Below are 50,384 nucleotides of genomic sequence, written 5' to 3'. Positions count from 1 at the left end.
CCGTGAGCATGGCATCAGCTCCGCTACTTTCTACAAGTGGCGCTCCAAATTCGGTGGCATGGACGCCTCCCTCATGGCTCGCCTCAAAGAGCTGGAAGAGGAAAATCGTCGCCTCAAGAAAATGTATGCCGAGGAGCGCCTCAAGGCCGAGATCATCGCCGAGGCCATGGCAAAAAAGTGGTAACGCCATCTGCCCGCAGGGAGATGGCTACCAAAGCGATTTCACACTTTGCTATCTCAATCAGGCTAGCCTGCAACATCTTCAAGGTCAGCGAAGGCTGTTATCGCTATCAACCCGTGCTTGCCGATGAAAACCTGCTTATTGCGGATTGGTTGCTGCGTATCACCGACAGCCAGCGTAATTGGGGCTTTGGCCTCTGCTTCCTCTATCTACGCAATGTCAAAGGGTTTGGCTGGAACCATAAGCGGGTCTACCGGATTTATCGGGAGCTTGAACTGAACATGCGGATCAAACCCAAGAAGCGATTGGTGCGTGAAAAGCCGGACGCATTGGCCGTGCCAGACAAGCCCAATCAGTGCTGGTCGATGGATTTTATGCATGACCAGCTCAGTGATGGTCGGTCGGTGCGACTGTTTAATGTGATCGATGACTTTAATCGCGAGGCGCTGTGCATAGAGGTTGATTTTTCATTGCCTGCCTCGCGGGTCAAGCGAGCCCTGGAGCAGGTGATCGAGTGGCGTGGCAAACCAGCGATGATCCGGTGTGATAATGGCCCGGAATATATCAGCGAGGAGCTCAAGGAGTGGGCGATGAAACAGGGGATCACCTTGGGGTATATCCAACCTGGCAATCCCCAGCAGAACGCGTACATAGAGCGGTTTAACAGAACGGTGCGTTACGATTGGTTGGCTCATCACCTGTTTGGCACACTGGAGGAACTACAAGAATTTGCAACGCAATGGCTGTGGGTTTATAACCATGAACGGCCCAATATGGCGCTAGATGGCTACACACCGAAACAGCATCTGGCAAAGGCTGCATGACCTCTACTTTTGAATGCTCCTAAAAATGGGGGGATTACCCCGGGGCTGAGCCCGTCCAGCCGCAGGGAGTAGCCATGCTTGCCCAGATAGGTTTCTGCAGTGCGATAGACGCCGAGGGAACTTTGGCGGGAGTTGAGCTGGTTGGAAAAGTGTTTTGCGGCCAGTTCACCTGAGTTGCGGCCATGGCTGACCCAGGTGTGATAAAGCAGCTTGTGGCGTTTCATATCGATGACAAACAGTCTGCGCTGGGTGGATGGCTTGCTGTAATCGATGATGGTGAGAATGGGTTTGCGTTTGTGGCGCACGGTTTGATAACTGTTGAGTGCCTGACGAAAGGTCTGTTTATCCAGCTTGCCGGTCAGACCCAGCTGACGATAGAGGCTCTGATCCCAGCTGGCATCTGCCGTGCTGCTCCAGATGAGCGATATCAACAGCAGTGGCAACAACAGCCACCCGCGTTGCCAGTCTATGTTCCCGCGCGCTTGTCTCATCCGTGAATATCTCCTTGTCACTCCCTGTCAACGACGCGGATATTGCCATCAATCCGCTCGATAGTTATATGCAAGGTACTGAAAAGGCGCAATAAAAAAACCGGCCGCAGAGCGGCCGGAAGTAATTCAAACAGTAGACATTGGTATCACAGGGTATAACTGACTTCCAATTACTTAGAAGTTGTACTGCAGGGCAACCGCGACTACGTCGTCGGTGTTCTGGCCCAGAGAGTTGGTGGACTTGCCATTTACGGAGTCCAGCAGGTTCAGCTTGTAATCAACGTAGGCGTTGAAGTTCTCGGTGAAGTTGTACCAGGCACCGATAGATACGTACTCGGTGTAGGTATCATCGATACCGTGAGCGGAGTCTTTCACGTCAGTGCGCAGGTAGGCCAGAGAAGGCTTGAACTTGCCGATGGCGTACTGGGCAACGGCTTCGTAGCCATCCATCTTCTCGGCGTAACCGTTCTTGACGAACAGGTGGTCTTCACCGTGGGAGTAGGTTGCAGCCAGGTAGAGGTCGCCAGTTGCATATTTGGCACCGAAGCCTATCAGCTTGGCATCCTTGTCGCCACCGAAGGCGGCATAGCGAGCTTGCTCGTCGGTCTTGCCAGCCTGGTTATAGGCAGCACCCAGGCTCAGGCCCATATCGAAATCGTAGTTGGCAGAAACTGCGAAGCCTTCTTTGGAACCTTTCTTGTTCCAAGTAGTTTGGCCATTTACATCTTTGAAGTTGGAACGATCTGCATTCTGCGGATCATTGTTACCAGTGAACTGGGCACCCAGAGTAAGCCCCTGGTAGTTATAGATGTACTGGGCCAGACCGTTGGTACGGCCGGTGCCGAATACTTCGGTATCTTTGCCCAGGCCGTCACCGCCCCACTCAGGCAGGACGTCGGTATAGTTGTTGACGGCCTTGGTGAAGAGGCCATCCTGACGACCATAGCTGAATGCGCCGAAACGGTCGTGCTTGATGCCGGCATAGGCATAACGCAGCTCGTCGTTGTCAGAACCGGAAGTCGGCAGGTTGTACTCGGCAAAGCCGAACGCCTTCATCTCGGGAGCAATCTTGGTCTCGCCAGCAACGTGCAGACGGAAGTAGCTCTGGTCACCTTCGGAACCGTTGTCGTCAGTACCGTAGTAAGCACCTTGTGCACGGCCGCCGATTTCCAGCTTGGTATCGTTCTGGTTGTAAACGGTAGCAGCATGGGCGCCGCTCGCCAGCAGCAGGCTGGAGATGGCAATAGTCAGTGCAGACTTCTTCTATATGCGTTATTCCTCTGATGTAAACACTTCCGAACTTGTTGTCGGTTCTGTGAAATCGGAAATGGTCCGATAGCCACACGGTAGGCGTCCCAACCTTGACTGGGCCTGAATCCATCGTTGTTTAATTGAGGTGACAAGGTCGTTATCAAAACTGGGTGTGACGGTTTTTGACAAGATAAAAAGAGATTAAATTCAATGAATTATTTTCTAGTGACTTTTTTGACATCAAGGCTGTTCTGAGCAACAAGGTCGATGGCTCAAGTTGTGAGCTAGATCACGCAGGGGAGAATGGGGGCGGGGAAAAAACGTGGGGAGCCTTGCAAGGCTCCCCCCCAGTGATCAGATGGGCTTTTGCCACAGGGTCAGCAGCAGATCCTGTTCCAGTTCATTCGGGCCTTGTTGAGCGAAAGCGTGACGCTGCTCACCGGTTGCCCGCCAGCCAAGACGGCTGGTCTCCAGAATAAAGCTGCGCATGGCCTGATCCATGGTGAGGCTGAACTGGCAGCGCTGTTGAGCCACCGAATTGAGGCCGCCGAGGGTTGGCCAGCTGAGGGGGTGTTCCATGCTCACCGGATTGAGGCTGACCCGCAGTTGCCACTGATGGCGCGGGCCTGGCTGCAGATAGAGCAGATAGCCACCGGGGGCCAGCCAGCTGACCAGCTGTTCGGTCTTGACCTTGAGATCGTTGACCAGCAGCACCTGAGCAGAACCCGGTTGCAACGGCGCGCGAGCGGGATCGGCAATGACAAACTGGCCGTCCGGCTGCGCTTTTTTGGCGGCAAAGATGGTGTTCTTGGCGATATCAACCCCAGCAAACTGCCAGCCGGGTAGACGCTCTGCCAGCGCGCGGCAGTAGTAGCCTTCACCGCACCCAAGATGGATCAGCTCTTGCGGGGCAAGGGGAGAGAGCAGGGAGGCCATGGCCTCGACCAGCGGCAGTTGGTGGCCGGCTTCCAGGAAATGGTGCTTGGCGCGCATCAGGGCACGGCTGTCGCTGTCTTTGGGGTTTTTCTTGCCGGGGATGAGATCCAGATAACCTTCCGGAGCCGGATCGAAGTGATGCTTGTTGTCGCAATAGCGCCCCTGGGAGGCTTCATGAAGATGGAGCGGACTGCGGCAGCGGGGACATTGAAGGTGCATAGTAACTCTCTGGGCGAATGCCGGAACAGTGAAGGGCGTTCGGGATTATAGGGGAGAGGATCAAAAAAGGCTGCCGTAGCAGCCTTTTTTATCCCAAGGCCTCAGTCAGGCCTGCGGACGGGTCATCAGCGAGTGCCAAATACCACAATGGTCTTGCCGTGGGCAGAGATGAGCTCCTGCTCTTCCAGCATCTTCAGGATGCGGCCCACGGTTTCACGAGAGCAGCCGACGATCTGGCCGATCTCCTGACGGGTGATCTTGATCTGCATGCCATCCGGGTGGGTCATGGCATCCGGCTGTTTGGCCAGGTTGAGCAGGGTCTGGGCGATCCGGCCGGTCACATCCAGGAAGGCGAGGTTACCCACTTTCTGGCTGGTGTGTTGCAGGCGCTTGGCCATCTGGCCAGAGAGACGCATCAGAATGTCCGGGTTGACCTGGATCAGCTGGCGGAACTTCTTGTAGGAGATCTCTGCCACTTCGCAAGAGCCTTTGGCGCGAACCCAGGCGGAGCGCTCGGGGTTCTCGTTCTCCTCGAACATCCCCATCTCGCCCAGGAAATCGCCCTGGTTCAGATAGGAGAGGATCATCTCTTTGCCCTCATCGTCCTTGATCAAGACGGCCACAGTGCCCTTGACGATGTAGTAGAGGGTCTCCGCTTTTTCACCCGCATGGATCAGGGTGCTCTTGGCGGGATACTTATGAATGTGGCAGTGCGACAAGAACCATTCCAGGGTGGGATCGCTTTGCGGTTTGCCAATGACCATGAGAATTCCTCTGTAGTGTCTTTTTATGGACTTGTGCGTCCGGGCAAGCTGCCAATCTTGCCATTCCTTGTATTGGTCGCAGTAGGATAAGAGCCTTTGCCTGTGCTGACAAGGCTTTGCGGGCTTTTGACAGAGCCCTTTGAGTAATGCCTGCTGCGCCGCTTCGGCCATTCTAGGGAAGATAGAGGTCGGAGATGTTGATTTTGATCTATTTCCATCCCAACTCCCCCTGTTCGGCAGAGATAAGCGACTGGGTTATGCTAGGGATCCATCATCATGATTAACAGGAGAGAGTGCGAGATGAAAGCCAAGGTCAGCTGGGTGGAAGGGATGAAGTTTGTGGGTGAGAGTGAATCCGGTCACAAGGTGATCCTGGATGGTGCCAACCCCGGTGAGGGGGCCAGCCCGATGGAGATGATCCTGCTGGCGGTCGGTGGCTGCAGCTCCATTGATGTGGTCTCCATCCTCGAAAAAGCGCGCCAGTCGGTGACCGCATGCCATGTCGATGTCAGTGGCGAACGGGTCGATAGCGTGCCCCGGGTTTTCGAAAAGATTAATCTGCACTTCGTGGTGACAGGCAAGGGATTGGCAGAGAAACAGGTGGCCAGAGCGGTCGAGCTGTCGATGGAAAAATACTGTTCTGTTTCCCTGATGTTGGAAAAAGCGGTACAAATTACCCATAGTTATCAAATTGTTGAAGCTTGATAACGATAGTTTCGTTGGTACCCTGGCATAAGGCCGTTACGTAAGGCCACTGCACAAGGCCATGACATAAAGCCATCACATAAGGAAAGTGCAATGAAAAAATTGATCGCTCTGCTTCCCCTTTTGGGCCTGGCGGCGTGCAGCAGCCCGCAACCTACCCAGTATCAATACAGCCAATACCAGTGTGGCGAAGAGATGCTGGCCGTTACCTATGATGCCCAGGCTGACATGGTGCAGTTCCCCTATGCCGGGGTTTACCACAAGCTGGCGCGCGTTGAGTCTGAATCTGGCGCCAAATATTCCGACAGCGTCACCACTTTCTGGAATCAGGAGAAACAAGCCCTCCTCACTCAGAAAGGGGTCACACTGCTGACCTGTACGCTTAAATAAGTGACCACAGATAGCTGAAGGTGTGCAGCTTTATGTCCGGGTCTGGCCAAGGCCGGATTGGGGCAAGAGGTTGAGACCACAAAAAAAACGGCTTGCCGGGAGGCAAGCCGTTTTTCTATCCATCCATTATCACTAAACAAGCGTTAGTTGGTGGGGACGCGATTGAGCAGCTCGGCCGCGAGCTGCTGGCTGAGTGCCTGACGCTGGCTGTCTGCAATGCTCACGTCGCTGGTCAGCTGGATGATGCTGCTCCAGACCGCTTTCTGGGTTTTGCGATCGAGCAGCACGATGGCCAGCGACCCTTTGCGCTGGTTGGCCGAGGCATATACCCCGGGTGTCATGCCAAGGCGCGCGAAAATCTCGCCGTCACTCATATCCTTGCCGCCCGCGACGCAGATGGCGACCCACAGATCCGCCTCGTCGAGCGGTGCGCTTTGCCATCCCTTGCCATTGAGCTCCCGGCTTACCGCCTGCTGCATCGGCTCCAGCCACCCTTCCGCCAACTCACCGGCAAATTGATACTGTTCGGCCAGGGCGTAGCGCGGGGTTGCACCATAGGTCCAGTTGCCCATCGGGCGAACCAGCATGGTGCCGGACTCCAGCGTGGGGGCCGCCGGCCCGCTGCTGCAACCGCCAAGCAGGGCGAGCAGTGCCACAGAGAGATAAGCAAGCCGCATCGTGAACTCCTTTGAATCAGGTTATTTTGCCGGTTTCGATCAATTGCTGGATGAGCGGGCGCAGGATCAGCTCCATCGCAAAGCCCATCTTGCCGCCCGGCACCACTATGGTGTTCATCCGCGACATGAATGAACCATCGATCATCGACAGCAGGTAGGGGAAATCCACCTGCTTGATACCGCGAAACCGGATCACCAGCATACTCTCGTCCAGACTCGGGATCACCTTGGCGCTGAAGGGGTTGGAGGTATCCACCGTCGGTACTCGCTGGAAGTTGATATGGGTGCGCGAGAACTGCGGGGTGATGAAGTTGATGTAGTCATCCATGGAGCGAACGATGGAGTCGGTCACCGCCTCGCGGGAATGCCCTCGCTCCGAGGTATCGCGGATCAGCTTCTGGATCCACTCCAGGTTGACGATGGGTACCACGCCTATCAGAAAATCCACGTGGCGCGCCACATTGTGATCCTCGGTGACCACACCGCCGTGCAGCCCTTCATAAAACAGCAGATCGGTATTGCTGGGCAGATGCTGCCAGGGGGTAAAGGTGCCGGGCATCTGGTTGAAGGGCACTGCCTCGTCAAAGCTGTGCAGGTAGCGGCGATACTGGCCATTACCATCCTGCCCATAGCCCTGAAAAAAGCTCTCCAGCAGGCCGAAGTCATTGGCCTCAGGGCCAAAATAGCTGATGTGGCGCCCCTGTTCGCGCGCCTTGCGGATCGCTACATCCATTTCCGGTCGGGTGTAGCGGTGAAAACTGTCACCTTCCACCACAGCCGCGGTATATCCCAGTTGATGGAACATGGAGCGAAATGCGTTGGTGGAGGTGGAGGTGCCGGCACCGGACGAACCGGTAACAGCAATAATGGGGTGCTTGGCCGACATGGGATTCTCTCTTCCTTGGGAATTCCGTTATAAGGTCCGGATTGCGGTTGGGTCAAGACTGCTCGATGAAGCGGTCTTTCATCACGATATTCACCGATTCGTGCAGCTCGCTATAGACGATGACAGCTTTGCCTTGCTGTAATTGTTCTCTCACTGCATCGACTTTGACGCCAAGCGGGACATCCTGCTCTCCATATTCGGTTCCTTCCTGCAACACAAAGTGTTCGATCAGGTTGGTCAGGGTGTCGCCGTCCAGTTCTTGCCAGGGAATGATCATTTAAAGGTCTCACAGCAAAAGAGGTGATCGTCAGGCTATTGTTGTGTTGAATCCCGCGAATGCAATCACTTTTTACCTTTTCACCGGAGTCTGAGAGATGTTGTCTGAAGCGCAGCGCAGCGCGCCGTTAACCCTGACTGAGCATCTGGACAGCGCACGTCGAGAGGCGATTGCCCGAGGCATGGTGTGGTTCTGGTTGTTGAACTGGCTGGTGGTGTTGTTTCTTTCAATACGCTACGAGGTTTACAGTCAGGTCGGGCTCGCCAGTGATGACAGCTTGCCCTGGCGCTTTCAGAGTGAGCTGGCCCTGGTCATGGTGGTGCTATTGCTGCTACCTGTTGTCAGCCTGTTTTGTGACCATATGCAGGATCGCCTCTGGTTACGGATGGCTGCACTGGTGATGGTGCTATGGGGCGGACTCTGGACGCTGCATATCTATACGATTGGTCAGGTGGAGCTGCGGGGAGGGGTCAGCTATGCCAACGGGATCATGCGGCTCAACCTGCTGGCTGCGCTCATCGCGTTTTATCCCGATCGCAAGGTTTTTTATGGCTATCTCTTGGGCCCGATGACGGTGGGTGTGGGGTTGGAACTCTTTTTACGCGTCGATTTTCCCCAGATCTACCTGCTTGGCGTGTTGTTTGGCGTGATTGCGCTGGAGGTCGGCCGCCGCATGCTGCACCGCTGGTTTGAGTTGGCGATCATGCGGGAGCATGAAAATCTGACGCTGCTACGCCAACTTGATCAGCTCGCCAAGCAAGATCCTCTGACCGGTGTCGCCAACCGGCGGCATTTCAATATCGAGTTGGATCGCGCGTTGGCCCATAGCCAGGAGAGCGGCGCTCCGCTATCGCTCATCCTGATCGATGTGGACTATTTCAAGCGCTTCAACGACCACTACGGCCATCAGGTGGGAGATATGTGTCTCAAGGAGGTGGCACAAGCGCTCAACCGTGCGGTACGCACGCCATCTGATCTGGTTGCCCGCTATGGCGGGGAAGAGTTTGTGCTGCTGCTGCTCAATACCGACCGTCAGGCGGCGGCCAGCGTGGCGCAGCGGCTGCAAGATGGCCTGGCCAGCCTGCAGCTGGAGCATCTGGCGTCCGATGTTGCCCCCTGGGTGACGGTGAGTCAGGGGATTGCCAGCAATGTCTCCGGCGAAGGGGCGAGCCAGTTGCTGGAGCGGGCCGATCAGGCGCTCTATCGGGCCAAGGAGTTGGGACGCAATCAGTTCTGTGTTGCAGAGTGACTCTGTTCGGCAATCCAGCGACTGATCCGTTCATCCAGCCAAAACCGTGGCCGCCAGGGCGTGCCGTGCAGAAAGCCGACATGGCCGCCGCGCTGGCTCAGCTCATAGCGCACCGTGGGCGAGAGTTGCTCTGGCCGGGGAATGACCGCGTGTGACATAAAGGGATCGTCGGCGGCGTGCAGGATAAGGGTAGGGATGGGGATTTGAGCCAGCAGCGGTAGTCCCGAGCAGCTCTGGTAGTAGTGGTTGGCGCTGTGAAAGCCATGCAGCGGCGCGGTAACCAGCTCGTCAAAATCGCGCAGGGTGGCAATCTGCTCCACTTGTCGAGGTTGCCAGCGTTCACTCGCTTTCTGCTGCTGGCTGATTTTGTTGAGCAGGTTGCGGCGCATGGTGCGCAGCAGATAGTTCTGATAGACCTTCGAGAAGCCCTGATTGACCCGCTCGGCGCAGCTCGCCAGTTGCAGCGGGGCCGAGACCACCACCGCCGCTTTCAATGCCGCAGGACAGCCCCGCGCCAGCAGATTGACCAGCATATTGCCACCCAGTGAAAAGCCGATGGCGATCAGCGGTTTGCCCGGGAAGCGCTGGCTCAGCTCGGCAATCAGCTCCTGCGCATCACCGATGGCGCCGGAGTGATAGGCCTGCAGGTGGCGATTGGGCTCGCCACTGCAACCGCGAAAGTGCATCAGCACGGCCTCTCTGCCCTCTTGCTGCAGGTGGGCGAACAATCCCTTGGCGTAGTGGGAGTGAATGCTTCCCTCCAGCCCGTGAAACACCACTATCAGCGGCCGTTCATCAAGGCTGACTTCCCCGCTCCAGGCGAGGTCGACAAAGTCCCCATCCTGCAGTTCAAACCGCTCCGCCACAAAACGGGCAGGGGGGCGGCGCAGCCATTTGGGCAATATGGTCTGCAGATGAGGATTGCGTGCCCACCAGGGGGCGTGGAAGTGGCTCTCGGTCAGCATGGGGTCAGTCGGTCTGGGTCGAAGATAAGGAGGACGGGAGGCGTGTTCCTCCCGCCAGTCATTGGCTTATTTCAGCAGGCGATCGTGATGTTCGGCACCGCGCAGCATGGCCTGGATCAGCTCATTGGCTTCGAATTTGGTCAGCGCCTCATGAGCACCCACCTGATGGGCTCGCTCCACACTGATCTCGCTGGAGAGGGAGGTGTGCAGGATGATGTAGGCCCCTGCCAGTTTGCTGTCGCTCTGTACCTCGAAGGCCAGCTCGTAGCCATCAAGCCCCGGCATCTCGATATCGCTCACCAGAATGTCGATGGGGGTCTTCTGGCTCGCCCGCGTTTGCATCAGGGTCAGTGCATCCTTGCCATTGGTGCAGACTTCATAGGGGATATTGATGTAGTCGAGGGCGGCCATCAGCTGACGGCGGGCGACCGAAGAGTCATCAACCAGCAGGATCCGCATCGGCTTGATCCGTTCCCGCTGCACATCGGTTAGCACCGGATAGAGGTGGCTCGGATCGTCCGGATAGACCCGGGAGAGGATCAGCTCCACATCCAGCAGCTGGATCAGCTGGTCATTGACCCGGGTCACGCCGGTTACGAAGACATTGTGGCCGAGTGAGGCGGGGGGCGATTCGATATCGCGCCAGTTGCACTCGGTGATCTTGTCGATGCCCCGTACCAGAAAGCCCACCAGGGTACGGCGGCAGTCGGTAATGATGATGAAGCAGTGGGGCATCTCCTCCTTGCTGATGGGGCGATAGCCCACCGCCATCGCCATGTCGATCACCGGAATGGTGGAGCCGCGCATATTGGCAGCTCCCAACACGGTCGGGTGCGAGTGGGGCATTGCCGTCAGCTGGGTGTAGGGCACTATCTCCTTCACCTTGAGGGTACCGATGGCAAAGGATTGTTTGGCTGAAAGGTGAAACAGCAACATGCCCTGTGATTGATTGGCTTTGCTCGTCATGGCAGATGTCCTGTTGGTCGAAACGTTGGCAGTCACTTCAGGCCTCTAGCATAAAGGATTACGGGGGGAATGGCCCTTCCTTGTTAACGACCATCTGGCAAAAAACTGGACTCATTCAGCCAATTTCGTTGGCGCACTCACATCGGCGTCCGGTTATTGATCGCCATCCTCGCCAGCGCCCCACTGCTGGCAGGCAGCTTGCAATGCGGCCTCATCGGCATAACCCAGCTTGCTGGCCACCTGCGCGGGTTTGCTGCCGCCCTTGAGCAATCTGAGCGCCTGCAGCAGTTGCCACTGTTGTTGCAATTCACTCCCTTCCACCGGCGCATCGGCTTGTTGTGCCCACAGTTGCAGAGACTCCGGTTGGCCATTGGCCAGCGCTTGCCAGCAGGCTTGCAGCTCACCGTGACCCTGCTGGCTGATGGCGCACTGTTGCAGTTCATCCAGGATCACCTGCAGTCGCTGACCGTAGGCGCCTTGCCACTCTTTCGGACGTTGCCACCGGGCCAGCGAGTCGAGCAGGGCATCGAGCAGCGGGGTGGTCTGCAGCCAGCCAGCCTGCTGCGGCTGAGCCACGCGCAAAGAGACATTCAGCTGATCGTACTCGCAACCGCTGAGGGGGCTGAAGGCCGCGAGGGCATCGGCGCAGAGCCAGAAGCTGCTGCCTGCCGGCAGCAACAGCTCATGTTGGCCCAGTCTCAGCAGCGCGGCGCCCCGGGTGATCCGCAACAGCTGCCCGACCGGAGTTCGTTTGCGGTTGCCGGCGTGCAGGCCCTGGCAGGAAAAATGGTGATACTCGATGGCGTGATGCATGTAAAAACCCTGATATGATGCTGCCTGGAGGTAACAAATATGGAAACCAGACGTAAAAAACGCTTCATTGCCGGTGCAGTCTGCCCGGCGTGCGGCAAGTTGGACAACATGATGCTGTATCTGGAGCATGGAGTCGAGAAGGTGACCTGTGTCGCCTGTGGCGATACCCAGGTACAAACGCCTGCCGAGGTCGACAAGCAGACTCGCGAGGCGGAAGAGGTGATCGGGGTGTTTCGCCCCTGATAAGGGAACGGCGGGTGGAATGCGGGTCTCCTTGCTGACGCTGTTGCCGTTTTTTTCGTCACTCAGTGGCGCCGCACGGCATATGCGCGGCCCGCTTTTTAGGGTATTCTGAGCCCGTTTTTTTCTATCCGCAGGATCCTGACATGAAAGTAGCTCCTCTGAGCGTGGTTACGCTGGAATACACAGTCACCGACGAGCACGGTGAAGTCATCGACAGCACTGTCGGCAAAGAGCCGCTGGTCTATCTGCACGGCACCCGTTACCTGGTCTCAGGCCTGGAAGCCGAGCTGGAAGGTCGCGCGGTAGGTGAAGCCTTCGAAGTGACTCTGGCACCGAGCCAGGCCTACGGCGAATATGATGAGACCCTGGTACAAGAAGTACCGGGCGAGCTGTTCGACGGCATGGAAGTCTCCGAAGGGGATACTTTTGTGGCTGAAACCGACGATGGCCACCGTCCGGTGACCGTGGTTGAAGTGTCCGAAGAGTTCGTCAAAGTGGATGGCAACCATCCGCTGGCTGGTGTGACTCTGGGCTTCAAGGTCGAGATCAAGGACGTGCGTGCTGCCACTGCCGAAGAGCTGGCTCACGGCCACGTTCACGGTGCCGGTGGTTGCGGTCACGATCACGGTCATGACCACGATCACGGCGGCTGCTGTGGCGGTCATGGTCACGACCATGATGAGGATCACGGCCAGGGCGGTTGCTGTGGCGGTGCTGGCCACGGTCACGATCATGGCCACGACCACGGTGATGACCATGGTCACGGCGGCTGCTGCGGTGGCGGCGGTTGTGGTGGCAAGGGCCATCACCACTGATCACGGCCATGCCGATGATAAGAAATCTGCCGTAGGAGTCATACCGAGCAATTAATGCTCATTAATTGCTCCTCCTTGGATGATGAAATCCGAAGCCGGTTGTTCTGGCTTCGGATTTTTTATGTCTGTCAAATAGGCTCGCGGCTTTTCCCAAGCTAACAGGGGCGCTTATTTTTGGTTAATGCTCAACATTATTCCCTCTCGGTTCCGCGATGGGGCTTTTGTGCGTAGAGCAAACGTCATCTTCAAACGAGTCATCAAATAGGTGTCATCATCAGCACAATATGACCAAGTTACTTCATGCCCCAACAGCTATAACGAGCCAGCGTCAGTCTCTATTTGGTCTCGTTGTGCCCATAAAAAAATAGCCAGTCAGGCTTAACTGACTGGCTATTGCCTAGTGACTAACTGATAGGCGCGAAGCCTTACAGCTGCTCGATACCGACGATATGCCAGGGGGCATTGTTCTTGGCCAGATCGCGCTCGAGGTGCCACACCTCTTTGATGTCTTCTTCGACCTGCTCCTGACGGTCCATGTAGCGGCCGCTGAAGCGTACGCTCACCTGAGCCCAGTCGCTGCCGTAGTCGGCGCGTACCAGCTGGGTATCCACATACATTACTTCCGTATGCTGGTCGCCAGTCAGTTCGGCGCGCTCGGTTTTGAGCTGCTCAAACAGCTCGGGGCTGACGTACTCGCGCACCTTTTCCAGATCGTTCTTGTTCCATGCCTCTTGCAGGGTGCGATAGTGATCACGGGCACCGGCCAGGAAGCTGTTCATGTCAAAGCCTGGCGGCAGGCGGAACGGCACGTCGCTGTCGGCAAAGCCGGTGGCTTGCGGTGCGCTGTTGCTCTGCTCAAACTGCTGCGTGGCCGCGGATTGCGGTGGCTGATAGCCCGCATAGGCCGCCTGTTGTGGCTGTGGCGTCGCGACCTTGCCCTTGCGCAGGGTACGGATCAGGAAGACTGCCCCCAGCGCCAGCAGGGCGATCAGCAGGAAGTCCATTCCTTGCAGACCTTCAAAGGCACCGCTGCCCAGCAGGTAGGCAAACAGGCCGCCAGCCAGCAGGCCGCCCAGCAGGCCACCCATCATGCCGCTCTTTTTCGGCGGAGTCTGGGCATTCAGTGTCGGATTCTTGTTGTCGACCGGTTTGGCCGCAGGCTGGGCCGGCGCAGTTTTGTAACTTTTACCAAAGGATTTGCCGCCGCCAAATTTCTTGGCTTCGGCGTGAGGTGCCCCCAGGCCAATGGCCAGGATCACGGCAAACAGGGTCAGCATCTTTTTCATTTTGACTCTTTTCACTCTCGTCTGTGGGTGGGGCATGCTCTGCTTTGGCAAGCTCAGCAAGGCGCATGGCAGGCTGCCTGTCCCTAATTGTGTCGCAGCTTGTATTCATCAATATCACCTCTGGCATGAATTATTCATGAACGAGGTAGCCGCGATGCGGCGTCAAACAAGAGGAGTAAACCGGATGAAAAGCAGAAGATTGAGTCGCAAGGAGCGCAAAATGCGAAGCAAAATCAAAATGGTCAAGGTAGAGCAGACTCTGGTTTGGCCCTTTATGATGGTATGAGCCGCCAGATAGGGCTCGCCGTAGTTGGCTTTCTTTTGTAAAATTCCCGTCCCCTTCCCGCTGCGGTTTTTATGTGTATGGCAGAGCAAGTGACGGCGAAAAAAGACGCCAAGACACAACAGCTGAAAGTTCCTCCCCACTCTTTTGAGGCCGAACAGTCCGTACTGGGCGGCCTGATGCTGGATAACGATGCCTGGGATCGGGTTGCCGAACGGGTTATCGATCAGGATTTCTACAGCCGTCCGCACCGGTTGATCTTCCAGGCCATGACCCGCCTCTCCAACGCGGGCAACCCCATCGACCTCATCACCCTGCAGGAGGAGCTGGAACGCTCCGAACAGCTGGAAGAGGCGGGTGGCTTCGCCTACCTGGTGGAGATCGCCAAGAACACCCCGAGTGCCGCCAACATCAACGCCTACGCCGAAATCGTGCGCGAGCGGGCGGTCGTACGGGAAATGATCTCGGTCGCCAACGAGATAGTCGAAGCAGGCTACGAGCCACAGGGCCGTACCTCCGGCGATCTGCTGGATCTTGCCGAGAGCAAGGTATTCAAGATTGCCGAGCAGCGCACCAGCGCCAACGAGGGGCCCCAGCCCCTGAAGCTCATCCTCGAGCAGACCGTCGACAAGATTGAAGAGCTGTTCAAGACCCCCCACAACGGGGTGACCGGTGTATCGAGCGGTTACAACGATCTCGACAAGATGACCGCTGGTTTGCAGCGTTCGGACTTGATCATCGTGGCTGCCCGTCCCTCCATGGGCAAGACCACCTTTGCCATGAACCTCTGCGAGCATGCGGCCCTCACTGCCGACAAGCCGGTGCTTATCTTCTCGCTGGAGATGCCCTCCGAGCAGATCATCATGCGTATGCTTGCCTCTGTGGGGCGTATCGACCAGACCAAGGTGCGTACCGGTCAGCTCGACGACGAGGATTGGGCACGCCTCTCCTCCACCATGGGATTGCTGCTGGAGAAGGGCAAGATGTATATCGATGACGCCTCCGGCCTCACCCCGACCGATGTACGTTCCCGTGCCCGTCGGGTGGCGCGCGAGCATGGCGGCCTATCCATGATCATGGTGGACTACCTGCAGCTGATGCGGGTCCCAGCGCTCTCCGATAACCGGACCCTGGAGATCGGCGAGATCTCCCGTTCCCTCAAGGCGCTGGCGAAAGAGCTGCAGTGCCCTGTGGTGGCGCTCTCCCAGCTCAACCGAAGCCTGGAACAGCGGGCCGACAAGCGCCCGGTCAACTCTGACCTTCGTGAATCTGGCTCCATCGAGCAGGATGCGGATTTGATCATGTTTATCTATCGTGATGAGGTTTATCACGATGACAGTCCGGACAAGGGGATTGCCGAGATTATCATCGGCAAGCAGCGTAACGGCCCTATCGGAAGAGTGCGCCTCACCTTCCAGGGTCAGTTCTCCCGGTTCGACAACTATGCCGGTCCGGCGTTTGACGACGATTATTGATAAGTAACAATCATGGCAATCCTGTGGTCAGGATTGCCACCACCGCTCTGACCCGCTTGCCATTCACTGCAAGGCAGCCCGTCAGAGCCTGTTTTCCCGGTTCGACAATTATGCCGGTCCGGCCTTCGACGACGATAAGTGAGTGGCGGTCTTCTGCCCGATGAGGGGGAGACCATTTGTGCCCTCGTAAGGGAAAACCATGAAAGCGGCTACTGCCCAAATCAACACTGCGGCCTTGCGCCACAACCTCGCCGTGGTCAAGCGCCACGCTCCCGCTTGTAAGATCATCGCTGTGGTCAAGGCCAACGCCTATGGCCACGGACTGCTGCCGGTCGCCCGCACCCTGGTGGATGCGGATGCCTATGCGGTGGCCCGAATCGAAGAGGCGCTGATGCTGCGCTCCTGCGCCGTGGTCAAACCCATCGTGCTGCTGGAGGGCTTCTTCTCTGCCGACGATCTGCCGGTGCTGGCGGCCAACAATCTGCAGACGGCGGTTCACACCTGGGAGCAGCTCGAAGCGCTGGAGCAGGTCGAGCTGCCAGCCCCCGTGGTGGCCTGGCTCAAGCTCGACACCGGCATGCACCGCCTCGGGGTGCGTGCCGACGAGATGCCCGCCTTTATCGAACGACTCGGCAAGTGCAAGAACGTGGTGCAGCCGTTCAACATCATGACCCACTTCAGCCGCTCCGATGAGCTGGAGCAGCCCACTACCCGCGAGCAGATCGATCTCTTTAGCCGCCTGACGGCGCCGCTGGCGGGTGACCGGGCCATGGCCAACTCGGCGGGCATTCTGGCCTGGCCAGACTCCCACTGCGACTGGGTTCGCCCTGGCGTCATCCTCTATGGCGTGTCGCCCTTCCCCAACACGGTGGCGGCCGATTACGACCTGCAGCCGGTGATGACCTTGAAGACCCAGCTGATTGCGGTGCGGGATCACAAGGCGGGCGAGCCGGTGGGCTATGGCGCCAACTGGGTGTCGGATCGCGATACTCGGCTCGGGGTGATCGCCATCGGCTACGGTGACGGTTATCCGCGCATGGCGCCCAATGGCACTTCCGTGCTGATCAACGGCCGCATCGTGCCGCTGGTGGGGCGTGTCTCCATGGATATGAGCACGGTGGATCTTGGGCCCGGCGCCACCGACAAGGCCGGTGACGAGGCGGTGCTGTGGGGCGAGGGGTTGCCGGTGGAGCGGGTGGCCGACGAGATTGGCACCATCCCCTACGAACTCATCACCAAGCTCACCTCCCGCGTCTTTATGGAATACGTCTGATGTGGCAGCAGTGCCTGCTGATGTTGAAGCCCCGTTCGCGGGGCTTTCATCTGGTGACGGACGAGCTGGTGGCCAAACTGCCGATGCTGGCGGATTACCGAGTCGGCATGGCGCACCTGCTGCTGCAACACACCTCCGCCTCGCTCACCCTCAACGAGAACTGCGACCCCAGCGTGCGCAGCGATATGGAGGCCCATCTGCACCGGCTGGCGCCGGAGGATGCCCCCTACTATCGCCACACCTATGAGGGGCCGGATGACATGCCCGCCCATATCAAATCCTCCCTGCTCGGGGTGAGCCTGCTGCTGCCAGTTCGCGAAGGTCAGTTGGCGCTCGGCACCTGGCAGGGGATCTGGCTTGGCGAGCATCGCATCGATGGTGGCGCCCGCAAGGTGCTGGTGACCCTGCAGGGTGAGTAATCAGACTGCAACCAGCTGAAAGATGAAGATAAAAAAGAGGGATGGCGCCGAGCCATCCCTCTTTTGTTTCTACGTTGCTGTGAGCCATCTGCCTGCAAGTGGTTCGGCGCTCTTCGTGGCTCAGCCGACCTTGAAGGGGGTCAGCTCGGCCAGCGGGGCGGCGTCCATAAAGGCTTGCGGCTCCTGACCCTGTTTGAAGATCTTGAAATCCTGCTCGCGGGCGCTCCAGTACTCAACGGTATCGCCGCTGATCTGCAGCAGGCTCGCTTCGCGCAGGGCCACCACATATTCGCTCGGGTTGATGGCGCAGAACTCGGCCAGACGCTCGTCGCGGGTCTCGCCCATGTGGCCGCTGATGCTGGCGTCCAGATAGTGCGGGTTGATCTGCAGCGGGAACAGGCCCAGCGCGGGCAGCACGGCGGCGTTGCAGACCGGCATGTCGTTGGTGGTGCGGATGCTCGGGGTCGCCACGTTGCAACCGGCGCTCCAGCCCACATAAGGGACACCCCGCTCACGCACGGCGCGCTGGATCGGCACGATCAGGCCATTCTCATGCAGCAGCTGATTCAGGCGCCAGGTGTTGCCGCCACTGATAAAGATGGCGTCGGCCTGATTGACGGCCGCGACCGGATCATCGAAGTGATGAATGCTGATGGTCTCGATCCCGAGGCTCTCGGTAAGTTCGTTGGCACGGGCATCCCAGTCGCTGCGGATCACCGCGTAGGGGATGAGCAGGATGCGCTTGACCTGTTTGCGAGCCAGCAGGCTTTGAACCCGATCCCGGGCCCAGCCGAGCAGACCCGGAAATTCGTTGGCTTTACCATTGCTAAGCAGAAGCAGTTCCATCAAATCGTTCCTCAAAAAGTGAAAGCGGAGGAGGGAGGGCCACCGGATCCGCCGTGCGGCCGGATGGCAAGAGGAGGCATGCTACCACCATTGGCGCGGCGGTTCTGTGATCGCGAGGCCCATTCAACGGCCATGGAGGCGTTATGGATGGATAACTCAATGCCAACAGGTGGATTAATAAGCAGAGCTCAGCTCGCTGACCATCGCCAATAAAAGACCCCGCCGCAGCGGGGTCATGGCAGAGTTAGTCGAGTTTGAGATCGACCCACACCATGCGGTGATCCGAACTGACTCCCTTGGCGATGCCGAGTTTCGCATCATAGACCAGGTGATAACCGGCCTCGAAGCTGGCAGGCCAGAAGACGCCGCTTTTGACCGCGTTGAGGTTGGCGGAGGGGATGACGTGATCCAGCTGCAGCACGCTGGAGTTGGTGATCCGTTCCGGGTTGGGGCGATTGAGGTTGCGTTTGCAGTCGGCCCCCTTGCTGACACACTCCGGGCCCCCTTCGCTGACCGGGATCAGGGTGCCATTGGTGATGGCCTGATTCATCAGCGGGTTGTTTAGCAGATCCTGAATGGCAGTCAGGTCACCGTCACCAGTGAGCGGATCGGCGTTGAGATCGCCGGCGATGACGAACTTGGCGTTTTTGGCCAGCCCACCCTTGGTGCCCTTGTCATCGGTCATGTAGTTGAGACCCTTGACGTAGTCATTCCAGAAGGCGATCTCGGCGCGGTTGTGCTTGACGGTGTGGCGCGCCGCGTTGGCAAAGATCGGCGGGGTTGGGTGGGAGATCAGGAAGTGGATCACCTCTTCCCCCTTCTCGGTTTTTATCCGCACCGGCACATCAGCGTGGTTCTTGGAGGAGAGCGGGTACTGCTGCCAGGCCGCGTCTTCATACCAGGCATCGCCACACTGGCGGCTGGCCGGGATCTTGACCTTGGGATTGTTGCAGTCATCGATGATGGGATTCTGCTCGCCCGGCATATCCTTCCACTTGAAGTGCTGGAAGGTGCGGATCTGCTTGGTGTCGATGGGGTATTTGGACATCACCGCAAAGGCGTACTGGCCGTGGTAGTTGCCAAAGCCCCAGGCATCGTCGGGGCCGCTGTTGACCTTGCCATCCAGATTGAGGTCATAACCGCTCATCAGACCGGTGTTGGTGGCGAAATTCTGCATCACCGGATAGCTGATGGCCGTCACCTCTGCGTGCTGGGCGTGGGCCAGATAGTTGTCGTTGAAGGCTTTCAGATCGGCGGTGCTCTCGCCTTTGCCGTCGTTGTCGAACTCGTTGAGCAGGAACACATCCGGGCGGGTGCGCTGGATGATCTCCGCCACGTTGCGGATCTGCTGCACGTTCTTGGCTTTGGTTTCCGTGGCGCCGCTCAGGCTCCCTTCGGCGAGGCGGGCCAGCAGGGCATCCTGCTCGGTGCGGGTCAGCGCCAGCTCGCCAGTCAGCATACCGGCGGCAGAGCGATCAAAAGCGACATTAAACGTGGCAAAGCGAATCATGGTGACACCTGCGTCGGTTAACAGGCTGCCATTATAGGGTTGCAGTGGTTCGATCGAGCATCTCGCATCAGAAAGAATGACTACACCACCATCGGCAGGCCGCTCTCGGGGTGGTGGATCACCTGTGCCGGATAGTCATAGAGACGGGCAATCAGCTCGGGGGTGAGCACCTCGGCAGGTGTGCCATCGGCCATCAGCTTGCCCCGTTCCAGCATCACCAGCCGATCGGCATAGCGCGCCGCCAGATTGAGGTCGTGCAGCACCACCAGCACAGCTGTATTGCGGCTGGCCAGGGCGCGCGCCATGGTGAGCAGCTGATGCTGGTATTTCAGATCCAGCGCCGAGGTGGGTTCGTCGAGCAGCAGCAAGCGGGGTTGCTCGGCCTGCTCGGTCGGGGAGGGGGCCTGCCAAATCTGCGCCAGCACCCGGGCAAACTGCACCCTCTGCCGCTCGCCGCCGGAGAGCCCGGGATAGAGCCGTTTGGCCAGATGCTCGACCCCGGCATGGGTCATGGCCGCCGCCACAATCTCGTCACGCCGCGCCGCCGGTTCACTGTGGGGCAAGCGCCCCATGGCGACCACTTCCTCACAGAGAAAGGGGAAGTTGAGGGAGGAGCTTTGCGGCAATACCCCGAGCCGGTGGGCAAGCTGGCTGCTGTCCCACTGCTGGCGATCCGCGCCAAACAGGGTGATGGCGCCCTCATATTCCAGCTCGCCGGTCAGACACTTGAGCAGCGAGCTCTTACCCGCCCCGTTGGGGCCGAGCAGCGCGGTGAGGGTGCCGCTCTCGAGACTAAGATCGAGCCCATCCAGGATCTGGCGCTGGCCACGGCGCAGGCTGAGTCGGGTGCAGCTCAACATGGGGGAGGAGAGTGAGGATGAGAGTGGTTGCATAACAGTCCGTATCACAGGGCGCGGCGGCCTTTTACCAGCAGCCAGATGAAGAAGGGGGCGCCGAGCAGGGCGGTAATGATGCCCACCGGCAGCTCGGCCGGGGCCAGCAGGGTGCGTGCCAGCATGTCGGCCGCCAGCAGCAGGGCGGCGCCAAGCAGGGCCGAGAGCGGCAGCAACCTGACATGGTTGGGGCCTGCCAGCAGGCGCACCAGATGGGGTACTACCAGCCCGACGAAGCCGATCATCCCCGATACCGCCACCGCCACCCCGACGCCCGCGGCGGTGAGCAGAATCAGACGACGTTTGAGGGATTGCACATTGACCCCCAGATGACGAGCCTCCCCTTCACCCAGCAGCAGGGCATTGAGGGGATTGGCATCGCGCATAAAGAGCCACAGCAGGGCCGCCAGGGTGAGCAGGGCCAGCGCCACATCGGCCGGTTTGCCTGCCGCCAGCGTTCCCATCTGCCACAGGCTCAGGTTGCGCAGCATCTGATCGTCCGCCAGATAGGTGAGCAGGCCGATCACTGCACCGGAGAGCGCCGTGATGGCGACCCCGGCCAGCAGCATGACAGTGACCGAGGTGCCCCCCTCACGGGTGCCGAGCAGATAGACCAGGGTGGTGGTGAGCGCGCCGCCGAGAAAGGCGAGCAGCGGCAGCAGACCAACCCCTATGGTGGCTTGCAGCTGCTGGCCGAGGGGGGCCAGCAGCACGATGGCGAGCGCCGCGCCGAGCGCCGCACCGCCGGAGACACCTATGATGCCTGGGTCAGCCAGGGGGTTGCGAAACAGCCCCTGCATCACTGCGCCACATAGCCCGAGGATCCCCCCCACTGCGATGCAGAGCAGGGTACGAGGCAGGCGAATTTCCTGCACGATCAGCAGTTTGTGCGACTCAATCCCGCTCTCCTGCCCGGCAAACAGCGCCCGCAGACTCTCGCCCAGGGTGAGGGTCATGGGACCGGTTGCCAGCGAACCGAGCAGCAACAGCGCCAGTGCGGCCGTGGTGAAGGCCAGCAGCCAGGAGAGGGGCAAGCGCATCATGACCCCTGCTTGATCCATTGGGCGATCTGGTTCGCCTGTTGCAGGGAGTTGAGGCTCAGGCCCCCTTGCAGGGCGTGGCCGTCGATGGCGTGAATGGCGTTACGCTTGCCAGCCGGGGTGGCGGCCAGGGCAGGCACTTCAGCCAGCACTTTGGCCGGATCGGCATACTGCTGCCAGTCACGACCGCTGACCAGCACCAGATCGGGCTGCATCTCGATGAGGGATTCGGCGGATACCGGCTTGTAGTTGCGCAATTCGGCGACCGGATTGATGCCGCCCGCCAGCGAGATCAGCGCGCTGGCCGTGGTGTCCCCCCCGGCGATGCTGGTGGGTTGCCCCTTGTGCAGCAGCAGGAAGGCGACCTTGAGCGGTTTGTTCTGTTTGGCTTGCACCGCCAGCTGATCGGTCTGGGCCTGGATCTCTGCCTTCAGGCGATCGCCAGCTGCTTTATCGCCCAGCAGGCTGGAGAGGGTGTCGATACGCTGGTTGAGGTTGGCGAGAGTCGGCGCGGTATCCAGCACCTCCACCTTGACCCCGGCACGACGCAGCTGATCCAGGGTCGGGGCCGGGCCCATCTCGTCGCTGCCCACCAGTCGGGTGGGGGAGAGGCTCAGGATCCCTTCGGCGGCCAGCGCCCGGTGATAACCCACCTTGGGCAACCCTTTGGGCAAGGGGCTGCTGACATCGGTGGCGATCAGGCTCGATTCACCGCCAAGGGCCAGAATGAGTTCTGTGGTGGCCGGGCCGATACTGACGATACGCTCTTTCTGGCCGTCGGTGGCAACGGCAGAGAAGGGGGACAGTGAACTGCAGAGCAGGGTGATGGCGAGGGCAAGACGACGGCCCATGCTAACCTCCGAAGGGGTGAATGAAACGGGTGTGCCGCCGAGAATATCAAGGCTTTGGAAAAAATGCACTGATAATGATAGCAATTATCAATTGCATTGATTCCGGTGCTTTATTAGAGTAGCCGCCATGATAAACAGCGGGACAACATGGTCCCGCAAAGGGAGAAAACATGAGCATTGCACAACGCATTCACGCGCTGCTGGAGCAGGATCCCGGCGCTCATCCGTCCACCCTGGCGGCCCAGCTTGCCATCAGCGAATGGGAGGTGGTTCGCCATCTGCCCGCCGAGCTGGTGACCCTGCTGCCCGCCGATCGCGCACAAGGTCTGCTGGAAGATCTGGCCGACTGGGGCCCGGTGACCACCATCGTCGAATCAGAAGGTTCCATCTTCGAGGTAAAAGCCCCCTTCCCGAAAGGCAAGGACGCACGCGGTTACTACAACCTGATGGGCCGCGACGGTGAGCTGCATGGTCATCTCAAGCTCGACAACGTGGCGGGGATTGCGCTGGTCAGCAAGCTGTTCATGGGCAAGGAGGGGCACTCCTTCCAGTTCTTCGGTCACTCCGGCCGCTGCATTTTCAAGGTCTATCTGGGTCGCGACGAGAAACGCCAGCTGCTGGCCGATCAGGTCACCCGTTTCATGGCGCTGCGCCACAACTCTCAAGAGGAAGTCAAAGCATGAGTGAACGTCAGGAGCGTCTGCAGAACCGCCTGCAACCGGAGATCCGCGAGTTTCGCGACAGCTGCCGCACCCTGCAGCTCGCCACAGTCGATGGCGAAGGCAACCCCAACGCCAGCTATGCCCCGTTCGTGCTGCAGGAAGATGGCTACTATGTGCTGATCTCCGAGATCGCTCGCCATGCCCGCAATCTGCAACAGGTGCCCCGGGTATCCCTGATGCTGATCGAGGATGAGAGCGGTGCCCGCGAGCTGTTTGCCCGCAAGCGCCTGACCTTCGATGCGGTGGCTGAAGTGGTGGCCCGTGACGACGCCCGCTGGAGCAAGGCGGTGGCGGCGCTGGAGGGGCGTTTTGGCGAGATCATCAAGGGTCTCTCCAACCTCAAGGATTTCAAACTGTTCCGCCTCAAACCGGAACAGGGGCTGTTCGTCAAGGGCTTCGGACAGGCGTTCGCGGTTTCCGGTGACGAGCTGGTGGATTTCGTCCATCTGGTGGAAGGGCACAAGCGCATCGACAACGGTGCCGAGCTAACCAGCCCGGCCGATGCGCCGGTCTGATAATCTCTGTCGACCACTACAGCCGTCATAACAAAACGGGCAGCCAATTGGCTGCCCGTTTTTATTGCGTTATCTCATCCGCCAGTTCAATCCTGCCAGGAGGCCTTGTTGGGAAAAGCGCGACGATCAGCGTCGGTGGCAGTTTCGTTGCACTCTCCCCGCACCTTCCAGGAGGTCTGGCTCAGCACTATGTAGCCCTGGCGGCAATACTGCTTGGTCGCCAGGGTCTCGGTCAGCAGGTTCTCCTGTAACGCCTCCCGCTGCTCCAGCAGCCGCTGGCTCTGGGCTGCCGATAGGCCGCGCGGCAAGGTGTCGTTGGGCGCGGCTTCAAAGGTGAAGCGCTTGCTCCCCTCCTCGTTGATGTGGGTCAGAAACAGGGGCTCCGGCCCGTCATACTTCTGTCCGGGCAAGCTGGAGCAGGCCGACAGCAGGGGAACAATCAACAACAGGGTGGCAGACAACAGGCGCACGACAGACTCCAGTGAGAAACGAAGCGAGGCTCGCAGATTAGCACGGCTGCAGGGCGGGTGTTACTGCCAGCAGCTCGTCGGTGGTGAGCAGGGTCACACTGCGCCCCTCCGGCAGGCTGAGGTGGCGCCACATCCAGTGATGGTGCTCGGTGATCTGGGCCGCGCTCAGATGGGGGCGATCGGCGGTGGTGTGACCATCGCTCAACACCAGCACCTCGTACCCATGGGAGGCGGCACTGCGCACCGTGGTGTCGACGCAAAAATCGGTGGCGCAGCCACAGAGAATGAGTCGATCGACCGGTTGCTCGGCCAGCAGGAAAGCAAGCTCGGTATCGAGAAAGCTGTCACAGGCTGTCTTGCGTACCCGGCTCTCCCCCTTGGCCGGTTGCAGCGCACTGTGCAACTGCCAACCCGGGGTGCCCGGTTCCAGTTCGGTACCGGGGGGCGAGTCATGCTGGATATAGATGACCCGTCCCTGTTGCTGCCTGACATGGGCCGCAGCCCGATTGATATTGGCCAGCACCTGCTCCTGGCGGTAACGGGGCTCGTTGAACAAGCCTTGCTGCACATCGATGATCAGTAACACATCCATATTTTACCCGCCGTTTCCTTGAAGATTAGGGTTGCAGCCACTGGCTGCAGTCACGACTGCGGGATTGATGCAGCGCGCCCATATCTTGCTTCATCTCGTCACTGTTTTGCCAGCGCTTAGGCAGCGGCATGATGGTTACTTGCACATCGGCTGCGCGATCTGCAACAGAGGTCTCATCTGTACGGGGCACGACCAGCGCTACCTTGAGGGCAGGATTGCGGCTGGCGATGCGACTGGCGAGCCCAAGCCCCCCCTCGACGTGGAAATTGCCGGCGATATGCATGATCTGCTGGCCCGGGTGCTTGGCGAGATAATCCACCATGCTCTCGGCCATGGTGTCATCCCAACTGGTCTGGGCGGCGAAGCGGCGGGCGTTGCTGTCGGCATCGCCGTGGTGCATGGAAGCCATAAATTTCTGGCGATAGGGATCATCCCCCATCGTCAGTTGGCGGGCCAGCTGGCTGCGGCGCGACGCGGGCAGTTTGTCGAGCCACTCAGCCCCCTCCTGACCGACACAGCTCACCAGCGGCTTGGGGGCGTTGGCGGCGATCACCGGCATCTGGTGAGCCTTGGCAAACTCCACCAGCGGGCGGTAGTCGCTCGGATAGTTGGGCCAGGCGTTGCCTTCGCGGATCAAGGCCGCTTCACCAATCTGGTTCGCCAGATAGGCATCCAGCGTCTTCTGATCGGCGCGGCTGAACTGCTCCATGGAGAGGGCCAATGGCCGCCCGTGCTGCTGGCCTGCGGTGTAAAGCCCGCTCAGCAGGCGCGATTGCAACAGATGCACGGCGGGATGGCTGTGCAGCTCACCCACCAGAATGATGTCGGCGTCGGCAATGCGCGCGATTGCTTGCTCCAGCGTCAGGTCTGCGTCTCCCTCGCTGCTTAGCCGGTAGTCATAGAGCGTCTGCAACTGTGATGACTGGGTCGGTTGGGTGGGGGTGGCACAGGCTGCCAGCAGCAGCGGCAGGGCGAGCAGGGGAAGTCGTCTAATCATGGGATCTCACGGCTGATATGCCCGGATGCCGGTGCATCTCGGGGGGCTAATAGAGAATAAGGGCAACACAGGGCGACAGTGTAAAACCAATTTGGTTCAAAACAAATGAGAATGATTTCGTTTCTTGTTGATCTTTGTCGAGAGCCGGGTAATATGCGGCCTGTATGATAACAGTTCTCAATAAGGATTCGCTGTGACCCATCATAACGCACTCTCTCTGGTTGCCCTCGCCGTGGCGGCCGGTCTCTCCTCCCAGGTCTTTGCTGCCACCCAGAAGGCGGATGAAGTCGTGGTCGTCAGCGGCTCACGGATGGAGCAAAAACTGGAAGATGTCTCCGGCCCCATCTCGGTGATCACCGCCAAGCAGATTGAAGAGCAGGTCGTCACCAACGTCGCCGACCTGTTCCGCTACGAACCCGGTGTGACTGTGCTCGGCGGTCAGGGGGATGCGCAGACCTTTATCATCCGCGGCATGGGTGAAAACCGGGTCAAGGTGGTGCGCGACGGTGTGCGCCAGAACGATGCCTACAGCAAGGGCGGGGTTGGCCAGAGCTACTTCGATACCGACATGATCAAGCAGGTAGAAGTGGCCAAGGGGCCGGCGTCTGCCGCCTACGGCTCCGATGCGCTGGGTGGCGTGATTGCCATCACCACCAAGGATGCCAACGACTTCCTCAAGGGCAAGGATAGTTATCTGGATGTGACCAGCGGTTACGCCTCCAGCAGCCACCAGAAGATGGCGGGCTTTACCGGCGCCTTGCGCACTGGTGAAGTGGAGAACCTGCTGCGCTACACCTGGCGCGATGGCGGTGTGACCCAGAATTTCGACTCCACCAAGAACGACTTCGATATCGGTACCCACGCCCTGCTGCTCAAGAGCAAGTGGAACCTCTCCGATGAGCAGTTCCTCAAGCTGACCGTTGACTACCTGACCGATGGCGAGGAGCCGGATGCGGTCAAGCTCAACAAGGTCGGTACTGGCACCGCCCGTGTCTTTGATCAGCCCATCACCGACAAGCAGACCGACAACCTCTCTGTGGTGCTGGATCACGGCATCGCGTTGAATCAAGGCTGGGCCGACCGGATTGATAGCAAGGTCTACTTTGCCCGCACCAAGCAGACGCTGGATCAGTACGCCTCATCCAAGTATCCGGTTAACCCGCGTAACCGCTATGTGTTCAAAAATTCGCTGGATCACAACGTGTTCGATCAGAAGAACATCGGCGCCCAGTTGCAGTTCCATAAGGCAGTCGCCAACCATCGTCTGGCCTGGGGTGCTGAGTACGAGCATACCGACAACGAACGTACCCGTTACAAAGGGCCTACGACTCCCGGTGATTTTGTCGGCTACAACGAGCTGAGCTTCCCGGCTACCACCAGCGAGCGCAGTGCCCTGTGGGCCTTTGACGAGATCAAGTTTGGCGAGCGCTGGGTGCTGACCCCGGGGGCCCGTTATGACTACTACCGGATGACTCCGGACAACGACCCTGCTTACACAGGCGACAAGCTGCACAAGTTCTCCGAAGGGGAGCTGTCACCCAAGCTGGGTCTGGTGTTCAAGGCCCATGAGGCGGCCAACCTGTTCGCCCAGTACAGCCACGGCTTCAAGACCCCCATGTATGACAGCGCCTTCTCCACCCTGAACCATCAGGCTTACAACTATCGTATCGAGCCCAACCCTAACCTCAACCCGGAGAGCAGCGATGGCATCGATCTTGGTGTACGTGGCAGCCACAATGGCTTCAGCTATGAAGTGGCCAGCTTCTACAACAAGTTTGACGATTTCATCAGCTTTGTTGCTGTTGGTAAGGAAGGAGTCACCTCTGTTTATCAATATCAAAATTTGAGTAAGGTTACGACTAAAGGGATCGAGGCCAAGGCGGATTACTGGTTCAATGACATTGTCAATATCTGGGGGAACTTGGCATATATCGATGGTAAAGATGGTAACGGTAATTATATCAATGAATTAAGCCCATTGAGTGGCAGTGTCGGTGTCCGTCTGGAGCAAGAAAAATGGAACTTCAATACAGCACTGCGCTTTGCCGACGACATGGGCAAGGTCGGCAAGGATGCGAACGGCAAGGAGTATGAGAAGGCGGCTGGTTGGGGAGTGGTGGATATGTACGCCCAGTTCAACCCGATGACCGACCTGCAGCTCAACGTCGGGGTCTTCAACCTGTTTGACAAGGAGTACACCAGCTACGAGCGCATCGCCGGTCGTGCCGAGGGCTCCGATAACAGCATGATGACCGAACCGGGCCGCAACCTGAGTGCACGGGTCAAATACGTATTCTAAAGAGCAAACAACAGACGCAGATGATCAAAGGGGCTTCGGCCCCTTTTTTGTCGCCGCCATGTTGTGACGATGGCGCAGAGCAGATGTTTGCCTAAAAAAGAAACCCGCCATGGGCGGGTGGAAGGATTGCAACACTAACCAGGAGGAGGTGTTACCAAGTAGACCCCACCTCTTCGGTAATAGTTCAATTTTATTGAAGTTTTTTCGTTTTCTGCGCAGGGTTTCCATCGGGATCTGCGGGGGCGGATGGGTTATTATTCTGCTCCCGTCATCCGGTTGCAGAGGATCTATGCCCGCGTTTTCCTGGTTAGCGCTCTTTTTCGGCGCCTTCTATTTTGTCTACGGTGCTTACTTGCCGTTCTGGTCGCTCTGGCTGGAGGGGGTGGGCGTCAGCGCCGAGATGATTGGTCTCCTGCTGGGGGCGGGGATGGCGATCCGCTTTGCTGGCAACCTGATGGTGATGGGGCAGATCAAGGGGGCGGGCCATCTGCTGCCGGTTACCCGGTTGCTCTCCCTGCTCAGTCTGCTGGCGTTTCTCGGCTTCTATCTCAGTCATAACCTCTGGTGGCTGGTGGGCTTGACCCTGCTGGCGAACTTTATCTATCCGACCCTGATGCCGGTAGGTGAGGCGCTGGCGACCCGCATGGTGGTGCAGGCCCATCTCGATTACGGCAAGGTGCGGCTGTGCGGCTCCTTTGCCTTTATCGTCGCCTCTACCCTGGTGGGGGCGCTGGTGGGCAACTTCGGTAGTGACTGGATTTTGCACACCATGGTGGCGGGGCTGGTGCTGATGCTGCTGCTCAGCTGGCTGCCGCTCTATCCGGCGCCACAGGATAGTCAGGGCGAGCGCGCCAAGGCGTCCTTGCTGGCAACCCTGCGCAGCGCGCCGGTGCGTCGCTTCCTGCTGCTGACCGCTCTGCTGCAGGGGAGCCACGCCGCCTATTACGGTTTCAGTGCCATCTACTGGAAGGCGCAAGGATATAGCGGCACCATCATCGGCTATCTCTGGGCGCTCGGGGTGGTGGCCGAGATCTGCATGTTTGCCGCCGACAAGCGCTTCTTGCAACGCTTTGGCGCCCAGAGTCTCTTTATTGCCGGTGCCATCGGTTGTGTGGTGCGCTGGGTATTGCTGGGTGCCTCGACCGAGTTGTGGGTACTGGTGCTGGGGCAATTGCTCCACTCGGTGACGTTTGGCATGAGCCATCTGGGGGCGGTGCGCTTCATGACTCGCCAGCTGCCCGCCGAGCAGTTGATCCCGACCCAGGCGCTCTATGCGGCCCTTGGCCTCGGCATGACGGTGGCGGCCCTGATGGCTGTCTGTGGCGTGCTGTTCGAGCCTCTCGGCGGCGGCATCTTCTTCCTGATGGTGCTGGTGGTCTTGCCGGTCTTCTTCCTGCGGCTGCGCCCCTTTGCGCCGTCTGCGCAGGGGAGGGCTCCGGCCTGAGAAATGCACATCTGAACAGGGAGAGCCACGGCTCTCCCTTTTTCGTTGCTGCGGTTTGTGGCGTTACTGCTGCTCGCCAAGATAGAGGCGGCTGAGACGACGCCAGGTGTCCGAGCCGATGGTGCCTGCAAGCAGCTCATTGGATGCTGCATCAAAGCGGCCATCCGGCAGCCAGCCCAGCTGGGGCAGTAGTTGCGCCAGCGTCACGTCATTGTGTTGCAGCTCCCGATCCAGCGCTTCCCAGAAGGCGCTCCCCTTGACGTAAAAGAGCGGGTAGTAGGAGCGATCGCCAGCCATCACCTCGCGAGCCGCCCGATAGAGACCACTCTCGCTATGGGGCAGCTGTTTGCCCCGCTCGGCCAGCTCGTTGACCGCCGTGACCTGATGCAGCCGAAAGCGGCGCAGCGCCTTGATGGCGAGGTACTCGGCGAGGCTTTCGTTGACCCAGGTGGGCTGTGGAGCTGCGCGGCGAGCGCTGAGGATATGCACCGCCTCGTGGGCCGAGGTGCGCAGCAGGCGCAAGGGGGCCTGTGGCGTCGGTTTGCCAGCCTCGGTGGGGTAGTTGGCGACAAACACCTGATCTCCGGCGGCGCCGCCGAGGGAGCGGGTCGCCACATCCCGACCCAGCCACACCAGTTGCCACGGGTGAGTGGGGGGATCCACGTCGAGCTGGAAGGCCAGATAGTCGACGATCTCATTCAGTTGCTGCTGCAAGGCCGGCAGATCGAGCTGATTGGCGGTCTCGTCATGGCTCAGCACCAGCCGTGGATCCGGCTTGGTGACGGGCACTGTGTCCAGACCAAATGACAGGATCAGCGGCGGCTGGTTGACATCCGGCAGTGGTTGGCAGTTGCCATCCGGTAGACAAACCTTTCCTTGGCGGCTCCCCATCTGGCGCACAAAGTTACCCCACTCGGTCAATAGCCACTGGTTGGGAGCAAACAGAAGCGACTGTTGGGCCGAGGCATCAGCACCCTCTGCCGGAGCCGGTGTGAGCGTGATCTGCCAGCCGATCTCCTTGCAAGAGAAGGGCTGGTTGAGGGCAACCGGCTGGTTGTCTGCAAGGCAGACCAGCGCGGGGGAAACCGGCGCGGCACTGCCCGGCAACTGGCGGGCGGGGAGCAGGGTAAAAGGGGGCTTGCCCTGCATGGTGAGGCGCACTTGCAGCACATTGGCGCTGGCGCCCTGCTCGATATGGTAGCGGGGGCCGTTCGCGTCATTGCCAGCGCAGGCCCACAGCGGCAGCAGCCACAGGGCAAACAGGGTGATATGACGACTCATAAGAGGGTTAGCGCTCCTGCTCGTAGCCCAGCAGATCGCCGGGCTGGCATTTGAGTTCACGGCAGATGGCCTCCAGAGTGGAGAAGCGCACCGCCTTGGCGTGGCCATTCTTGAGGATCGAGAGGTTGGCCTCGGTGATGTCGATGCGCTGGGCCAGCTCGCGGGCGGTCATTTTGCGCTCGGCCAGCAGGGCATCGAGTCGGATGATAATGGGCATACGTTCCTCACACCGTCAGTTGCTGTTCATCGGCCAGCAGTTTGGCCTCGCGCATGACCAGTGCCAGCGCCAGTACGATCAGTCCCGCCAGCAGTACCCGGAAATCGGAGGTACTCAGCGCTATGGTACCGAGTACTTCCGGGCCTCTAATGGTGAGCACCGTATCCAGCAAGGGGGTCAGGATCAATTCGACCAGGAAGGTTGTACAGAGCAGCACTCCGATCTGCCGATAGCGGCGGATCTGCTCGAAGGTGAAGAGCAGACCGGCGCGGTAGCCACGAAACAGCTGGCGCAGTTGCCAGAGCATCATCATAAAGACCAGATCCGGCAACAGCTGCACCAGGGTGCCGAGCAGCCGGGTGGAGAAGTGAAGGGGATAGTCGGCAGGATTGATGCCGGGGCGGCTCAAGATGGTGTTGAGCTTCTCCTGCAGAAAATCGGCGCCACCGAAGGGGGTCCACACCTCCAGCAAGGTGATCAAAGGGGTCGCCAGCAGTGCCAGCAGCAGCAGCCATTCGATCAGCATGCTCGAGCGTTCGAGTTTGTTGGAGATCATCTCATTCCTCACTGTGATGGTTTTATCTGAAAGGTAAAGTTTATCGTTTATCAATATCCACATCGGCAATGTTTATTGTTTTGCGATATACAGCCAAGATAAAACTTATTGAAAAACGATAATTTCAATCTGTCCGAAGGGGATGACTTTTGGCTGCAGCCTCTCTAGACTGGCGAGGTTGTATACAAAAACTCAACATGGACAAGGAGTTATCGATGCACCAGGGATGGCTGCTGATCGGATTGTCGCTCACCTATCTGGGGCTGCTGTTTCTGATCGCCTTCGTGGCAGACAAGCACAAACGGCACCGTCTCAAGGGGCAACCGCTGCTCTACAGCCTGTCGCTGGCAGTCTACTGCACCTCCTGGACCTTCTTCGGCACCGTGGGGCAGGCGAGTGAATCCCCCTGGTCGCCGGTGCCCATCTACCTTGGCCCCATGCTGGTCTTCCTTTTTGGCTGGCGGCTGCTGGCCCGCCTTATTCTGGTGGCCAAGCGCGAGCACATCACCTCCATCGCCGACTTTATCGCCGCTCGTTACGGCAAATCCCAGCGGCTCGCCATGGTGATCGCCCTCATCGCCATCATGGGGATCCTCCCTTATCTGGTGTTGCAGCTCAAAGCCATCGTCACCGGGCTGGATCTGCTGATGGTCAACAGCGGCGGCATCAGTCCGACCAGCAATACCAGCGAGTTGGCGCTCGGGGTTACTCTGCTGCTGGCGCTGTTCAGCATCCTGTTCGGTACCCGCCATCTCGATGCCACCGAGCACCACAGGGGGATGGTGGTGGCCATCGCTTTCGAGTCGGTGGTCAAATTGCTGGCCTTTATCGCGGTGGGGGGCTTCGCCCTCTGGCTGATCTTGAGCAAACCCGGCGAAGCTCACGAGCAGGTGACCCGCGACTTCTTTGCGCAGGTGGTGGCGGTGAGCCCCGGCAACCTGCTGGAGCTTGCCATCTACACGGTGCTGGCTATGTGCGCCGTCATCTGCCTGCCGCGCCAGTTTCATGTGACTGTGGTGGAGAACAATCAGGGGCAGGATCTGCACTGGGCGCGCTGGATCTTCCCGCTCTACCTGTTTGTGATGGGGCTCTTCATCTGGCCGCTGGCACTGGCGGGCAAACAGTGGGTGGGTGCCGATATGGCCTCCGACACCTATGTGATTAGTCTGCCGATGGCCCTCGGGTTTGATGGCATGGCGATGCTGGCGTTTCTCGGCGGCACCTCGGCGGCCACCGGCATGGTGATCGTCTGCACCATCGCGTTGGCGATCATGGTGAGCAACGATCTGGTGCTGCCGGTGCTGCTGCGCCGCTTCTGGCGGCAGGGGCGCGACGAGCGGCTGGTAAGGCTGCTGTTGCAGGTGCGCCGTGGCGCCATCCTGCTGATCTTGCTGGCGGCCTGGGGGCTCTACCTCTGGCTCGGCGATCTCACCAGCTTGTCGCGCATCGGCTATCTCTCCTTTGGTGCAGTGGCCCAGTTTGCACCGGCCCTGCTGCTCGGCCTCTACTGGCGTCACGGCAATCGCAAGGGGGTTTATCTCGGTCTCTTCCTTGGGGTGAGCCTCTGGTTCGTGACTCTGCTGGTGGAGAGCGGGCTGCTGGCCGGTTCACCGCTGGCCGAGCTGCTGGCGCCGCCGGACTGGCCCGCGTTTCGCGAGCTGAGTCTCGGGGCCTGGTGCATCTTCCTGAGCCTGCTCTTCAACCTGCTTGGCTATGTGGCCGGTTCCCTGCTCTCCCGTCCGGCGGTGAGCGAGCGGCTGCAGGCCGCGAACTTTGTCGGCAAGCCGAGCCGCGATACCGCCGCCCTCTATCAGGCGCGGGTCTCGGTCAAGGAGCTGGAGATGCTGGCGGCCCGCTTCGTCGGTTCAAGCCGGGTCAAACGCGCCTTTGGTCGTTTCGCCGGTGAGCGGGGCGGCACCCTGGCGCCCCAGATGCAGGCTTCGGCCGAACTGATTGCCCACACCGAGCGGCTGCTGGCGGGGGTATTTGGCACTTCGTCGGCGCGGCTGGTGCTCGCCTCTGCCCTGCAGGGGCGCAACATGCAGCTCGAGGAGATCGCCACCATAGTCGATGAGGCCTCCGACGTGTTTCGCTTCAACCGCGGCCTGCTGCAGGGGGCGATCGAGCATATCGGGCAGGGGATATCGGTGGTGGACAGGGAACTTCGGCTGGTGGCCTGGAACCGCCGTTACATCGAGCTGTTCCACTATCCGCCGGGGCTTATTCAGGCAGGGCGCCCCATTGAGGAGATCATCCGCTACAACGCCCAGCAGGGACTCTGTGGCCCCGGTGATATCGAGGATCACGTGGCGCGGCGGGTTGCCTTTATGAAGCGCGGCAGCGCCCATATCTCGGCGCGGGAGCGCCCGGACGGGCGGGTGATCGAGATGCAGGGCAACCCCATGCCCGCCGGTGGTTTTGTCATGACCTTTACCGACATCACTCCGTTTCGCGATGCGGAGCGGGTGCTGCGCGAAGCGAACGAGCATCTGGAGGCTCGGGTGGCCGAGCGCACCCGCGAGCTCTCCGAACTCAACCGCCAGCTGCTGCTGGTGAACCAGCAGGTGGAGCGGGCCAATCAATCCAAGAGCCGTTTTCTGGCGGCGGTCAGCCACGATCTGACACAGCCCCTCAATGCGGCCAAGCTCTTTACCTCCTCCCTGCTGGAGATGTTGCCCGATGCTGGCGAGCAGGCGCGCATCGCCCGCCATATCGACGATGCGCTGGGGGCGACCGAGGATCTCATCACCGATCTGCTCGATATCTCGCGGCTCGAAGCGGGCAAGTTCAAGGCCAAGAAGCTCGACTTTGCCCTGCGCGATCTGCTCGACAACCTCAAGGCGGAGTTTGGCGTGCTGGCGCAGGCGGGGGGGATCCACTTCTCGGTGGTGGAGAGCAAGCATGCGGTACACAGCGATGTGCGGCTGCTGCGTCGGGTACTGCAGAACTTCCTCACCAATGCGTTTCGCTACAACCCGGGCGGCCGGGTGCTGCTTGGTTGCCGCCGGATGGGGGAGAAGATCCGTATCGAGGTATGGGACAACGGCCCCGGCATCCCGCAAGACAAGCAGGAGGCGATCTTCGACGAGTTTTCCCGCCTCGATCACTCCCGCACCGCCAAGGAGCAGGGGCTGGGTCTGGGGCTTGCCATCGCCCGCGGCATCTCGCAGGTGCTCGGTCATCAGCTCACATTACAAAGCTGGCCGGGCAAGGGGTCGGTCTTTGCGGTGACCCTCAATCTGGCGACCCGGCCGGTCACGGCCCATCAGCTGGCAGCGCCGGTGGCGCGCGACAGCCAGCTGGAGGGGGTAGCCGTGCTCTGCATCGACAATGAGCGGGACATTCTGACCGCCATGAGCACCCTGCTCGGCCGCTGGGGCTGCGAGGTGCGCTGCGCCGTCGATCTGGCCGAAGCCGAGGCGCTGATAGCAGATGGGTTTGTGCCACGGCTAGTGCTCTCCGATTACCACCTCGACGATGGCAAGACCGGGTTGGAGGCGCTCGCTGTCCTGCAACGGGTGTGTGGCGACGAGCTGGGAGGCATCATCATCAGTGCCGATCGCAAGAGCGAGTTGCAGGCGCAGATCCGCGAGCGGGGGTATGGCTACATCAGCAAACCGGTCAAACCACTCAAACTGCGCGCCCTGATGAACAGTCTGCTGCTGCGCTAGCCGCATCCGGGGCGGCTAGCCGTGAACCGGCTCACAAAACCGCGCAATGATCCTGTGGCCCGTGGTCATGGATGAATGCCGAAAACAGAGATTTATTGGCGAAGATCTCTTCATCTTCCTGCGCAATCGCCGCCAGTTACAGTATTGGCTTGCCACTGTCGTTGAACGCCGACAGTGGCAGACCGGATTGGCTCACTCTATAGTCGGGATGCGATTTTTTGCATCGCAAATGAAGTAACCGAAGGGCAAACCGATCGCAAGATCGGGACGCAAAGCTTCCGGTCCAGGGATGAGCCGTACTTGAGATAGCGGGGCCACCACAGGTTGTTGTGCACCTTTGCCAAGAGGCCGCACTGCCGTCTGCGTTACCTGTCAGGGCGTAGCCCTTTTCGTTGCCAACATAACGAAATAGGGAAATATAAAAAATGCTAAGTCCAAAGCCTACCATGCTGGCCCTCGCGGTCGGTCTGTGCTGCGCCTCGTCCGCTTATGCTGCGGCGCCCGGCAAGCCCACCATCGGATGGGGCCCCACCAAGTTTTCCATCGTTGAAGTCGATCAGGCGGCCACTGCCTACAACAATCTGGTCAAGGTAAAGGATGCCGCCGATGTGGAGGTGAACTGGAACCTCTGGAGCGGCGATCTGGGCCAGAGTGCCAAGGTGCTGCTCAATGGTCAGGAGGTGTGGTCCGGCCCCTCGACCGCAGCGGGCAGCGCCAAATTCAAGGTGAAGAAAGGGGGGCGCTACCAGATGCAGGTGGCGTTGTGCAACGCCGATGGCTGTACCCTCTCTGATGCCAAGGAGATCGTGGTCGCCGATACCGACGGCAGCCATCTGGCGCCACTCAAGGCGCCGCTGCAGGAGAACAACAAGCCCTACGCCAACAAGTCCGGCAAGGTGGTGGGGACTTACTATGTGGAGTGGGGCGTCTATGGCCGCAAGTTTACGGTCGACAAGATCCCGGCCCAGAACCTGACCCATATCCTCTATGGTTTCACCCCCATCTGCGGCGGGGATGGCCTCAACGACAGCCTCAAGGAGATCGAAGGGAGCTTCCAGGCGCTGCAGCGGGCGTGTGCCGGTCGCGCCGACTTCAAGGTGGCGATGCACGATCCCTGGGCCGCCATCCAGATGCCGCAAGGCAGCCTCACTGCCCATGACGAGCCCTACAAGGGCAACTTTGGCGCCCTGATGGCGCTCAAGCAGGCCTATCCGAACCTCAAGATCCTCCCCTCGGTCGGCGGCTGGACCCTCTCCGATCCCTTCTATTTCCTCGGTGACAAAACCAAGCGCGATGTGTTCGTCGGCTCGGTGAAAGAGTTCCTGCAGACCTGGAAGTTCTTCGATGGTGTGGATATCGACTGGGAGTACCCGGGCGGACAGGGCGCCAACCCGAAACTGGGCAGCCCGAGTGATGGTGCCACCTATGTGGCCCTGATGAAGGAGCTGCGGGCCATGCTCGACGAGCTGGAGGCCGAGACCGGTCGCCAGTATGAGCTCACTTCCGCCATTGGTGCGGGGGGCGACAAGATCCAGGATGTGGACTACAAGGCGGCCCAGCCCTACATGGACCACATCTTCATGATGACCTACGACTACAACGGTGCCTGGAGCAACACCGAGCTGGGCCACCAGACCAACCTTTATGCGGCGAGCTGGGATCCCGCTACCAAGTACACCACCGACAAGGCGGTGAATCAGCTGCTGGCGCAGGGGGTTGAACCGGGCAAGCTGGTGGTCGGGGCCGCCATGTATGGCCGTGGCTGGACCGGGGTGAGCGGTTATCAGGGCAACAACCCCTTCACCGGCAAGGCGACCGGCAAGGTGAAAGGCACCTGGGAGGACGGGGTGGTGGATTACCGCGACATCGTCAACAACCGGATGGGGGCGGGCTGGGAGAAGGGCTACGACGAAGTGGCCGAGGCGCCCTATCTGTTCAAGGCGGCGACCGGCGATCTCATCACCTATGACAACGATCGCTCGGTCAAGGCCAAGGGGCAGTATGTGCTGGCCAACAAGCTCGGTGGCCTCTTCTCCTGGGAGATCGATGCCGACAACGGCGACATCCTCAACGCCATGCACGAGGGGTTGGGCCACGGCGAGGGGACGACTCCACCAGCCAACAAGCCGCCGCTGGCCAACGCGGGCAGTGACTTCAAGGTGACCGGCCCGACCGAGGTGACGCTGGATGGGTCGGCCTCCCACGATCCGGAAAACAGCGCGCTCAGCTACAGCTGGAAGCAGATCTCCGGCCCGCAGGCTGCCCTGCTCGATGCCACTCAGGCCAAGGCCCGCGTGGTGCTGGATGCTGTGACTGCCGACATCAATCTTGTGTTCGAGCTGACGGTGACCGATGACCAGCTGTTGAGTGCCAAGGATCAGGTGGTGGTGACCAACAAGGCGCCGCAGGCCAATCTGGCGCCGGTGGTGAGTGTACCTGCCACGGCCTCTGTGGAGGCGGGCAAGCAGGTGACCATCAAGGCGACCGCCTCTGATCCGAATGGTGATCCGTTGACCTATCAGTGGAGCGTGCCGGCAGGCATCACCGCAACGGGCCAGAACAGCGCCACCCTGGTGGTGACTGGCCCGAACGTCACCAGCGACACCGGCTATGACCTGAGCGTCACCGTCTCCGACGGCGGGCTGGATGCCAGCGCGGCAACCCGTCTGACGGTCAAACCGGCCAGCAGCGGCGGTGGTTGCACGGCGACCGATCCGGATGCGGCCAACTGGCCAGTCTGGAAAGCGGCCAGCACCTATAACAGCGGCGACAAGGTGAGCCACAACCAGCTGGTATGGCAGGCCAAGTACTGGACCCAGGGCAACGAGCCGAGCCGCACCGCGGATCAGTGGCTGCTGGTGAGCAAGGTGCAACTGGGTTGGGATGCCAATGTGGCCTACAACGGTGGCGAGCTCACCACCCATAACGGCCGTCAGTGGAAGGCGCAGTACTGGACCAGGGGCAATGAGCCCGGCAAACACGACGTCTGGCAGGATGTGGGAGTCGCCAGCTGTAAATAAGCATTGAATGGTGGCGGGGCATGCCGGTCATGCCCCATTTTTTCTCCCCGCTTCGCCACATTCTGGCGGGTCTGCCAACTGGTTTCCCCCAGCTTCTCTCGTGTCCCTGCAAAGTGCTCACTCTTGCCTAGTGATTAATGCTCTCCCCGATAGCTGGCATCTGTGCCACACGCAGCTCCTTGTGGTGCCGCTTGTGTTGATACATGTCGGCATCGGCTCTGGCAAACGCGGCGGCAAAGTCGCCGCGATAGGGGGCCATCCCCATGCTGCACGAGATAGTGGGGGAGGCGCTGGCCAGCATGGTCGTCAGCCTGGCCATCGCCTGTTGCAGTTCGGTCGGTGTCAGAGTGGTGAGCAGCACAAACTCATCCCCGCCGAAGCGGGCGGCAATCCCCCCCTGACCGAAGTGCTGGCGTATGCCGTCTGCGATAAGGCGCAGGGCCTGATCACCGGCCAAATGGCCACTGCTGTCATTGAGCTGTTTGAGATTATCCATGTCGATCAGCAGCAGGGTGCCTTCCGGCTGCCCCTGCAGAGCGAGTTCGAATTGCTGGCGATTGGCGAGTCCGGTCAGCTGGTCGGTATTGGCCAGCTGATAGATGCGACGGGATTGCTGATAGATGGTGATGGCGTGGCGAATATCCCGCGCCAGAATCGCCATCAGGTGGCTGTCGTAGCGGGTAAAGGCATTACGTTTGCTGCTGTCCATATTGATCATGCCGTAGAGCTGACCATCGATATGGATCGGGGTCGCCAGCGTAGCCTGGATGGGTAGGTCGGTGCAGTTGACCAGCAGCTCTCTGTCCTGTTCGGACAGGGGCATGGTGGCATTTATCTTCGACAGGTCGTTGATCAGCAAGGTTTTGTTGCAACGCCCCTGAGTCAGCTTGTACTGAAAGGTGTGCTCCAGCGGCAGATTGATCCGCCGCAGTTTCACCAGATCCATGCCGATGGCCGCTTCATATCTCAACATGCCTGTGCCCGGCAGCAGCTTGATCAGGCAGCCCATCTCGGCTCCCGGGATCAACATCACGGCTCGTCTGAGCAGATCCTCCAGAAAGGCCTCTTCGGTCTGGTATTGCGCCGAGTTGCGGGCCAGTTCGGCGGTGGTTTCGTTGATCTTGAGCGCCTCACTCAGATGCTGCCACTGGCGGTGCAGATGGTAGCGGTAGTGGCGATAGAGCCAGAAGGTGCAGATAAGGTAGCTCTGGACTAGCAAGGTGCTGGCAAGCGGCGCCCTTTGCCAGCCATTGAGGCTGTTGATAAGCCAGATCATCCCGGCCAGTGGCAAGGCATAAATCGTCAAACGAACAAATTTGTCGTATCTGGATAACCGGGTGCGTGAGGGCAATTCGCTGGGCATGAAGACACCTGCTGGCCATGCAAAGCGGCGATTATAAATTCATTAGTTGCGATACAGATGGGTCTTTTGTCGCATATTGTTCTTACTCATTGATTTTTCTCAATTTGGTGTGATGCAGATCAAAAAAATGGTGTGAGGTATCTGGTTGGAGGTGATGAGATTATGTCTGCATATCCGGCTGTTTTTTAAACATTAATTTCTTGAAAGTGGGTAATTGTCGGGGTTGGTAACTGGTGGGCTGGCAATGGTCCGATTTGCTTACTTATCAGAATTACCCTACAGTCAATCGGCGATTATTTATCGCCAGAAATAACGTTGTGACAAGGGCAAACCGATTGAAAAGTCGGGACGCAAAGCTTCCGGTCTAAGGGTCAAGACGACCTAGGATAGCGGGGCCACCACAGTAGAATGCAGGCTGCCTTTGCCAAGGGGTGGCCGTTTTTGTGTCACCTGTCGTGTTGCGTTGCCCTTTCGTTTTTCCAATAACGAAAAGGAAAGCAATATGCTAAGTCCAAAACCTGCACTGCTGGCTATGATGGTCGGTACCCTGCTCGCCTCCTCCGCCGCTTATGCGGCGGCTCCCGGCAAACCCGCCATCGGTTGGGGCCCCACCAAGTTTGCCATCGTCGAAGTCAACCAGTCCGCGACCGCTTATAACGAGCTGGTCAAGGTGAAGGATGGCGCCGATGTGACCGTCACCTGGAATCTCTGGAACGGCGATATTGGCCAGAGTGCCAAGGTGCTGCTGGATGGCAAGGAAGTCTGGTCCGGTCCCTCTTCCGCCGCGGGTACCGCCACCTTCAAGGTGCACAAGGGGGGGCGCTATCAGATGCAGGTCGCGCTGTGCAACGGCGATGGCTGCACCCTGTCTGATGCCAAGGAGATCGTGGTCGCCGATACCGACGGCAGCCACCTTGCGCCGCTCAAGCCAGCTCTGCAGGAGCACAACAAGCCTTACGTCAACAAGTCCGGCAAGGTGGTCGGCACCTACTATGTGGAGTGGGGGGTCTATGATCGCAACTTCACCGTGGACAAGCTGCCGGCCCAGAACCTGACCCATATCCTCTATGGCTTCACCCCGATCTGTGGCGGTGATGGCCTCAACGACAGCCTCAAAGAGATTTCTGGCAGCTTCCAGGCGCTGCAACGTGCCTGCGCCGGGCGCAAGGATTTCCAGGTCGCTATTCACGATCCCTGGGCCGCGCTGCAAAAAGGGCAGGGGTCACTGGTCGCCTGGGATGAGCCCTACAAGGGCAACTTTGGCAACCTGATGGCCCTCAAACAGGCCTATCCGGACCTGAAGATCCTCCCCTCCGTCGGTGGCTGGACCCTCTCCGACCCCTTCTTCTTCATGCATGACAAGGTCAAGCGTGACGTGTTCGTCGCCTCGGTCAAAGAGTTCCTGCAGACCTGGAAGTTCTTCGACGGCGTCGATATCGACTATGAGTTCCCGGGCGGGGACGGTGCCAACCCCAATCTGGGGGACAAGACCAAAGATGGGGAAACCTATGTGCTGATCATGAAGGATCTGCGCGCCATGCTCGACGAGCTGGAGGCCGAGACCGGTCGCACCTATCAGCTCACCTCCGCCATCGGGGCCGGTTACGACAAGATTGAGGATGTGGATTACAAGGCTGCCCAGCAGTACATGGACCACCTCTTCGTGATGAGTTACGACTACAACGGTGCCTGGAGCAATACCTCCCTGGGTCATCAGGCCAACCTCTATCAGGCCACCAACGGCTCGGCCAACAAGCGCTACAACACTGATGCAGCGGTTCAGCAGTTGCTGGCGCAGGGGGTCGACTCCGAGAAGCTGGTGATCGGTGCCGCCGCCTACGGTCGCGGCTGGAAAGGGGTGAGCGGCTATCAGGGCAACGATCCCTTCACCGGCACCGCCACCGGCAAGATCAAAGGCACCTGGGAAGATGGCGTGCTGGATTATCGCCACATCGTCAACAGCCATATGGGCGCAGGCTGGGAGTACAACTACGACGAGACTGCCGAAGCAGCCACCCTGTTCAAGCCTTCCACCGGCGAGCTGATCACCTATGACGACGAGCGCTCGGTCAAGGCGAAAGGCCAATACGTGCTGGCCAACAAGCTGGGCGGGCTCTTCTCCTGGGAGATCGATGCCGACAACGGCGACATCCTTAACGCCATGCATGAAGGTCTCGGTCACGGTGAAGGGGTCACTCCGCCAGCCAACAAGCCGCCGGTTGCCAATGCGGGCAGCGATCTGAGTGTCACCGGCCCGACCGAGGTGACGCTGAACGGCTCCGCCTCCCACGACCCGGAAAATGGCACCCTCACCTATAGCTGGAAGCAGGTCTCCGGCCCGCAGGCCGCTCTGCTTGATGTCACTCAGGCCAAGGCCCGGGTTGTACTCGATGCCGTGTCCGCCGACATCAATCTGGTGTTCGAGCTGACGGTGACCGATGACCATCAACTGACCGCCAGGGATCAGGTAGTGGTGACCAACAAGGCGCCGCAGCCCAACCTGCCACCAGTGGTCACATTGCCTGCCAGCGTCAAGGTGGAAGAGGGCAAGCAGGTGACCATCACTGCCAAGGCATCCGACCCCAATGGCGACGAGCTGATCTACCAGTGGCAAGTGCCTGCCGGTATCACGGCGACCGGCCAGAACAGCGCCACCCTGGTGGTCACCGGCCCGGCGGTGGATGTCGAAACCGGTTATGACCTCTCTGTGACCGTCTCCGATGGCGCACTCGACGCCAACGCGGCAACCCGCCTCACCGTCACGCCAGTCAACGAAGGCGGTGAGGGGGGCTCTTGCAGCACCACAGATCCGGAAGCGGCCAACGTTCCCGCATGGCAGGCCAGCAAGGTCTACAACGGCGGTGACAAGGTGAGCCATAACCAGCTGGTATGGCAGGCCAAGTACTGGACTCAGGGTAATGAGCCGAGCCGCGCCGCCGATCAGTGGGCGCTGGTGAGTCAGGTTGATCTGGGTTGGAACGCAGCCGTTGCCTACAACGGCGGGGATCTCACCAACCACAACGGCCGTCAGTGGAAGGCCAAGTGGTGGACTCAAGGCAATGAGCCGGGCAAGCACGATGTCTGGCTGGATATCGGGGCAGCAAGTTGTAACTGAGGCCTCCTCACCGATGACGGGGCATGGCGACATGCCCCTCATTCCCGGTAGCAATATGAATGAGAACCCGACAATGACCACAAATGTGACCCGAATCGCTGCCCTCATCATGGCAACCCTGGCGGCTGGCCCCCTGTCTGCCGCCACCTCGCCCCTGATATTCAATGACACGACCCCGCAAAGCGATCTGGCGGGCAGCCTGGCTGCCAGAGTGCAGTTTGCCCAGAGCCAGATCCTGCCATCCCATCCCAAGGAGGGGGATCGCCAACCCATCCTGACCAGCCTGCGCAAGAGCTTGCTGCTGGTGCAACCGCTCCAGGCCGATGGGGTGACTCCCATGACGGTGGAGGCTCGTGACGGCAGTGGCAAGCTGCTTGGCACCCTGACCTTGTCGCCGCCATCGGCGCTGCCAGAGACTGTCTACCACCTCGCGGGAGCTCCTGCCGGGGGAGTGAGTTTCATCCCGGAGAGCGGCACCACTGCCATCATCAGCAGCAGTGCTGATTTGGCCAAACTGAACGACAAGAGCGGCGCCTTCCTCAAGGAGCGGCTCACTGGTCGCGCGCTGGTGGAGATCCAGACCGCCGACGGCCGCTGGGTTCGGGATATCTACCTGCCCGTGAGCCCGGAGCTGGAGGGCAAGATGGTGCGGGTCCGCTCCAGCGCCGGTTATAACTCGACGGCCTTCTATGGCGAGCGACAGGTGACCGTCTCCCGTGGCCAGACCCTGCAGTTCAAGTTTGCCAATGGGCAGTGGTTCCGCGAGGGGGAGCTGGAGAACAACCGCATCACCTATGCAGCGGATACCTGGAGCGGCGAGCTGCCCGCCGAGTGGATCCAGCCCGGACTGAACCTCTCCGTTCGTCAGGGCAATCTCAGTGGTGAACTGCGTGACATCAAGGTCGGCGCCCCCGGCGAACTGCTGCTGCACACCATCGACATTGGCATGCTCACCACACCACGGGATCGCTTTGCCTTTGCCAATGACAAGGAGGCCCATCGCGAATACTTCCAGACCATTCCGGCCAGCCGGATGATTGTCAGTCAGTATGCACCGCTCTCCCTGCCTGAGGTGATGCTGCCCAACGGAACATTGCTGACTGATTTTGACCCGAGCGAAGGGGGCTGGCATGGCGGCACCATGCGTCAGCGCATCGGCAAGGAGCTTATCTCCCACGGCATCGACAATGCCAACTACGGCATCAACAGCAGTGCCGGTGAAGGGGAGGGAAGCCATCCCTTTGTGGTGGCCCAGCTGACGGCGCACAACAGTCGCGGCAAGTATGCCAATGGAGTTCAGGTGCACGGAGGTTCCGGTGGCGGTGGCATCGTCACGCTGGATGATTCGCTGGGCAACGAGTTCAGCCACGAGGTGGGCCATAACTTCGGCCTTGGCCACTATGTGGATGGTTTCCGCGGCTCGGTTCATCGCAGTGCCGATCAGCTCAACTCCAGCTGGGGCTGGGACAGTGACAAACACCGTTTCATCCCCAACTTCTCGCCGACCCGCACCAATGAGGATGCCTGTCTGGATGGCCAGTGCCAGCCACCGTTCGATGGCCGCAAGTTTGGGCACGATGCGATGGCGGGCGGCCGCCCCCTCTCCGGCGCCAACCGTTTCACCCTCTATACCCCCAATTCGGCCGCCATCATCCAGCGTTTTCTGGAGAGCAAGGCGGTGTTCGATGCCAACTCGGCCACCGGCTTTAGCAAGTGGAACAGTGCTACGGCCAGGATGGAGCCCTATCAGCACACAATCGAGGGGATCGAGAAGGTCGATGCCCCCATGGATGCCCTGAGCGAGGCCGGACTGAGTGCCCTGCTGGCGGATTACGGCTTGGTCAGGGTCGCCATGTGGGATGGTCGCTGGACCCGTGATATCCGGGTGCCGGTTGCCTCTGCGGACAACCGTGGGCGCAGTCTGACCATCGATCACGGGGCCGGTTACAACAGCCACCTCTTTATCAACGGCAAGGAGACCCTGGTGAGCAGGGGCTTCAAGAAGAGCTTCACCTCGGATGGCCAGAGCTGGGTGGAGGTCTCCCCCATCGATACCAAGGTTGCGCGCAAGCCCGAGCAGTTCGGCGTGCCGGTGACCACTCTGGTGGGCTATTACGATCCGCAAGGAGCCCTGCGCAGCTACATCTATCCGGCTCTGCACGGCGCCTACGGCTTCACCTATCCGGATGACAGCAACACCCTGTCCGGCAATGACTGCCAGTTGCAGGTGGAGACCCGCGATGGTCTGCAGCGCTTCAGGCTGGCCAATCACAGAGCGGCCAGTAGCGTCATGAACAAGTTCCACATCAACCTGCCCACCGCCAGCGAGCCCGGCCGCGCCACCATCCAGTGCCGTGGCCAGACACTGGTACAGCAGAGCTTGCTGCCACCGCAGCAGGCGCTCTCCTTTACCGTCAACGGGCGGCCGCTGGAGCAGGGCGTGGTGGAGAACCAGCCTCCGGTGGTGACCGTACCGGCGCAGCTCGGCGGCATCGGCGGTGAGTGGCTGACCATCACCGCCGAGGCGAGCGATCCCGAGGGGGATGCGCTGAGCTACCGCTGGCACTTCCCGACGGGCTGGCAGGCGGACGGCGAGACCAGTGCCAACCTGCGTCTGCTACCGCCGGCAGTCACCACCAGCGAGCAGCATGAGCTGAGTGTGAACGTCTCGGACGGGGTACATCAGAGCGAAGGGCGCATCGTGCTGACGCTGGAGCCCGTGGTCGACGGCTCTTGCAACACCACAGATCCGGAAGCGGCGAATGTTCCCGCATGGCAGGCCGGTAAGGTCTACAACGGCGGCGACAAGGTGAGCCACAACCAGCTGGTATGGCGTGCCAAGTATTGGACTCAGGGCAATGAACCGAGCCGCGCCGCCGATCAGTGGGCGCTGGCGAGTCAGGTTGAGCTGGGCTGGAGCGCTAACGTTGCCTACAACGGCGGGGAGCTGACCAACCACAATGGCCGTCAGTGGAAAGCCAAGTGGTGGACTCAAGGCAATGAGCCGGGCAAGCACGATGTCTGGCTGGATGTCGGGGCGGCAAACTGCCCCTAGGTTGAGTCCATGATGAAGATGGCGGAGCCTGTTCAGGCGGGCTCTGCCTTTTGCCACAAAACCATAGAGAGCAACAATAATGAAAAAAAACCGCATCACCCTTCTGCTTGCCAGCATGATGCTGAGCGGCCACCTGTGGGCGGCCGAGGCATACGACATCAACAAATCCTATCCGGGCGGCAGCCAGGTCAATTACAACGGCCAGGTTTTCGAGGCCAAGTGGTGGGTCAACCCGGGTCAGACTCCCGGTATGGCGGCCGCCAATGAGTGGGATACCCCGTGGAAGCTTGTCGGCGAAGGGGAAGTGACCCCGCCGGACACCGGCGGCGATGACAAGCCCAATCCGCCGACGCCAACTCCACCGGATGGCAGCACCACCCCCGTCTATATGAGCCAGGCCGAGTTGGATGCCAAAGAGAAGGCGCTGACCGACTTCCCGGCGATGGAAGCGGTCAAGGCTTCCATCGCTACCCGGGACAATCTGGTGGTCGAGGCGGTGCAGCCGGGCCGTGCCGACAACCCGGGCAACGTCAAGCGGGTCGAAAGCCTGCTGAGCGAGAGCCAGTTCAACTACCTCTTCCCGCTGCGCGCCCCCGAGTACACCTATCGCGGCCTGCTGCAGGCAGCGGCCAAGTTCCCGGCCCTGTGCGGCGACTACAGCGACGGCCGCGATGCCGATGCCATCTGCCGCAAGACCTTGGCGACCATGTTCGCCCACTTCGCTCAAGAGACCGGCGGCCATGAAAACTGGCGCCCGGAGGCCGAGTGGCGTCAGGCGCTGGTCTACGTGCGCGAGATGGGATGGAATGAGACCATGCGCGGTGGTTACAACGCCGAGTGCCGCCCCGATGTGTGGCAGGGTCAGCAGTGGCCGTGCGGTACTTTCGACAATGGCGAGTTCAAGAGCTACTTTGGCCGCGGCGCCAAGCAGCTCTCCTACAACTACAACTACGGCCCCTTCTCCGAGGCGATGTTCGGTACGGTACGCACCCTGCTCGACCGTCCCGATCTGGTGGCCGACACCTGGCTGAACCTGGCCAGTGCGGTGTTCTTCTATACCTATCCGCAGCCGCCCAAGCCCTCCATGCTCCATGTCATCGATGGCACCTGGCAGCCGAATGACCATGACAAGCAGAACGGTCTGGTGCCGGGCTTCGGGGTCACCACCCAGATCATCAATGGTGGGGTGGAGTGCGGTGGCCCGGTCGAGCACGCCCAGTCCCAGAATCGCATCAACTACTACCGCGAATTTGCCAACTACCTCGGGGTGGCGGTGCCATCCGACGAGGTGCTGGGTTGCAAGAACATGAAGGTGTTTGACGACAAGGGCGCCGGTGCCCTGCCCATCTACTGGGAGCAGGACTGGAGCTATGTGGCAGAGAACCCCAACGGCGGCAAGAGTTACGCGTGCAAGCTGGTGGGTTACCAGACCCGTTTCAGCGCCTTCAAGGAGGGGGATTACAGCCGCTGCGTTCAGCACTTCTATCCGGAGGTGGTGATCGAGGATAACGGCGGTGGCACCAACCTGCCGCCGGTGGCTAATATCACCGGTCCGGCGCAGGCCGAAGGTGGCAGCAAGGTGACCCTCTCCGGCCAGCACTCCAGCGATCCGGAAGGCAAGCCGCTCACTTATGCCTGGACTATTCCGGCAGGTGCCTCTGCCTCGGCACTGGATCAGGTCACTCTGGAGTTGACTCTGCCCAAGCCGGCCAGCGATACCAGGCTGGAGATCAAACTGACGGTCACAGATGAAGGTAATCTGAGCCGCAGTACCACTCATAGCCTGCTGGTGAAAGGAGAGGAGGGGGGCGTAACGCCGCCTGACTATCCGGCCTATAAAGAGGGGACTCCCTACAAGGCGGGCGAGCGGGTCAGCAACGGCGGTGCCAGCTACGAGTGCAAACCGCACCCCTACACCGGCTGGTGTGCCGGTGCCGCCTGGGCTTATGAGCCGGGCAAGGGTACGGCTTGGGCCGATGCCTGGATCAAACTCTGAGCCGTTTCAGGGTTACAAGGCTTGCCGATTAGCCAGCGCACTATCTGGTGCAATGACAATCCGGAGCAATAAAAGATGGGGCCTGCGGGCCCCATTCTTGTTTGGTGGAGTTCAGGTTTGGCCGTGGAACATCTGGCCCGGACAGGACAGCGCCTCGAGAGGGCTGTGTGATGATGTGTGTTGTTTTTTTATTACATTTTCCGTGAAAGGCTTTCAGCAATTATTTGCCGTAGCGGAAGTAGTATTCACGGGTGGAGGGGGCATAGGCATCTTTCTCTACAACGCCGTTCTTGGTGGTTGCACCGCGCAGGTGGAACAGGACTGCCAGATTCTCAAACATGGTTTACCTCATCGCTCTGTCATTTATGGTTATGGTGTGTGACCTGTGTCACGGTTTGATCCTATGGTCATTTGTGAGCCAGATCAACTTTCTGTGTTGTAAATTTACAAAAATCATGGAAAGGGTTTTCAAATGCAATGCCCTTTATGGAAAGGCTTTCCCGAGGTGACGGGGGAGAAGCTGACGATCAGCCTGCAAAAGATGCCTGAGAGCGGGGGCGTTGCACGGGGAAAGAGGCTTGCTGCACGGCCTCTCCTGTATAGCTGCTTGAGCCGATTTGTGACATAAAACAGAGAGATAGCATGCGTCTTGCTGGTAAAAACAGCGAACTGCTGCAATTTTGACTAAACGAATCAGTCGCGGTTATTTTAGGGTTGACAGCAAAGCGGGTGATGCCTATCATGCGCCTCCGTTGCCGGAGATAACTTCGTCAGCGCCGAGGTGAGTTGGGGTTATAGCTCAGCTGGGAGAGCGCTTGCATGGCATGCAAGAGGTCCGCGGTTCGATCCCGCGTAGCTCCACCAAATTCTCCTCGAACAATCTGGAATCAGAGGGGTTATAGCTCAGCTGGGAGAGCGCTTGCATGGCATGCAAGAGGTCCGCGGTTCGATCCCGCGTAGCTCCACCAGATTCCTGATTGTTGTACTGAATACCCAGGGCAGTGCGGTGTGTATCACCCAAGCCGACCTTTGTGGGGTTATAGCTCAGCTGGGAGAGCGCTTGCATGGCATGCAAGAGGTCCGCGGTTCGATCCCGCGTAGCTCCACCATTATTTAGGATGAATGGCCGCCAGAACCATTCATTCAGTACCGAATTTGGGGTTATAGCTCAGCTGGGAGAGCGCTTGCATGGCATGCAAGAGGTCCGCGGTTCGATCCCGCGTAGCTCCACCAAATTCAGAGTGACGTCAGTCATTCACACAAATCGGGGTTATAGCTCAGCTGGGAGAGCGCTTGCATGGCATGCAAGAGGTCCGCGGTTCGATCCCGCGTAGCTCCACCAAATTCTTATTACAAGAAGCAAAAAGGCCACCGCATCGCGGTGGCCTTTTTGTTTTCTCTGTCCCGTCCTGAATATGGTTTACACCTTTCCCCCCAATAAATGGAGAACCCGATGGGACAAGGTGTGAAACGGACACAGCGCGATTACTCGCTGACTTTTAAACTGGCACTGGTCGAGCAAATTGAAAAAGGCGAGCTCACCTACAAACAGGCTCAGGTGCGTTATGGCATTCAGGGCCGCTCCACCGTTCTGGTATGGTTGCGTAAACATGGTCGGCAAGATTGGAGCCAGGGGGCTTCTGTACGCGCCGGCAGGAGCATCACCATGCCTGACCCCGACAACCAGACGCCCGAACAGCGCATCAAGGAACTCGAGCAGCAGCTGGCACTGATGAGTCAGAAGGCCCGGTTCTTTGAGGCCGTCGTCGATGTACTGAAGAATGACTACGGTGTCTCCATCGTAAAAAAGCGACCCGGCAAGTCCTCTCGCAGCGGCAAGTCGAGAGGCTGACCATTGTCAGGGCTTGCCTGTTTCTGGGGATAAGCCGGCAGGCTTACTACAAGCGCAATCGGGTCGCCGACGAGCGCCATGCACAAGGGCTGCAGGTGGTGCGCTTCGTGCGTCAGGTTCGACTGCGACAACCTCGGGTGGGCACTCGCAAGCTGCATTATCTGCTCCAGGGTCAGGAGGATGGCGGGCTCAAGGTAGGGCGGGACAGGCTGTTTCAGATATTGGCCGAGCACCGCTTGCTGGTGCAGCCTAAGCGGGCGTATCACAAGACCACCCACAGTTTTCACCGTTTCTACCGTCATCCCAACTTGCTCAAGGCGGGGCCAGAGCAGGTTACGCCGGTAGCACCGGAGCAGGTCTGGGTCGCAGATATCACCTATCTGCCAGCCAGGAGCGGGCCGCTGTACCTGAGCCTGGTGACGGATGCGTACTCACGCAAGATAGTGGGCCATCACGTGCACGAAGGAATGCATGCCGAATCGGTGGCGATGGCGTTCAAGAAAGCGCTGAAGCAACGGTGTGGCGGCGGTGAACTCATCCATCACTCGGACCGCGGCGTGCAATATTGCTCGGGGCTGTATCAGTCACTACATGAGCGGTACGGGGTGAAATGCTCGATGACGGATGGGTATGACTGTTACCAGAATGCGTTGGCGGAGCGGGTGAACGGGATTTTGAAAGGAGAGTTATT

40 protein-coding genes, 5 tRNA genes, 2 pseudogenes and 2 riboswitches are annotated in these 50,384 nt (G+C 59.7%); of the genes and pseudogenes, 24 read left to right on the top strand and 23 right to left on the bottom strand.

The features are described 5' to 3' along the window. A protein-coding gene (locus tag AB5Y97_RS18920; RefSeq protein ID WP_368157858.1) for an IS3 family transposase occupies positions 1 to 1,005 on the top strand; the annotation gives its coding sequence in 2 pieces (ribosomal slippage) (positions 1 to 170 and positions 170 to 1,005; 1,006 coding nt annotated over the 2 pieces). This gene is flagged as partial in the annotation. A gap of 38 nt (positions 1,006 to 1,043) precedes the next feature. On the opposite strand, the pseudogene AB5Y97_RS18915 reads toward AB5Y97_RS18920, so the two are convergent. The 4 genes and pseudogenes from AB5Y97_RS18915 to crp all read right to left on the bottom strand — a co-directional run. Next, positions 1,044 to 1,496: pseudogene (locus AB5Y97_RS18915) on the bottom strand (murein L,D-transpeptidase catalytic domain family protein); the annotation flags it as partial. Positions 1,497 to 1,670: 174 nt separating this feature from the next. Further along, complete coding sequence (locus AB5Y97_RS18910) at positions 1,671 to 2,741, bottom strand: porin (RefSeq protein WP_180993663.1); 1,071 nt, start codon at positions 2,739 to 2,741, stop codon at positions 1,671 to 1,673. A gap of 360 nt (positions 2,742 to 3,101) precedes the next feature. After that, entirely contained in the window at positions 3,102 to 3,902 is an 801-nt protein-coding gene (locus AB5Y97_RS18905) for a putative RNA methyltransferase (RefSeq protein WP_236303090.1), read from the bottom strand. A gap of 125 nt (positions 3,903 to 4,027) precedes the next feature. Beyond that, positions 4,028 to 4,666 (bottom strand): cAMP-activated global transcriptional regulator CRP, encoded by a 639-nt coding sequence (gene crp, locus AB5Y97_RS18900; RefSeq protein ID WP_005335304.1) that lies wholly within the window; start codon positions 4,664 to 4,666, stop codon positions 4,028 to 4,030. 300 nt (positions 4,667 to 4,966) lie between these two features. Between crp and AB5Y97_RS18895 the strand changes: the two genes are divergently transcribed. Both AB5Y97_RS18895 and AB5Y97_RS18890 read left to right on the top strand, forming a co-directional pair. Further along, on the top strand, positions 4,967 to 5,371 hold the full coding sequence (locus AB5Y97_RS18895) for an OsmC family protein (protein WP_019446908.1): 405 nt from the start codon (positions 4,967 to 4,969) through the stop codon (positions 5,369 to 5,371). Positions 5,372 to 5,464: 93 nt separating this feature from the next. Next, entirely contained in the window at positions 5,465 to 5,761 is a 297-nt protein-coding gene (locus AB5Y97_RS18890) for an MliC family protein (RefSeq protein ID WP_043820839.1), read from the top strand. Between the two features lie 143 nt (positions 5,762 to 5,904). Here the strand turns inward: AB5Y97_RS18890 and AB5Y97_RS18885 are convergent, their stop codons facing one another. From AB5Y97_RS18885 to AB5Y97_RS18875, 3 genes are read right to left on the bottom strand one after another with little or no spacing between them, the layout of a single operon-like run. Next, a complete protein-coding gene (locus AB5Y97_RS18885) occupies positions 5,905 to 6,438 on the bottom strand; it encodes a DUF4136 domain-containing protein (RefSeq protein ID WP_368158744.1) in 534 nt (177 codons plus the stop codon). Between the two features lie 16 nt (positions 6,439 to 6,454). Next, on the bottom strand, positions 6,455 to 7,324 hold the full coding sequence (locus tag AB5Y97_RS18880; RefSeq protein WP_005335299.1) for a phosphoribulokinase: 870 nt from the start codon (positions 7,322 to 7,324) through the stop codon (positions 6,455 to 6,457). A gap of 52 nt (positions 7,325 to 7,376) precedes the next feature. Beyond that, complete coding sequence (locus AB5Y97_RS18875) at positions 7,377 to 7,601, bottom strand: YheU family protein (RefSeq protein ID WP_005335298.1); 225 nt, start codon at positions 7,599 to 7,601, stop codon at positions 7,377 to 7,379. 97 nt (positions 7,602 to 7,698) lie between these two features. Between AB5Y97_RS18875 and AB5Y97_RS18870 the strand changes: the two genes are divergently transcribed. Further along, complete coding sequence (locus AB5Y97_RS18870; RefSeq protein ID WP_368158742.1) at positions 7,699 to 8,850, top strand: membrane-associated sensor domain-containing protein; 1,152 nt, start codon at positions 7,699 to 7,701, stop codon at positions 8,848 to 8,850. On the opposite strand, the gene AB5Y97_RS18865 is transcribed toward AB5Y97_RS18870, so the two are convergent. From AB5Y97_RS18865 to AB5Y97_RS18855, 3 genes are all read right to left on the bottom strand, one after another. Beyond that, complete coding sequence (locus tag AB5Y97_RS18865; protein WP_108540033.1) at positions 8,829 to 9,815, bottom strand: hydrolase; 987 nt, start codon at positions 9,813 to 9,815, stop codon at positions 8,829 to 8,831. The two genes, AB5Y97_RS18870 and AB5Y97_RS18865, sit on opposite strands and share 22 nt — an antisense overlap. A 66-nt stretch (positions 9,816 to 9,881) precedes the next feature. Further along, a complete protein-coding gene (locus AB5Y97_RS18860) occupies positions 9,882 to 10,781 on the bottom strand; it encodes a chemotaxis protein (protein ID WP_005335289.1) in 900 nt (299 codons plus the stop codon). Between the two features lie 153 nt (positions 10,782 to 10,934). Continuing rightward, positions 10,935 to 11,594 carry a hypothetical protein gene (locus tag AB5Y97_RS18855; protein ID WP_201947577.1) on the bottom strand — a complete coding sequence of 220 codons (660 nt, stop codon included), beginning with the start codon at positions 11,592 to 11,594 and terminating at the stop codon, positions 10,935 to 10,937. A gap of 39 nt (positions 11,595 to 11,633) precedes the next feature. Here AB5Y97_RS18855 and AB5Y97_RS18850 point away from each other — a divergent pair, with 39 nt between their 5' ends. Together AB5Y97_RS18850 and slyD are read left to right on the top strand one after the other, a co-directional pair. Further along, on the top strand, positions 11,634 to 11,837 hold the full coding sequence (locus tag AB5Y97_RS18850; RefSeq protein ID WP_005335287.1) for a YheV family putative zinc ribbon protein: 204 nt from the start codon (positions 11,634 to 11,636) through the stop codon (positions 11,835 to 11,837). A 143-nt stretch (positions 11,838 to 11,980) separates the two neighbouring features. Further along, the gene (slyD, locus tag AB5Y97_RS18845; protein WP_005348264.1) at positions 11,981 to 12,652 is read left to right on the top strand and encodes a peptidylprolyl isomerase; all 672 of its coding nucleotides are present in this window, start codon (positions 11,981 to 11,983) and stop codon (positions 12,650 to 12,652) included. Positions 12,653 to 13,077: 425 nt separating this feature from the next. On the opposite strand, the gene AB5Y97_RS18840 is transcribed toward slyD, so the two are convergent. Further along, complete coding sequence (locus AB5Y97_RS18840) at positions 13,078 to 13,938, bottom strand: Tim44 domain-containing protein (protein WP_201972867.1); 861 nt, start codon at positions 13,936 to 13,938, stop codon at positions 13,078 to 13,080. 363 nt (positions 13,939 to 14,301) lie between these two features. Here AB5Y97_RS18840 and dnaB point away from each other — a divergent pair, with 363 nt between their 5' ends. The 3 genes from dnaB to AB5Y97_RS18825 all read left to right on the top strand — a co-directional run bounded on the left by dnaB (position 14,302) and on the right by AB5Y97_RS18825 (position 17,388). Further along, positions 14,302 to 15,696, top strand: coding sequence for a replicative DNA helicase (gene dnaB / locus AB5Y97_RS18835; RefSeq protein ID WP_026035132.1), 1,395 nt, complete (start codon positions 14,302 to 14,304; stop codon positions 15,694 to 15,696). 199 nt (positions 15,697 to 15,895) lie between these two features. Beyond that, positions 15,896 to 16,969 carry an alanine racemase gene (alr, locus tag AB5Y97_RS18830; protein ID WP_368158740.1) on the top strand — a complete coding sequence of 358 codons (1,074 nt, stop codon included), beginning with the start codon at positions 15,896 to 15,898 and terminating at the stop codon, positions 16,967 to 16,969. Then, a complete protein-coding gene (locus AB5Y97_RS18825) occupies positions 16,969 to 17,388 on the top strand; it encodes a secondary thiamine-phosphate synthase enzyme YjbQ (RefSeq protein ID WP_368158738.1) in 420 nt (139 codons plus the stop codon). The genes alr and AB5Y97_RS18825 overlap by 1 nt, the downstream gene beginning before the upstream one ends. Positions 17,389 to 17,508: 120 nt before the next feature. On the opposite strand, the gene pepE is transcribed toward AB5Y97_RS18825, so the two are convergent. The 5 genes from pepE to AB5Y97_RS18800 form a co-directional block, all read right to left on the bottom strand. Then, positions 17,509 to 18,234: a dipeptidase PepE gene (gene pepE / locus AB5Y97_RS18820; protein ID WP_123172462.1), complete on the bottom strand. Its 726-nt coding sequence runs from the start codon at positions 18,232 to 18,234 to the stop codon at positions 17,509 to 17,511. A gap of 244 nt (positions 18,235 to 18,478) precedes the next feature. Further along, entirely contained in the window at positions 18,479 to 19,744 is a 1,266-nt protein-coding gene (locus AB5Y97_RS18815; RefSeq protein WP_368158736.1) for an endonuclease/exonuclease/phosphatase family protein, read from the bottom strand. Positions 19,745 to 19,824: 80 nt separating this feature from the next. After that, on the bottom strand, positions 19,825 to 20,637 hold the full coding sequence (locus AB5Y97_RS18810; protein WP_368158735.1) for a heme ABC transporter ATP-binding protein: 813 nt from the start codon (positions 20,635 to 20,637) through the stop codon (positions 19,825 to 19,827). A gap of 11 nt (positions 20,638 to 20,648) precedes the next feature. After that, entirely contained in the window at positions 20,649 to 21,680 is a 1,032-nt protein-coding gene (locus AB5Y97_RS18805; RefSeq protein ID WP_005335261.1) for an iron ABC transporter permease, read from the bottom strand. Further along, positions 21,677 to 22,528: a hemin ABC transporter substrate-binding protein gene (locus AB5Y97_RS18800; RefSeq protein ID WP_368158733.1), complete on the bottom strand. Its 852-nt coding sequence runs from the start codon at positions 22,526 to 22,528 to the stop codon at positions 21,677 to 21,679. Before AB5Y97_RS18800 ends, AB5Y97_RS18805 begins: the two co-directional genes overlap by 4 nt. A 170-nt stretch (positions 22,529 to 22,698) precedes the next feature. Here AB5Y97_RS18800 and hutX point away from each other — a divergent pair, with 170 nt between their 5' ends. Then, positions 22,699 to 23,211 carry a heme utilization cystosolic carrier protein HutX gene (gene hutX, locus AB5Y97_RS18795; RefSeq protein WP_005362516.1) on the top strand — a complete coding sequence of 171 codons (513 nt, stop codon included), beginning with the start codon at positions 22,699 to 22,701 and terminating at the stop codon, positions 23,209 to 23,211. Then, positions 23,208 to 23,765, top strand: a complete 558-nt coding sequence (gene hutZ / locus AB5Y97_RS18790; RefSeq protein ID WP_005335257.1) for a heme utilization protein HutZ — start codon at positions 23,208 to 23,210, stop codon at positions 23,763 to 23,765. Before hutX ends, hutZ begins: the two co-directional genes overlap by 4 nt. An 86-nt stretch (positions 23,766 to 23,851) precedes the next feature. On the opposite strand, the gene AB5Y97_RS18785 is transcribed toward hutZ, so the two are convergent. The 3 genes from AB5Y97_RS18785 to AB5Y97_RS18775 are packed head-to-tail and all read right to left on the bottom strand — an operon-like array spanning position 23,852 to position 25,824. Continuing rightward, on the bottom strand, positions 23,852 to 24,235 hold the full coding sequence (locus AB5Y97_RS18785; RefSeq protein ID WP_005335256.1) for a hypothetical protein: 384 nt from the start codon (positions 24,233 to 24,235) through the stop codon (positions 23,852 to 23,854). 37 nt (positions 24,236 to 24,272) lie between these two features. Continuing rightward, positions 24,273 to 24,827, bottom strand: a complete 555-nt coding sequence (locus AB5Y97_RS18780) for a cysteine hydrolase family protein (RefSeq protein WP_005348211.1) — start codon at positions 24,825 to 24,827, stop codon at positions 24,273 to 24,275. Between the two features lie 25 nt (positions 24,828 to 24,852). Then, on the bottom strand, positions 24,853 to 25,824 hold the full coding sequence (locus AB5Y97_RS18775) for a ChaN family lipoprotein (RefSeq protein WP_368158729.1): 972 nt from the start codon (positions 25,822 to 25,824) through the stop codon (positions 24,853 to 24,855). 193 nt (positions 25,825 to 26,017) lie between these two features. Here AB5Y97_RS18775 and AB5Y97_RS18770 point away from each other — a divergent pair, with 193 nt between their 5' ends. Next, positions 26,018 to 28,123 carry a TonB-dependent hemoglobin/transferrin/lactoferrin family receptor gene (locus tag AB5Y97_RS18770; protein WP_368158727.1) on the top strand — a complete coding sequence of 702 codons (2,106 nt, stop codon included), beginning with the start codon at positions 26,018 to 26,020 and terminating at the stop codon, positions 28,121 to 28,123. A 289-nt stretch (positions 28,124 to 28,412) separates the two neighbouring features. Further along, positions 28,413 to 29,567, top strand: a complete 1,155-nt coding sequence (locus tag AB5Y97_RS18765; RefSeq protein WP_368158725.1) for a 3-phenylpropionate MFS transporter — start codon at positions 28,413 to 28,415, stop codon at positions 29,565 to 29,567. 63 nt (positions 29,568 to 29,630) lie between these two features. On the opposite strand, the gene AB5Y97_RS18760 is transcribed toward AB5Y97_RS18765, so the two are convergent. From AB5Y97_RS18760 to AB5Y97_RS18750, 3 genes are read right to left on the bottom strand one after another with little or no spacing between them, the layout of a single operon-like run. Beyond that, positions 29,631 to 30,848: a hypothetical protein gene (locus tag AB5Y97_RS18760; RefSeq protein WP_368158723.1), complete on the bottom strand. Its 1,218-nt coding sequence runs from the start codon at positions 30,846 to 30,848 to the stop codon at positions 29,631 to 29,633. Positions 30,849 to 30,855: 7 nt separating this feature from the next. After that, the gene (locus tag AB5Y97_RS18755) at positions 30,856 to 31,065 is read right to left on the bottom strand and encodes a helix-turn-helix transcriptional regulator (protein WP_005335250.1); all 210 of its coding nucleotides are present in this window, start codon (positions 31,063 to 31,065) and stop codon (positions 30,856 to 30,858) included. A 7-nt stretch (positions 31,066 to 31,072) separates the two neighbouring features. Next, positions 31,073 to 31,621 (bottom strand): DUF2975 domain-containing protein, encoded by a 549-nt coding sequence (locus tag AB5Y97_RS18750; RefSeq protein WP_368158721.1) that lies wholly within the window; start codon positions 31,619 to 31,621, stop codon positions 31,073 to 31,075. A 215-nt stretch (positions 31,622 to 31,836) separates the two neighbouring features. On the opposite strand from AB5Y97_RS18750, the gene AB5Y97_RS18745 reads away from it, so the two are divergent. Both AB5Y97_RS18745 and AB5Y97_RS18740 read left to right on the top strand, forming a co-directional pair. After that, positions 31,837 to 35,292: a PAS domain-containing hybrid sensor histidine kinase/response regulator gene (locus tag AB5Y97_RS18745; protein ID WP_201947561.1), complete on the top strand. Its 3,456-nt coding sequence runs from the start codon at positions 31,837 to 31,839 to the stop codon at positions 35,290 to 35,292. Positions 35,293 to 35,526: 234 nt separating this feature from the next. Next, positions 35,527 to 35,614: riboswitch (cyclic di-GMP riboswitch) on the top strand. A 103-nt stretch (positions 35,615 to 35,717) separates the two neighbouring features. Beyond that, positions 35,718 to 38,312 carry a glycosyl hydrolase family 18 protein gene (locus tag AB5Y97_RS18740; RefSeq protein WP_201947559.1) on the top strand — a complete coding sequence of 865 codons (2,595 nt, stop codon included), beginning with the start codon at positions 35,718 to 35,720 and terminating at the stop codon, positions 38,310 to 38,312. Between the two features lie 127 nt (positions 38,313 to 38,439). On the opposite strand, the gene AB5Y97_RS18735 is transcribed toward AB5Y97_RS18740, so the two are convergent. Next, positions 38,440 to 39,675 (bottom strand): diguanylate cyclase, encoded by a 1,236-nt coding sequence (locus tag AB5Y97_RS18735; RefSeq protein WP_368158718.1) that lies wholly within the window; start codon positions 39,673 to 39,675, stop codon positions 38,440 to 38,442. Positions 39,676 to 39,990: 315 nt separating this feature from the next. Further along, positions 39,991 to 40,078: riboswitch (cyclic di-GMP riboswitch) on the top strand. Positions 40,079 to 40,177: 99 nt separating this feature from the next. Here AB5Y97_RS18735 and AB5Y97_RS18730 point away from each other — a divergent pair. From AB5Y97_RS18730 to AB5Y97_RS18690, 9 genes and pseudogenes are all read left to right on the top strand, one after another. Beyond that, positions 40,178 to 42,790: a glycosyl hydrolase family 18 protein gene (locus AB5Y97_RS18730; protein WP_368158716.1), complete on the top strand. Its 2,613-nt coding sequence runs from the start codon at positions 40,178 to 40,180 to the stop codon at positions 42,788 to 42,790. A 73-nt stretch (positions 42,791 to 42,863) separates the two neighbouring features. Then, the gene (locus AB5Y97_RS18725) at positions 42,864 to 45,845 is read left to right on the top strand and encodes a M66 family metalloprotease (RefSeq protein ID WP_368158714.1); all 2,982 of its coding nucleotides are present in this window, start codon (positions 42,864 to 42,866) and stop codon (positions 45,843 to 45,845) included. 79 nt (positions 45,846 to 45,924) lie between these two features. After that, complete coding sequence (locus AB5Y97_RS18720) at positions 45,925 to 47,841, top strand: glycoside hydrolase family 19 protein (protein WP_368158712.1); 1,917 nt, start codon at positions 45,925 to 45,927, stop codon at positions 47,839 to 47,841. A gap of 788 nt (positions 47,842 to 48,629) precedes the next feature. Beyond that, positions 48,630 to 48,705, top strand: a tRNA-Ala gene (locus AB5Y97_RS18715). Positions 48,706 to 48,733: 28 nt separating this feature from the next. Further along, positions 48,734 to 48,809: transfer RNA gene (locus tag AB5Y97_RS18710), tRNA-Ala, on the top strand. A gap of 65 nt (positions 48,810 to 48,874) precedes the next feature. Continuing rightward, a tRNA-Ala gene (locus AB5Y97_RS18705) sits at positions 48,875 to 48,950 on the top strand. A 48-nt stretch (positions 48,951 to 48,998) separates the two neighbouring features. Further along, positions 48,999 to 49,074, top strand: a tRNA-Ala gene (locus AB5Y97_RS18700). A 33-nt stretch (positions 49,075 to 49,107) separates the two neighbouring features. Next, positions 49,108 to 49,183 (top strand) — tRNA-Ala (locus AB5Y97_RS18695). Positions 49,184 to 49,294: 111 nt separating this feature from the next. Beyond that, positions 49,295 to 50,384: pseudogene (locus tag AB5Y97_RS18690) on the top strand (IS3 family transposase); the annotation flags it as partial.

Origin of the sequence: Aeromonas sp. R10-2 (genome assembly GCF_040908445.1) — a bacterium.
GTDB classification, from domain to species: Bacteria; Pseudomonadota; Gammaproteobacteria; order Enterobacterales; family Aeromonadaceae; genus Aeromonas; species Aeromonas veronii.
The sequence above is the reverse complement of the archived record's forward strand: the minus strand, read 5'-3'. Positions and strand labels throughout refer to the sequence as shown.

Bases quoted from the DNA above. Each gene is read 5' to 3' on its own strand.
- AB5Y97_RS18905 (WP_236303090.1), bottom strand. From the start codon at position 3,902: ATGCACCTTCAATGTCCCCGCTGCCGCAGTCCGCTCCATCTTCATGAA.
- crp (WP_005335304.1), bottom strand. From the start codon at position 4,666: ATGGTCATTGGCAAACCGCAAAGCGATCCCACCCTGGAATGGTTCTTG.
- AB5Y97_RS18895 (WP_019446908.1), top strand. From the start codon at position 4,967: ATGAAAGCCAAGGTCAGCTGGGTGGAAGGGATGAAGTTTGTGGGTGAG.
- AB5Y97_RS18890 (WP_043820839.1), top strand. From the start codon at position 5,465: ATGAAAAAATTGATCGCTCTGCTTCCCCTTTTGGGCCTGGCGGCGTGC.
- AB5Y97_RS18885 (WP_368158744.1), bottom strand. From the start codon at position 6,438: ATGCGGCTTGCTTATCTCTCTGTGGCACTGCTCGCCCTGCTTGGCGGT.
- AB5Y97_RS18880 (WP_005335299.1), bottom strand. From the start codon at position 7,324: ATGTCGGCCAAGCACCCCATTATTGCTGTTACCGGTTCGTCCGGTGCC.
- AB5Y97_RS18875 (WP_005335298.1), bottom strand. From the start codon at position 7,601: ATGATCATTCCCTGGCAAGAACTGGACGGCGACACCCTGACCAACCTG.
- AB5Y97_RS18870 (WP_368158742.1), top strand. From the start codon at position 7,699: ATGTTGTCTGAAGCGCAGCGCAGCGCGCCGTTAACCCTGACTGAGCAT.
- AB5Y97_RS18865 (WP_108540033.1), bottom strand. From the start codon at position 9,815: ATGCTGACCGAGAGCCACTTCCACGCCCCCTGGTGGGCACGCAATCCT.
- AB5Y97_RS18860 (WP_005335289.1), bottom strand. From the start codon at position 10,781: ATGACGAGCAAAGCCAATCAATCACAGGGCATGTTGCTGTTTCACCTT.
- AB5Y97_RS18855 (WP_201947577.1), bottom strand. From the start codon at position 11,594: ATGCATCACGCCATCGAGTATCACCATTTTTCCTGCCAGGGCCTGCAC.
- AB5Y97_RS18850 (WP_005335287.1), top strand. From the start codon at position 11,634: ATGGAAACCAGACGTAAAAAACGCTTCATTGCCGGTGCAGTCTGCCCG.
- slyD (WP_005348264.1), top strand. From the start codon at position 11,981: ATGAAAGTAGCTCCTCTGAGCGTGGTTACGCTGGAATACACAGTCACC.
- AB5Y97_RS18840 (WP_201972867.1), bottom strand. From the start codon at position 13,938: ATGAAAAAGATGCTGACCCTGTTTGCCGTGATCCTGGCCATTGGCCTG.
- dnaB (WP_026035132.1), top strand. From the start codon at position 14,302: ATGGCAGAGCAAGTGACGGCGAAAAAAGACGCCAAGACACAACAGCTG.
- alr (WP_368158740.1), top strand. From the start codon at position 15,896: ATGAAAGCGGCTACTGCCCAAATCAACACTGCGGCCTTGCGCCACAAC.
- AB5Y97_RS18825 (WP_368158738.1), top strand. From the start codon at position 16,969: ATGTGGCAGCAGTGCCTGCTGATGTTGAAGCCCCGTTCGCGGGGCTTT.
- pepE (WP_123172462.1), bottom strand. From the start codon at position 18,234: ATGGAACTGCTTCTGCTTAGCAATGGTAAAGCCAACGAATTTCCGGGT.
- AB5Y97_RS18815 (WP_368158736.1), bottom strand. From the start codon at position 19,744: ATGATTCGCTTTGCCACGTTTAATGTCGCTTTTGATCGCTCTGCCGCC.
- AB5Y97_RS18810 (WP_368158735.1), bottom strand. From the start codon at position 20,637: ATGCAACCACTCTCATCCTCACTCTCCTCCCCCATGTTGAGCTGCACC.
- AB5Y97_RS18805 (WP_005335261.1), bottom strand. From the start codon at position 21,680: ATGATGCGCTTGCCCCTCTCCTGGCTGCTGGCCTTCACCACGGCCGCA.
- AB5Y97_RS18800 (WP_368158733.1), bottom strand. From the start codon at position 22,528: ATGGGCCGTCGTCTTGCCCTCGCCATCACCCTGCTCTGCAGTTCACTG.
- hutX (WP_005362516.1), top strand. From the start codon at position 22,699: ATGAGCATTGCACAACGCATTCACGCGCTGCTGGAGCAGGATCCCGGC.
- hutZ (WP_005335257.1), top strand. From the start codon at position 23,208: ATGAGTGAACGTCAGGAGCGTCTGCAGAACCGCCTGCAACCGGAGATC.
- AB5Y97_RS18780 (WP_005348211.1), bottom strand. From the start codon at position 24,827: ATGGATGTGTTACTGATCATCGATGTGCAGCAAGGCTTGTTCAACGAG.
- AB5Y97_RS18775 (WP_368158729.1), bottom strand. From the start codon at position 25,824: ATGATTAGACGACTTCCCCTGCTCGCCCTGCCGCTGCTGCTGGCAGCC.
- AB5Y97_RS18765 (WP_368158725.1), top strand. From the start codon at position 28,413: ATGCCCGCGTTTTCCTGGTTAGCGCTCTTTTTCGGCGCCTTCTATTTT.
- AB5Y97_RS18760 (WP_368158723.1), bottom strand. From the start codon at position 30,848: ATGAGTCGTCATATCACCCTGTTTGCCCTGTGGCTGCTGCCGCTGTGG.
- AB5Y97_RS18755 (WP_005335250.1), bottom strand. From the start codon at position 31,065: ATGCCCATTATCATCCGACTCGATGCCCTGCTGGCCGAGCGCAAAATG.
- AB5Y97_RS18750 (WP_368158721.1), bottom strand. From the start codon at position 31,621: ATGATCTCCAACAAACTCGAACGCTCGAGCATGCTGATCGAATGGCTG.
- AB5Y97_RS18745 (WP_201947561.1), top strand. From the start codon at position 31,837: ATGCACCAGGGATGGCTGCTGATCGGATTGTCGCTCACCTATCTGGGG.
- AB5Y97_RS18740 (WP_201947559.1), top strand. From the start codon at position 35,718: ATGCTAAGTCCAAAGCCTACCATGCTGGCCCTCGCGGTCGGTCTGTGC.
- AB5Y97_RS18735 (WP_368158718.1), bottom strand. From the start codon at position 39,675: ATGCCCAGCGAATTGCCCTCACGCACCCGGTTATCCAGATACGACAAA.
- AB5Y97_RS18730 (WP_368158716.1), top strand. From the start codon at position 40,178: ATGCTAAGTCCAAAACCTGCACTGCTGGCTATGATGGTCGGTACCCTG.
- AB5Y97_RS18725 (WP_368158714.1), top strand. From the start codon at position 42,864: ATGACCACAAATGTGACCCGAATCGCTGCCCTCATCATGGCAACCCTG.
- AB5Y97_RS18720 (WP_368158712.1), top strand. From the start codon at position 45,925: ATGAAAAAAAACCGCATCACCCTTCTGCTTGCCAGCATGATGCTGAGC.